General features: G+C 35.8%; 53 protein-coding genes, 2 pseudogenes and 1 riboswitch (1 of these 56 running past the window's edge). Of the genes and pseudogenes, 16 read left to right on the plus strand and 39 right to left on the minus strand.

Annotated elements, in window-relative coordinates:
• Window positions 1-215: 215 nt before the first annotated feature.
• The 3 genes from ACVYAD_RS03365 to pdxR all read right to left on the minus strand — a co-directional run bounded on the left by ACVYAD_RS03365 (window position 216) and on the right by pdxR (window position 2,638).
• Window positions 216-596, minus strand: coding sequence for a hypothetical protein (locus ACVYAD_RS03365; RefSeq protein ID WP_476424600.1), 381 nt, complete (start codon window positions 594-596; stop codon window positions 216-218).
• Window positions 562-1,149: an aminoglycoside phosphotransferase family protein gene (locus ACVYAD_RS03370; RefSeq protein ID WP_476424601.1), complete on the minus strand. Its 588-nt coding sequence runs from the start codon at window positions 1,147-1,149 to the stop codon at window positions 562-564. The genes ACVYAD_RS03365 and ACVYAD_RS03370 overlap by 35 nt, the downstream gene beginning before the upstream one ends.
• Window positions 1,150-1,246: 97 nt before the next feature.
• The gene (gene pdxR, locus ACVYAD_RS03375; protein ID WP_476424924.1) at window positions 1,247-2,638 is read right to left on the minus strand and encodes a MocR-like pyridoxine biosynthesis transcription factor PdxR; all 1,392 of its coding nucleotides are present in this window, start codon (window positions 2,636-2,638) and stop codon (window positions 1,247-1,249) included.
• 96 nt (window positions 2,639-2,734) lie between these two features.
• Between pdxR and ACVYAD_RS03380 the strand changes: the two are divergent.
• Both ACVYAD_RS03380 and ACVYAD_RS03385 read left to right on the plus strand, forming a co-directional pair.
• Window positions 2,735-2,821: pseudogene (locus tag ACVYAD_RS03380) on the plus strand (DMT family transporter); the annotation flags it as partial.
• Window positions 2,822-2,903: 82 nt separating this feature from the next.
• Window positions 2,904-4,112: an MFS transporter gene (locus tag ACVYAD_RS03385; protein WP_476424603.1), complete on the plus strand. Its 1,209-nt coding sequence runs from the start codon at window positions 2,904-2,906 to the stop codon at window positions 4,110-4,112.
• 179 nt (window positions 4,113-4,291) lie between these two features.
• On the opposite strand, the gene ACVYAD_RS03390 is transcribed toward ACVYAD_RS03385, so the two are convergent.
• From ACVYAD_RS03390 to ACVYAD_RS03445, 12 genes are all read right to left on the minus strand, one after another.
• A complete protein-coding gene (locus tag ACVYAD_RS03390; RefSeq protein ID WP_476424605.1) occupies window positions 4,292-8,767 on the minus strand; it encodes an endonuclease in 4,476 nt (1,491 codons plus the stop codon).
• Between the two features lie 577 nt (window positions 8,768-9,344).
• Window positions 9,345-11,060: an FTR1 family iron permease gene (locus ACVYAD_RS03395; RefSeq protein WP_476424607.1), complete on the minus strand. Its 1,716-nt coding sequence runs from the start codon at window positions 11,058-11,060 to the stop codon at window positions 9,345-9,347.
• Window positions 11,035-12,294, minus strand: coding sequence for an iron uptake transporter deferrochelatase/peroxidase subunit (efeB, locus tag ACVYAD_RS03400; RefSeq protein ID WP_386830942.1), 1,260 nt, complete (start codon window positions 12,292-12,294; stop codon window positions 11,035-11,037). The genes ACVYAD_RS03395 and efeB overlap by 26 nt, the downstream gene beginning before the upstream one ends.
• Before the next feature lie 18 nt (window positions 12,295-12,312).
• The gene (gene efeO / locus ACVYAD_RS03405) at window positions 12,313-13,179 is read right to left on the minus strand and encodes an iron uptake system protein EfeO (RefSeq protein ID WP_476424610.1); all 867 of its coding nucleotides are present in this window, start codon (window positions 13,177-13,179) and stop codon (window positions 12,313-12,315) included.
• Between the two features lie 162 nt (window positions 13,180-13,341).
• A complete protein-coding gene (locus tag ACVYAD_RS03410) occupies window positions 13,342-14,541 on the minus strand; it encodes an MFS transporter (RefSeq protein ID WP_476424612.1) in 1,200 nt (399 codons plus the stop codon).
• Between the two features lie 11 nt (window positions 14,542-14,552).
• Window positions 14,553-14,972 carry a MarR family winged helix-turn-helix transcriptional regulator gene (locus ACVYAD_RS03415; protein ID WP_476424614.1) on the minus strand — a complete coding sequence of 140 codons (420 nt, stop codon included), beginning with the start codon at window positions 14,970-14,972 and terminating at the stop codon, window positions 14,553-14,555.
• Between the two features lie 520 nt (window positions 14,973-15,492).
• Window positions 15,493-16,440 carry a nuclease-related domain-containing protein gene (locus tag ACVYAD_RS03420; RefSeq protein WP_476424615.1) on the minus strand — a complete coding sequence of 316 codons (948 nt, stop codon included), beginning with the start codon at window positions 16,438-16,440 and terminating at the stop codon, window positions 15,493-15,495.
• Between the two features lie 288 nt (window positions 16,441-16,728).
• Window positions 16,729-17,109 carry a hypothetical protein gene (locus ACVYAD_RS03425; RefSeq protein ID WP_476424617.1) on the minus strand — a complete coding sequence of 127 codons (381 nt, stop codon included), beginning with the start codon at window positions 17,107-17,109 and terminating at the stop codon, window positions 16,729-16,731.
• A 93-nt stretch (window positions 17,110-17,202) separates the two neighbouring features.
• Window positions 17,203-18,210, minus strand: a complete 1,008-nt coding sequence (locus ACVYAD_RS03430; RefSeq protein ID WP_476424619.1) for a FecCD family ABC transporter permease — start codon at window positions 18,208-18,210, stop codon at window positions 17,203-17,205.
• On the minus strand, window positions 18,203-19,204 hold the full coding sequence (locus tag ACVYAD_RS03435; RefSeq protein ID WP_476424621.1) for a FecCD family ABC transporter permease: 1,002 nt from the start codon (window positions 19,202-19,204) through the stop codon (window positions 18,203-18,205). The genes ACVYAD_RS03430 and ACVYAD_RS03435 overlap by 8 nt, the downstream gene beginning before the upstream one ends.
• A gap of 25 nt (window positions 19,205-19,229) precedes the next feature.
• Window positions 19,230-20,147: an iron-hydroxamate ABC transporter substrate-binding protein gene (locus ACVYAD_RS03440; protein WP_476424622.1), complete on the minus strand. Its 918-nt coding sequence runs from the start codon at window positions 20,145-20,147 to the stop codon at window positions 19,230-19,232.
• Window positions 20,148-20,161: 14 nt separating this feature from the next.
• The gene (locus ACVYAD_RS03445; protein ID WP_079560181.1) at window positions 20,162-20,950 is read right to left on the minus strand and encodes an ABC transporter ATP-binding protein; all 789 of its coding nucleotides are present in this window, start codon (window positions 20,948-20,950) and stop codon (window positions 20,162-20,164) included.
• A 148-nt stretch (window positions 20,951-21,098) separates the two neighbouring features.
• On the opposite strand from ACVYAD_RS03445, the gene ACVYAD_RS03450 reads away from it, so the two are divergent.
• Window positions 21,099-22,145 (plus strand): NAD(P)/FAD-dependent oxidoreductase, encoded by a 1,047-nt coding sequence (locus ACVYAD_RS03450; protein ID WP_476424623.1) that lies wholly within the window; start codon window positions 21,099-21,101, stop codon window positions 22,143-22,145.
• A gap of 448 nt (window positions 22,146-22,593) precedes the next feature.
• Window positions 22,594-23,385, plus strand: coding sequence for a class I SAM-dependent methyltransferase (locus ACVYAD_RS03455; protein ID WP_386830960.1), 792 nt, complete (start codon window positions 22,594-22,596; stop codon window positions 23,383-23,385).
• A 155-nt stretch (window positions 23,386-23,540) separates the two neighbouring features.
• Here the strand turns inward: ACVYAD_RS03455 and ACVYAD_RS03460 are convergent, their stop codons facing one another.
• Both ACVYAD_RS03460 and ACVYAD_RS03465 read right to left on the minus strand, forming a co-directional pair.
• Window positions 23,541-24,140 (minus strand): TetR-like C-terminal domain-containing protein, encoded by a 600-nt coding sequence (locus ACVYAD_RS03460; RefSeq protein ID WP_476424626.1) that lies wholly within the window; start codon window positions 24,138-24,140, stop codon window positions 23,541-23,543.
• Between the two features lie 12 nt (window positions 24,141-24,152).
• On the minus strand, window positions 24,153-24,869 hold the full coding sequence (locus ACVYAD_RS03465) for an MBL fold metallo-hydrolase (protein ID WP_476424628.1): 717 nt from the start codon (window positions 24,867-24,869) through the stop codon (window positions 24,153-24,155).
• 325 nt (window positions 24,870-25,194) lie between these two features.
• On the opposite strand from ACVYAD_RS03465, the gene ACVYAD_RS03470 reads away from it, so the two are divergent.
• The 3 genes from ACVYAD_RS03470 to ACVYAD_RS03480 all read left to right on the plus strand — a co-directional run bounded on the left by ACVYAD_RS03470 (window position 25,195) and on the right by ACVYAD_RS03480 (window position 28,053).
• The gene (locus ACVYAD_RS03470) at window positions 25,195-26,322 is read left to right on the plus strand and encodes a DUF418 domain-containing protein (RefSeq protein ID WP_476424630.1); all 1,128 of its coding nucleotides are present in this window, start codon (window positions 25,195-25,197) and stop codon (window positions 26,320-26,322) included.
• 268 nt (window positions 26,323-26,590) lie between these two features.
• Window positions 26,591-27,451, plus strand: a complete 861-nt coding sequence (locus ACVYAD_RS03475; RefSeq protein ID WP_476424632.1) for a sensor histidine kinase — start codon at window positions 26,591-26,593, stop codon at window positions 27,449-27,451.
• On the plus strand, window positions 27,448-28,053 hold the full coding sequence (locus ACVYAD_RS03480; RefSeq protein ID WP_476424634.1) for a response regulator transcription factor: 606 nt from the start codon (window positions 27,448-27,450) through the stop codon (window positions 28,051-28,053). The genes ACVYAD_RS03475 and ACVYAD_RS03480 overlap by 4 nt, the downstream gene beginning before the upstream one ends.
• An 85-nt stretch (window positions 28,054-28,138) precedes the next feature.
• Here the strand turns inward: ACVYAD_RS03480 and ACVYAD_RS03485 are convergent, their stop codons facing one another.
• The 5 genes from ACVYAD_RS03485 to ACVYAD_RS03505 all read right to left on the minus strand — a co-directional run bounded on the left by ACVYAD_RS03485 (window position 28,139) and on the right by ACVYAD_RS03505 (window position 33,934).
• Complete coding sequence (locus ACVYAD_RS03485; RefSeq protein WP_476424636.1) at window positions 28,139-29,224, minus strand: hypothetical protein; 1,086 nt, start codon at window positions 29,222-29,224, stop codon at window positions 28,139-28,141.
• Window positions 29,225-29,409: 185 nt separating this feature from the next.
• On the minus strand, window positions 29,410-30,123 hold the full coding sequence (locus ACVYAD_RS03490; RefSeq protein ID WP_476424637.1) for an ankyrin repeat domain-containing protein: 714 nt from the start codon (window positions 30,121-30,123) through the stop codon (window positions 29,410-29,412).
• Between the two features lie 140 nt (window positions 30,124-30,263).
• The gene (locus ACVYAD_RS03495) at window positions 30,264-30,950 is read right to left on the minus strand and encodes a response regulator transcription factor (RefSeq protein WP_349658618.1); all 687 of its coding nucleotides are present in this window, start codon (window positions 30,948-30,950) and stop codon (window positions 30,264-30,266) included.
• On the minus strand, window positions 30,928-32,406 hold the full coding sequence (locus ACVYAD_RS03500) for a sensor histidine kinase (protein ID WP_349658619.1): 1,479 nt from the start codon (window positions 32,404-32,406) through the stop codon (window positions 30,928-30,930). Before ACVYAD_RS03500 ends, ACVYAD_RS03495 begins: the two co-directional genes overlap by 23 nt.
• Before the next feature lie 163 nt (window positions 32,407-32,569).
• Complete coding sequence (locus tag ACVYAD_RS03505) at window positions 32,570-33,934, minus strand: PepSY-associated TM helix domain-containing protein (protein WP_476424639.1); 1,365 nt, start codon at window positions 33,932-33,934, stop codon at window positions 32,570-32,572.
• Between the two features lie 122 nt (window positions 33,935-34,056).
• Here ACVYAD_RS03505 and ACVYAD_RS03510 point away from each other — a divergent pair, with 122 nt between their 5' ends.
• On the plus strand, window positions 34,057-34,308 hold the full coding sequence (locus tag ACVYAD_RS03510) for a hypothetical protein (RefSeq protein ID WP_476424640.1): 252 nt from the start codon (window positions 34,057-34,059) through the stop codon (window positions 34,306-34,308).
• A gap of 357 nt (window positions 34,309-34,665) precedes the next feature.
• Here ACVYAD_RS03510 and ACVYAD_RS03515 read toward each other — a convergent pair whose 3' ends face one another.
• Both ACVYAD_RS03515 and ACVYAD_RS03520 read right to left on the minus strand, forming a co-directional pair.
• Window positions 34,666-34,848: a hypothetical protein gene (locus ACVYAD_RS03515; RefSeq protein WP_476424642.1), complete on the minus strand. Its 183-nt coding sequence runs from the start codon at window positions 34,846-34,848 to the stop codon at window positions 34,666-34,668.
• A 398-nt stretch (window positions 34,849-35,246) separates the two neighbouring features.
• Window positions 35,247-35,436, minus strand: a riboswitch (cobalamin riboswitch).
• Window positions 35,437-35,722: 286 nt separating this feature from the next.
• The gene (locus tag ACVYAD_RS03520) at window positions 35,723-35,857 is read right to left on the minus strand and encodes a hypothetical protein (RefSeq protein WP_386829743.1); all 135 of its coding nucleotides are present in this window, start codon (window positions 35,855-35,857) and stop codon (window positions 35,723-35,725) included.
• A 242-nt stretch (window positions 35,858-36,099) separates the two neighbouring features.
• Between ACVYAD_RS03520 and ACVYAD_RS03525 the strand changes: the two genes are divergently transcribed.
• The 5 genes from ACVYAD_RS03525 to ACVYAD_RS03545 all read left to right on the plus strand — a co-directional run bounded on the left by ACVYAD_RS03525 (window position 36,100) and on the right by ACVYAD_RS03545 (window position 38,671).
• Window positions 36,100-36,291, plus strand: coding sequence for a TetR/AcrR family transcriptional regulator (locus tag ACVYAD_RS03525; protein ID WP_476424644.1), 192 nt, complete (start codon window positions 36,100-36,102; stop codon window positions 36,289-36,291).
• Between the two features lie 13 nt (window positions 36,292-36,304).
• On the plus strand, window positions 36,305-36,502 hold the full coding sequence (locus ACVYAD_RS03530) for a hypothetical protein (RefSeq protein WP_476424926.1): 198 nt from the start codon (window positions 36,305-36,307) through the stop codon (window positions 36,500-36,502).
• Window positions 36,503-36,569: 67 nt separating this feature from the next.
• Window positions 36,570-36,746 carry a hypothetical protein gene (locus ACVYAD_RS03535; protein ID WP_476424646.1) on the plus strand — a complete coding sequence of 59 codons (177 nt, stop codon included), beginning with the start codon at window positions 36,570-36,572 and terminating at the stop codon, window positions 36,744-36,746.
• Between the two features lie 195 nt (window positions 36,747-36,941).
• On the plus strand, window positions 36,942-37,304 hold the full coding sequence (locus tag ACVYAD_RS03540; protein ID WP_476424647.1) for a VOC family protein: 363 nt from the start codon (window positions 36,942-36,944) through the stop codon (window positions 37,302-37,304).
• Window positions 37,305-37,747: 443 nt separating this feature from the next.
• Window positions 37,748-38,671: a C40 family peptidase gene (locus tag ACVYAD_RS03545; protein ID WP_476424649.1), complete on the plus strand. Its 924-nt coding sequence runs from the start codon at window positions 37,748-37,750 to the stop codon at window positions 38,669-38,671.
• Between the two features lie 59 nt (window positions 38,672-38,730).
• Here ACVYAD_RS03545 and ACVYAD_RS03550 read toward each other — a convergent pair whose 3' ends face one another.
• Window positions 38,731-40,116, minus strand: a complete 1,386-nt coding sequence (locus ACVYAD_RS03550) for a UDP-N-acetylmuramoyl-tripeptide--D-alanyl-D-alanine ligase (RefSeq protein ID WP_476424651.1) — start codon at window positions 40,114-40,116, stop codon at window positions 38,731-38,733.
• 146 nt (window positions 40,117-40,262) lie between these two features.
• A complete protein-coding gene (locus ACVYAD_RS03555) occupies window positions 40,263-41,657 on the minus strand; it encodes a UDP-N-acetylmuramoyl-tripeptide--D-alanyl-D-alanine ligase (RefSeq protein WP_476424653.1) in 1,395 nt (464 codons plus the stop codon).
• 149 nt (window positions 41,658-41,806) lie between these two features.
• Between ACVYAD_RS03555 and ACVYAD_RS03560 the strand changes: the two genes are divergently transcribed.
• Window positions 41,807-43,012: an ATP-grasp domain-containing protein gene (locus tag ACVYAD_RS03560; RefSeq protein ID WP_476424928.1), complete on the plus strand. Its 1,206-nt coding sequence runs from the start codon at window positions 41,807-41,809 to the stop codon at window positions 43,010-43,012.
• 146 nt (window positions 43,013-43,158) lie between these two features.
• On the opposite strand, the gene ACVYAD_RS03565 is transcribed toward ACVYAD_RS03560, so the two are convergent.
• From ACVYAD_RS03565 to ACVYAD_RS03595, 7 genes are all read right to left on the minus strand, one after another.
• A complete protein-coding gene (locus ACVYAD_RS03565; RefSeq protein ID WP_476424654.1) occupies window positions 43,159-45,471 on the minus strand; it encodes a YheC/YheD family protein in 2,313 nt (770 codons plus the stop codon).
• Between the two features lie 120 nt (window positions 45,472-45,591).
• Window positions 45,592-46,023 carry a hypothetical protein gene (locus tag ACVYAD_RS03570; RefSeq protein WP_476424655.1) on the minus strand — a complete coding sequence of 144 codons (432 nt, stop codon included), beginning with the start codon at window positions 46,021-46,023 and terminating at the stop codon, window positions 45,592-45,594.
• A gap of 467 nt (window positions 46,024-46,490) precedes the next feature.
• Window positions 46,491-46,823 carry a DMT family transporter gene (locus ACVYAD_RS03575; protein WP_349658632.1) on the minus strand — a complete coding sequence of 111 codons (333 nt, stop codon included), beginning with the start codon at window positions 46,821-46,823 and terminating at the stop codon, window positions 46,491-46,493.
• Window positions 46,824-46,837: 14 nt separating this feature from the next.
• Window positions 46,838-47,164, minus strand: coding sequence for a DMT family transporter (locus tag ACVYAD_RS03580; protein ID WP_349658633.1), 327 nt, complete (start codon window positions 47,162-47,164; stop codon window positions 46,838-46,840).
• Window positions 47,165-47,169: 5 nt separating this feature from the next.
• On the minus strand, window positions 47,170-47,700 hold the full coding sequence (locus ACVYAD_RS03585) for a TetR/AcrR family transcriptional regulator (RefSeq protein WP_349658634.1): 531 nt from the start codon (window positions 47,698-47,700) through the stop codon (window positions 47,170-47,172).
• A gap of 315 nt (window positions 47,701-48,015) precedes the next feature.
• A complete protein-coding gene (locus tag ACVYAD_RS03590; protein WP_079560164.1) occupies window positions 48,016-48,228 on the minus strand; it encodes a helix-turn-helix domain-containing protein in 213 nt (70 codons plus the stop codon).
• Between the two features lie 11 nt (window positions 48,229-48,239).
• Window positions 48,240-48,878 (minus strand): DUF2975 domain-containing protein, encoded by a 639-nt coding sequence (locus ACVYAD_RS03595; protein WP_476424658.1) that lies wholly within the window; start codon window positions 48,876-48,878, stop codon window positions 48,240-48,242.
• A 210-nt stretch (window positions 48,879-49,088) separates the two neighbouring features.
• Here ACVYAD_RS03595 and ACVYAD_RS03600 point away from each other — a divergent pair, with 210 nt between their 5' ends.
• Complete coding sequence (locus tag ACVYAD_RS03600; RefSeq protein WP_476424660.1) at window positions 49,089-49,748, plus strand: hypothetical protein; 660 nt, start codon at window positions 49,089-49,091, stop codon at window positions 49,746-49,748.
• 37 nt (window positions 49,749-49,785) lie between these two features.
• Here the strand turns inward: ACVYAD_RS03600 and ACVYAD_RS03605 are convergent, their stop codons facing one another.
• The 3 genes and pseudogenes from ACVYAD_RS03605 to ACVYAD_RS03615 form a co-directional block, all read right to left on the minus strand.
• On the minus strand, window positions 49,786-51,060 hold the full coding sequence (locus tag ACVYAD_RS03605; RefSeq protein ID WP_476424661.1) for a DUF5068 domain-containing protein: 1,275 nt from the start codon (window positions 51,058-51,060) through the stop codon (window positions 49,786-49,788).
• A gap of 1,027 nt (window positions 51,061-52,087) precedes the next feature.
• Window positions 52,088-53,601: pseudogene (gene opuFB / locus ACVYAD_RS03610) on the minus strand (osmoprotectant update ABC transporter permease/substrate-binding subunit OpuFB).
• Window positions 53,594-54,559: an ABC transporter ATP-binding protein gene (locus ACVYAD_RS03615; protein ID WP_476424663.1), complete on the minus strand. Its 966-nt coding sequence runs from the start codon at window positions 54,557-54,559 to the stop codon at window positions 53,594-53,596. The pseudogene opuFB and the gene ACVYAD_RS03615 overlap by 8 nt, the downstream one beginning before the upstream one ends.
• A 765-nt stretch (window positions 54,560-55,324) precedes the next feature.
• Between ACVYAD_RS03615 and ACVYAD_RS03620 the strand changes: the two genes are divergently transcribed.
• Window positions 55,325-56,014 carry a glucosaminidase domain-containing protein gene (locus tag ACVYAD_RS03620; protein ID WP_476424665.1) on the plus strand — a complete coding sequence of 230 codons (690 nt, stop codon included), beginning with the start codon at window positions 55,325-55,327 and terminating at the stop codon, window positions 56,012-56,014.
• A 58-nt stretch (window positions 56,015-56,072) separates the two neighbouring features.
• On the opposite strand, the gene ACVYAD_RS03625 is transcribed toward ACVYAD_RS03620, so the two are convergent.
• The 3 genes from ACVYAD_RS03625 to ACVYAD_RS03635 all read right to left on the minus strand — a co-directional run.
• Window positions 56,073-56,660: a hypothetical protein gene (locus tag ACVYAD_RS03625; RefSeq protein ID WP_476424666.1), complete on the minus strand. Its 588-nt coding sequence runs from the start codon at window positions 56,658-56,660 to the stop codon at window positions 56,073-56,075.
• A 129-nt stretch (window positions 56,661-56,789) separates the two neighbouring features.
• The gene (locus ACVYAD_RS03630) at window positions 56,790-57,605 is read right to left on the minus strand and encodes an NlpC/P60 family protein (protein WP_476424668.1); all 816 of its coding nucleotides are present in this window, start codon (window positions 57,603-57,605) and stop codon (window positions 56,790-56,792) included.
• Window positions 57,602-57,671 carry the end of a serine hydrolase gene (locus ACVYAD_RS03635; RefSeq protein ID WP_349658643.1) on the minus strand. Its footprint extends 716 nt past the window's final position, so the window shows 70 of its 786 coding nt (coding positions 717-786); its start codon lies off the right edge, out of view — the gene reads right to left on this strand; its stop codon occupies window positions 57,602-57,604. Before ACVYAD_RS03635 ends, ACVYAD_RS03630 begins: the two co-directional genes overlap by 4 nt.

Here is a 57,671-nt window from a genome sequence, read left to right on the forward strand (position 1 = left end):
TGCATAAAGGAGTCCTCCTTGTTTGATGATGGGTCAATGGTCGTTGACACTCATGCATCATACTAGAGGGCTCCTTTTCTTTCAAGACCTCGAACATCCTTCAAACAGGAATGCTGCTCCGTTAGTTGAAGAAGAGGTGAGTAGATTTTGCTCATAAATAAAAACTGAACTAAATTTTATAAATATAGTTCAATTTAAAAATATACTATGGCCGTTTATAAACCTGTAACTTTATCAATTGGTATGGACTTATACCATAATGGTTGATCCAAATTAAAATAGTCATGATCTTCTAAAATGAGATGGATTCTTTCCAATGCATCATCAAAAGATTGTTCATCATATTTTTTCGTCCACACAATCGTAGAGACGATATTCATCGCTGCATAAAGGGCATATATTCGCCAAAATGTATCGTTTGGAGATTCTGTAATATAGCCATTTATTTGTCCAATACAAAATGGTATACTATGTCTTCTGCTAAACAATGAAAGATTATAAAAATCATGATATGGGTCACCAAAATCATAGCCATTAAAATCAATTACGCCATTGTACGTGTTATTTTGTACAATGGCGTAGATGAAAATCATCATGGAGTAATGTTATAGGTCGATCTTTAAGAAGATAGAAATTGTTTTCAATAAAGTTTAATATTTTATGCTCTTTTGGCAGTTGATAGCTATCTTTTTTATATTCATTTAAATAAAAACTGAATTTCTTTTTTTGAGCTTCTTCCCATTGTATCGTTTGTGGGGCATGGGCATGTAGCTGATGAATTTTTCTTAAATCTTTCCCAGCAGCAAGACCTATATTAAATTGCGCCACATCAGAAAGATTCCAAATGAATTCATCCGCAGGGTATCCTTCAATATAGCTTAATACCATGACAGAAAGATTAGCCTCATTCAATAAAGTACATTCTATGGCTTTATTCGTTTGTACACCTTGTTTTTCTAATGCTTGAAGCAATGAAAATTCGACGGTTCGTTTTTCATGATATTGTATGTCTGATAATCGTATAAAGTATTGATTTTGGCCGACAGTAACTATGTATTTTTCATCTGGTGAGTATCCTTTTTCGATTTTTTTTATAGATGAATACCCTTTAAGGCTCGATATGTGGTCTATTACACTTTCAATTAACAAAATCTATTCTCCTTTCCATACAATGAAGCCTCAGATATTTGATAGTGACACCTTAAAATCTTAACTTGATATCGATGTGGTGCTACCCCTTATATGATTACAACCATATTTTTGCTAATTGTGAGACTCCTTTTATGATCTCATCCTCACTTAAATTACCCAATCCAAGTAAAATATGTGGATATTGTGGTTTATATTTCGAAAAAGTTTGTGAGCAAGGATGAACTGCTATCCCGTGTTCATATGCACTTTCAATTAGCATTTTTTCAGTCATTTTTGTTTTAACTTCAATAATAACGTAAACTCCTGAGCTACTCCCTTTTATTTCAACATCATTTTTAAAGTGTTTTAGTAATTCCCTATTCAATAGATTCATTTTACGTTTATACAAAGCTTTCATCTTCCTTAAGTGTGAGTACCAATAGCCTTCATTCATGAAGATCGCCAATGTTCTCTGGTGAATAGATGAGGATGTTTGCTCAAGCAAAGGAAGTATCTTTTTATATTCACTTACTAGTCTCTTTGGCAAAACCATATAACTAACCCGGATAGAAGGTAACAATGCTTTTGAAAAAGTTCCTAAATAAACCACCCTATCATTAGAATCTAAGCTTTGAAGAGACGGTATAGGTTGATGGATGTAACGAAATTCACTATCGTAATCATCCTCAATAATATATCCTTCCACCCTTTTTGCCCATTGAATTAACTTTAATCTTTCATTGACGGGGATAGTTACTCCGTATGGAAAGTGGTGAGTAGGAGTGACATATAAAAGTCTAGAAGATGACTGTAAAAGGCGATCGACTACAATGCCTTGTTCTGTTACCGGGATTGGATCAATGATAAATGACTGAAGCGCAAATAAGTCCCTCGCCACATTATATCCAGGGTCTTCTACTGCCAAATATTGATAGTCTTGCTTTAGCAACAGCGTCAAAAGTAATAACAAGTGTTGTGTACTACTGCCAATAATAATCTGTTCAGCAGAAGCATTAACCCCTCTTGATTGGAACAAGTAATCTACTAATGCCTTTCTTAGTTGAATATCACCTTGTTTATCTCCGTATGAAAACATGCTAGAGTCTTTAATTACTTTGTTAGTAAGCATTCTCCATGTTTTCAAAGGGAAGTTCTCTTGATCTACTGTCCCGATTTTAAAGTCAATCGTTTTGATGTCAGTTTGATTCTTTTCATGGTGCTGTTCTTTAATGGGTTCATAATTAAGCGTCTCATCCGATATATTTGCATCTACAAAAAACCCCTTTTTGTTCTCACTTCGAATATACCCTTCCGATTGCAATTGTTCATAAGCTAGCTGAGTTGTGTTTCTACTGACCTCTAGTTGGAGAGCAAGTTGCCTAATCGATGGCAACTTCGTATTCCACTCTAATTTGCCAGATAAAATCTGAGTACGTATGTATTGATAAACTTGTTGGTACATAGGAATATTACTTTCTCGATTGATATTAAAAATTAGCTCATTCATCATTGAAATACCTCATCTGTCATTTGTGTTTATTGTAAACTGTACCTTTTAGAAATGACAGTATAAATGAATAATGAATTTAGAAAAAGGTCACTGATGACAATATTTATGTACATATTTTGTTTGATTGTACGGGGAATTAACTTGATAGCAGTAAGAATTCAAGGAACTTCTGTCATCTTGGGAGGTCTTAGCCTAAGTTCCTCTGTTTCAGCGGGTGGTTTGACACTACAAGGAATTTAATATTTTAGAGGAGGTGGAAATATTGGATAAACCTCGATTATGGACAAGGGATTTTATCAGTATTGCCATTACTAATTTTCTCGTGTTTACAACATTTTTTTATTTATTGGTCACATTACCAATATATACGTTACAAGAATTGCATGGTGCCAAAACTGAAGCAGGACTTATTACTACAGTTTTTTTGATTGCCTCCATCCTAACACGCCCATTTGCAGGTAAATGGATCGAAAAAGCAGGAAAATATGTCGTTTTTATAAGTTCCCTCCTTGTTCTTTTCGCAGCTTCAACTTTGTATTTTATTCCGCAATCTTTGATCGGCTTACTATTTCTTCGCTTTTTTCATGGAATTGGATTTGGAATGGCCACAACGGCCACTGGAGCAATTGTAGCTGATCTCATCCCTGAATCCCGTAAAGGAGAAGGAATGGGGTACTATGGACTAACGCTAAATCTTGCTATGGCTATTGGTCCCTTTTTAGGTTTGACTGTTATGCATCAAACAGCGACAAGTCTAATGTTTATCTTAAATGCATGTTTTGCTTTCTTTGCACTCGTTGCAGGATTATTTGTTAAATTACCTAAGAAAACTTTTATGCCTGAACAGGAAATTGAACGAAAAACAAGCATGAAAATTGGAGATTATTTGGAACGTTCCGCTATTCCTGTATCATTGATTTCAGCTTTCTTTGGACTGATTTATTCAGGAATTATTTCCTTCGTATCCTTATATGCTAAAGAGCAAAGCTTAGTGGAAGCTGCTAGTTATTTTTTTGTTGTATACGCAGTGGTCCTTTTAATTTCACGACCTTTTACCGGAAAATGGTTTGATTTATTCGGGGCAAATATGATCATTTATCCCGCTATTTTATGTTTCGCAGTCGGTACGTTTTTACTGAGTGTATCGAATACGTCCTTGTTATTTCTTACATCTGCAGCCCTTATTGGTGTTGGATGGGGAACTGTATTTCCGAGCTTTCAAACTATTGCTATTCAAGTAGCACCCCCTAAAAAGAGAGCATTGGCTACGGCTACATTCCTTTCTATCTATGATTTTGGATTCGGCATTGGGTCATTTATCTTTGGTATTGCCGCAGCTAAAATTGATTACGGATCAATATATTTTTATTGTTCATTCCTTATCATAATCGGAATTGCTGTTTATTATTTACTACATGGGAGACTATCTCCACATTCTATTGTGAAAAAGGTAAAGAAGGAAATTGCTTAGGGTTTTCACTTCAACAGCATAAAAAATATAATCATTTTCACGCTATTGCAGTGTAAAATAGATTCTTCAACATATGTCATGCTGAACGTAATGAACCTACTAAAAATGTGCGTTTGAAAAGAATAAAACGCCACTTCAACTTAAACATTGAAGTGGCGTTTTGAGTACTCTTTTTTAACTTACCATATCTTCTCCACCCATTCAGGATGATCTATAAATGGATTTCGATTGCCTTGGATTTCGTAAATTTTTTCATTTCTTTGTTTTTCATATCCATCTACAGGATCTTGCTTGTGCCATTGTAAAAGAACAGAAAGCTTACCGTGATAAGGAGCTGTTCCATTATTAACTTTGTCATTTAATTCAAGGTCCACCTTATCGCCAGCTTCATAACGAGTGGCCATATATAATAGGATACGTGCTACATCACCTTTTACGCGATTAGGTGGTTCAAATGAATCTGAATCTTTTAAGCAACCATTACAGCCAGCCACTGGACTTCCACCATTGTCAAAGTCTAAATTTCCTCTTGAGCTATTAACTTGTACATCGGTTGGGCGTAAGTGATGGATATCTGTTCCTGGCCCATTGCTTGTCCCAAAGGTACCATGTGACTTTGCCCACGTATGCTCTCGGTTCCAGTTCCCTACATTGCCACCACTGTTTGTTTTTGGACTAGATTTCCCAGAGTAAAATAAAATCACATTACTCGGATTAGCAGGATCTTCATCCGTATACTTCAATGCATTCCATACATCATCATATGAAAGTACCTTTTGTACTGAAATGATATCATGAAGAGCCTTTTTTAATGCTTGACCTTCCTTGTTATAAGCACCTGTATAATAATCATTAGCAATGACTGTCACGCTGAAACTTGTAGTGACACTTTTCTTTCCATCAGAAGCTGTAACGCCAACAATATGACTACCCTCTGTTAAATTAACTGTTAATATCGTTCCATTTATCGTGCCTTTTGTAGCAGTAAATGAAAGTTTATCACCATCAGGATCGGAAAAATGATTAGTTAAATCAATTTTAATTTCCTCTCCAATAGCTACAGTTTTGTTAGTAATAGGTTCTTTAACGATTGGTTGATTGTTTTCAGCAGGCACAGAAGGATTCACAATCGGTTTTCCCTTTGAATTTGTAAATTTAATTTGCTCAGGAGCTGCACCCTTTTTATAGATGATCGATTGTAAATCTAAATTTTCAGCGCCTCTTATTTCACTGACTTTTGCACCTTCAATTGTGAGTGATTTCACGATAGTGCCTTTAAGGTCAAGAATCATCCCTGCTTTCGCTGGACTTAGGATAACATCAGTCGTCTTAAAGCCCTCCCCATGGAGTTCTGCATAGGCACCTTTAAGGAACACACCTTTTGGAATAACAGATTGAGCATCTAAATGAAGTGCTATACTAGGTTTATTGATTGTTAATTTGTTCTTTTTGAAGTTCTTATAGTCATATACTATTTCAGGTTTAATCGGTTCAACAGTTGAATCATTATTAACATCAATTTGAACCATTACTGGATCATGGTCACTTGCACGACCGGCCATATCTGTAAAATCAGCATTAATATGAAGAATATCAACATCTGTTTTCTCTGCCAAATTGTTTGACACTAAAATATGGTCTAATACTTGTGAATTCCCCTGATATACATATGTGTATCGATCAGAAGCCTCTACTTTATTAATCATATTCGTCATAAATTGACCTTCATGGATTTTAAGCGCATCCGCAAATTGATAATCATTAAAATCACCTAAAGAAACAATGTTTGCATCTGGATTTTTTGATTTAACGTCTCCAACAAAATTAGAAACAATATTGGCGATTTTTTTACGTTGTACTTCACTTCCATACTGTGGAGGCTGAATCGAACCAAATAATGGGGTATCCCCACTTTTAGAATTCCAGTGATTTGCGATCACAATTACATCTTCATCTTGGAATTCAAATTGCGCTGCTAAAGGTTTACGGCTACTTTTAAACGCTTCGTTTGCAGGATCAATACGCCCAGGGTTCACTGTTAATTTCCCATCTTCATAACCAACAGCTGTTGTAGCATCTCCTGCTGGAATACCATCCTTTAACTTCACTCGCTCTGGATTATAAAGGAAGCCAACTCGAATATTTGCATCTGGTGCTCCACCGTCTTGATTGTTAATTGGATCGATATTAACATACTGATACTCGACACCACCTACACCTTTAATGGCATCAATTAATCTTTGATAACTTTGATCCGCTTTTGAATCTCCTGCAGATGGCCCGTTATTATCTTGTACCTCTGTTACACCAACAATATCAGGACTGCCCATATCAATACCAATTGCTCTTGCTAATTTTTTCGCTTTATCATCAGTAGTAGAAGTTTTGTTATTAGAGAAGTTCTCCAAATTATAAGAGGCAATTGTTAACTTATCTTCTGCCTTTACTATTTTTGTCGTCTCAGGTGATGTATTTCCTTTTTCATGAGCTACCTTCATCTCATCTAGAGAAGCATAGATTTTAAAGTTTTGATACGAATAGCCTACGATTCCCGTAATTGGCCCTTTAAATTTATCACCTGTAGCCACTTCAAAATCACGTGCAGCTCCATTCGGTTCTAGTCGGAATTGAACTCTGTTTGGATTTGCATTTTCTTTCTCATGCAATACTCCACCGTGAATTGTGTTTGTTGGTTCACCCTCAAGTACTGTTACTAAATCTCCATGCTCTTGTGGTGCTACCGCTTTCACGTTTCCAACTTCTACTCTCATGCCTTCGATACTTTCCCAAAAATCAATGGCGTCGATTGTTGGATTAAAAATCCCTAGATTATCACTGTCGATTTTACTAAAGGACATTTTTAACTTATCGATTCCAATTGCTTTTGGTAAGGCTACACTACTTTTAATCACTTCCACTTTTCCGTCTTGATCGTCACGCACATTAATTTGTGTTGTTTTTAAATCTGTTTGCTGCCTGTCATCATAGCCATCGTATGCATATTCGCTTACTTTACCTTTAACAGATACTAAATCCCCTACTTTTATTGGCCATGGTTTCTTTCCACTGTACAGAAAAATACCTTCAGAAGTATTTGGATCCTGATCGGCTAATTCATCTGGCGTTTGAATTGTATAATACCAATTATTATTTAACGTGAATGAATAGGTTACGATTCCTTCAATTCCTTCAACTGTTTTACCATCAAATGTTGTAGCATGCCCCGCACCTTGAATATCATGAATTTGTAATTTATCTGCAATGCTATATTCAAATGTAGTTATTTCACTAAACTTGCCATCTATAGATTTAACGATTGTTTTTAAAGTCGTATTTTTGCTAATCTCAATTGGTGTTTCATATTTATGACTTTTCTCAGTTGGCTCTGTACCATCTAATGTGTAATAAATTTCTGCATCTGCTGTGGATGTTGTTAAAGTCACTGTTGTTTTCCCAACAAACGTCCCACTTCCAGGAGATGCGCTAGCAGGCTTTAGTGCTCTACTATCCACTACGATATCTGCTTCTGATCGTGGGATCACCTGATAGTCTTTATCGAACTGTTGAACAATACCAGTGATAGATTCATAGTTTGTACCGACAGTTAAGCCAAGCGAATTCGTCTCATCTCGCACAAGAAAATTCGTTCCGTCATTTGCAGTAAAGTTTGCCCATCCTGCACCTTGTTGAACATCTGTAAGCGTAACATTTTTCACTGTTACTAACTGCGATTCACTATCTTCATTTACTTGAGCCCCTTCTACTACCTTTGGAACAGGTACCCCAGCATTTTCAACTTTTTCAACGATTGTAGCACCATCTAATTGTAGTAAACCACGATAGTCTGCTAACTTCCCTTTTAACGTAACTTCATCCCCGACAGACATAGCTAGACTAGTAGGTCGTACCGCAATACCGCCTGTCTCATCTTGAACGGAAAACGTATTTTTCAAGCCCGCTGCAACTCTACCTTTGACCGTTACCGTTTCACCTACACTTTTATTTCGAGCATCTCCAATTGAGAGAATTGCCGGTACTTCGGGGTCAACAGGCCCTCCTGAATTGCCATCCATTACGTGTTGTCCTAAATTGGATAAATTATCTACCGGTAATGAATCCCATTCCGATGCTACATTAAAAGAATCATTAATAGTTGTATCACCCGTCAAAACTGAACTCTTCCTTACTAAAGTTACATCTTTAGCAAAATCTGCTGAAGAACCAACTTGTCCAATGGAATCGACTATTTCACCAGATTTTCTTAATACGACTGGATCATTTCCATTGAAATTAATAACCGTTATGTTTTCTAGATTTCCTTTTGCTTTAATGTTTGGATCTGCATCTTTATGATGTAAAACATACGTAGCACCGTTTTCTAGAGTACCTGTTAAACTCACTTTATTCTTTGCGGTAGCTTCTCCGTTCGTATGAAGCTCTAGCGTATAATTACTTAAATCAACCGCGGCACCTGTACCATTATAAATTTCAATCGCTTTATTGAAGGAAGTTCCTTCAATATACTCTGAAATGATTAAATCCTTTGCAAGTGTTTCTGCATTTACTGTAATGGGTGCTACAGGTGCGGTAATACTTGCGACTAGAGTTGTTGCTAAAAAGGTATTTAACGGCTTCTTCCAATTCTTCTTTGACATCAGGTTAATTCTCCTTTCAATTTAAAGAATGTCAGTTTTTTTTGCAAAAGATACTTTCGGTTTAGGTCTATACCGTACAGATGACAATTATCGCGTACGCCATGTCGTAAATGGTCGAACTATTCAAAGCATATTTCCCCATTACATATATATGTAATCATATTATTATTAATTCACTATTTTTATAGTATTTATATTATGTTAATGATTTGTAATAATAGAAAACACATCTACTACAGGGATTTTAACAATTTATAACATAATTTTAACATATAAATAAAATTAGACACTTACCTAAAATGCTTAATTATAAAAAACTAAAACGGGCTAATTGATTTAGGCAAAAAGAAAATAGTCTCTTAACCAGTTACTGGCCAAGAGACTATTTTCTACCTTTCTACTACTTTTGTATCAACATTATTATGTGGAAGTATAGCTGCTCATCGGACGCGCCCAGTCGGAACGGTAATCACCCCCACTCTTTGCCGAAAAGCCATACACTATTGCAGATGGCTCCTTCTTTCATTGACACAACATAATAAAGGGCAGATGAAAGTCTATTCATCTGCCCTTCTATTTATTTTTGTTTCTTTTTATAAATGATCGTACCTACAACAAGTAAAAGTAAAATCGCTTGTCCAATCATTGTTTCTACTGTTGGATAGAAACCAATGATGTTGACAACTGGCAAGCCATCGACAATAGTTGTTGAAACTGAATCCCTTAACTGCAATGTATGCAGACTGACACCAATAATTTTAAATGCCAATACGTAGATTAACACCGTAGCTACAGCGAAAAATTTATGAATTGGAATTTTTCCACTTGCTCTAAATAATACAAATGCAAAAATAGCTAATATTAAAAGTGCTACTACGATCCCTAGTACAAACTGAGTTGTCTCCATTTTAGGTGCAATTCCTGCATAGAAGACAAGTGTTTCTGCACCTTCACGGAAAACAGATAAAAAGCTAATTGATGCCATCGCAAACACCGAGCCAGTAGAGATGGCATTGCCCATTTGTTTGGAAATATAACGGTTCCAGCTTACCACACTCGATTTACTATGGAGCCAAATACCTACTCCAATCATCATTGCTGCTGCAAGTAAACCAACATAACCTTCCATTAACTCTCGATTAGAATCAATCGTTGCAGAATTAAAAATCGTAGACATTAATACCGCAGCAACTGCAGATAAAAGAATCCCTACAAATGCGCCAACATAAATCCATTTACGCATTGATTTTTGACCTGATTTGTCTAAGAACGATACTAAAGCTAAAATAATGAGCAGAGCTTCTAGCCCTTCACGCAGTAAAATAAGAGCAGCATCCCAAAAAGAATAATTTGTATTCCCTTGGATCAGCTCGATTTCGGTACGAATAGTAGCTAGCTTGCTTTTTATACCTTCTTTATCAACTGATGATTTTAATAAATCACTCGCGATAATCGGCATTTCACTTTCAATTTTAGTATATAGACTACCATTACGAGTGGAGATTTCAATTTCCACACTTGGCCAGATTGTAATAAATTCTCGAATTTTATCAGAAGCTGCTTTAAAATCACCTGCATCGATAAAATCGTTTGCCTCATCAATATAAGCAATTAATGTAGCTAATGAATATTCCCCTTCCACTACTTCTGCTGTTTCCTTACCAGCCACAAAATCCTCTATTGTTTGCTTTAAGTCAGCAAATTGGGATTTCATAAGTTCTACATCAGGTTTCTCAGCGGAAATGGAAATGCGTAAAAACGCCATTTGTGTTTCAATTTGCCCATACATCGCGATACTTTGCTCACGCACAGGTCTTTCGTTTTTATTCCATTTAATATTAAAGTCTTTATAGGCTTCATCAATTGCTGTGATGTCACCACCTACTAAAGCTTTCTCAAAGTCCCCCATGATTGGCTTGAACTTTTGCCCAAATTCTGCACGCTGTGCCGCTTCATCAACAGGATTCTCAAGCTTTTCTAATGCACGTAAGGCATTTGACAATTCAGATAGTGCCTTTAAACGTTCATCCTTAGTTGTAGCTTCAACTGCTTGTGCAAGAATATTATCAACTTTTTCTTTTGCTTTCTTTTGCTCTGATGTAACCGATGCCCAGTCTGTTGCAAACTGTTCAAGGGCTTGGTCGGCTTCGGATTCCTTATCCTGCTTCGTATTCATTAGTGCATCACTAATAGAAATGTATAAGTGACTATAAGATTGCGCTGCCTGCACGGGTACAGCAAGTGTCAATAACAAGCAAAGTACTAAGCTACAGCGCGTTAAAAAGTGCTTCACCTATATAACTCCCCTTTTGTACACCAGGGAAGCAAGCGAACACTGCGCTGCCTCGATGTGTAGTATACTCATTCATTTTATCTAAACGTCCTAAGCTATTTTGAACTGTTATAAATTGGGCTGGGTCTTTTTGATAAGAAATAAACATAAGTCCCGCATCATGCGCACCTGTATTCGTCATAACACCCGAGGCATAAGAATACGAACGACGTAACATACGTGCACCTGATTTACGTGCCAAATGTACGTGTGACGTATCTGGCATAATATACTCACCTTTACTATCCTTCGCTTCTACATCGAAATCATCGAACTCTTTCTTTTTACCAAAAGGTGCACCACTATCGCGATAACGACCAAATGTTGCCTCTTGATCTTTCAAAGATGTGCGATCCCATGTTTCAAGGTGCATTTGAACTTTACGTGCGACTAAATAAGAGCCACCTTTTAGCCATCCTTTATCGACCCATACAACTTTATTTAAATCTTTGTCATCGGCAGTCGATGGATTTCCAGTGCCATCCTTGAATGCAAATAAATTTCTCGGTGTTCCGCCACCAGCAGGGAATGAGTTAAAGCCTGCTTGAGACCATTTAATTTCTACCTTACCAGATGCTGCACGAACTAAGTTACGTACTGCGTGGAATGCCACCTGCGGATCATCCGCACATGCCTGAATACAAAGATCTCCACCTGTAAGTTCTTTTTGTAGCTGATCTTTTGGGAAATGTGGTAAATCATTTAATTCTGCAGGCTTCAAATGTTGGATCCCGAGCTTATCAAACAAAGATGGGCCAACACCAATAGTAATTGATAAATTTGAAGCGTCTAAACCTTCTGCTTCACCTGTATCTCCTGTAGGAACTCTAGTATTTGTTGTTAAATCTACCATTAATTCACCATTCATTAAACGTACAACAAGAGGTGTCCATTTTTTGAACAACTCTTGTAGGTCTTTCTTTGATGTAAATAAAACATCTAAAGAAGCAAAATAAATATTTGTCTGAACTGGTGTAATAATGCCAGATTGATGTTTTCCATAAAAATCAACTTTATTACGTGCAGTCGTGCTATCCGCAACAGGCTCGAACACATCGTAGCCCATTACTTTCATAACACCACCTAAGCCAGAAGCACCGATCGCTATACCAGCTGCTCCGATACCTGTTAGCTTTAACATGTCACGTCTTGATATTTTTTTATTCATCCATTTTTCATCATTTGACGCTGTCATTTATTATCACTCCAAAAATTACTCTAAAATAATACCCATTTGACTTAATGGTTCACCAAGTTGATTAACTGCTGCTGAAAGTGCTTTTGTATCTTCATCAGTTAATTTTTCGTAAGAAACATATCCGCCATCAGCAGTCGCATGCTTCGCTAATAAATCATCTACTGCTTTAAATTTTTCATCTAATGTAGCAACTAAGTCTTTATCTTTCGCTTCTAATTTAGAACGTAAGATTTCAAAGATTTTTTCTGCACCTTCAATGTTTGCTTTAAAGTCATAAAGGTCTGTGTGAGAATAGATTTCTTCTTCACCAGTGATTTTTGATGTTGATACTTCATTTAATAAATCAACCGCACCTGTAATCATTAAATCAGGTGTAACTTCTACAGTTTGAACTAATGCGTGTAATTCTTTTGCGTCTGCTAGTAATTGATCTGCAACAGCCTCGTAGCCTGCCGTTTTGTTTTCTACCCAAAGCGCATGTTCTAGCTTATGATAGCCTGACCATTCTTCTTCGCCCTTACCTTCTTCTTTAATATCAGCTAAACGACCGTCAATACGTGGGTCCAGGTCACCAAAGCTCTCTGCGATTGGCTCCGAACGCTCGAAATACATACGTGCCGGTGCATAGGCTGCTCTTGCTTCTTCAATTTTACCAGCTTTAAATGCTTCGACAAATTTTTCTGTTTCTACTAAAAATTGATCCATTTGCTCTAATGCAAATGTTTGATAGGCTGCTAGTTCTGCAGATAAATCAACTTTTGTAGCTTTTTCTGCTTGTTCTGTTGCTGGCTTATCGTCTTTTTTAGCTTCGTCTGTATTTCCACAGCCAGTCATTAGAATGCCTCCTGCAACTAATACTGACAATAATGATGTTTTTTTCATGCTAAGTACCTACTTCCGAAATAGTTTATATCGAGAATGATAATGATTATCAAATAGAATTGCAAGAAGTATTTTTATTTATAGAAAAAAACGACATTTTAAAGTTGATCTAATTAGATAACTAGAAAAATGACGTTTTTTCCACAATATAATTATTATAAACTACGAAATTTTCGCATGATTTCTATTTTCATATTTTCCATATAAGAAATAATAAAGGATAATTGATACTAAAATTACAAATACCATCGCAAAGAAAATGGCACTGTACCCCGAAGTCGGAATGAAGAATCCTAAGAAATAGGGTCCAACCCCTAAACCTAAATCATATAAAATAAAATATGTCGAGGTCGCAAGTCCTAAACGCTCATTTGGTGTAACTTTTATAGCTATTGCTTGCGCAACTGAATTGAAATTGCCATAACCGATCCCTATGCAAGCTGCGGCTAGTAAAAATACAACACTACTTGTCGCGGTACTAAAGGCATACATTCCGAGTGCAAAAATAACTAAACAAGGGTAGATAACAATGTTCGCACCTCTATTGTCTAGTAATTTCCCTGTAAAAGGACGTGTCGCTAAAATAACAATTGCATATATAATAAAGAAATAACTTCCCGCTGTTACTAAATCAAGCTCTTTCGCGTAAAACGTCATAAATGACATAACTCCTGAATAGGCAAAGCCAATAACGAGCGCCACAAAAGCAATTGGCACAGCACGCATTTCAATAAAATTAGTGAGCTTAAAGCCTGTTTTCTCCGCCATCTCTTTGGCATTCTTCGGTGCATCTGGAACGGTTACGATAAAATACAACAAGAAGCATACAATAGCTAATACGGAATCGACAGCAAAAATCATCCGATAATCTTCAAACAGCTGCGTTAGAAGGATACCTACAAACGGTCCGATAGCTGTAGCTAAAATAGCACTCAAACTGTAATAACCAATACCTTCTCCTCGTCGATCAGACGGTAAAATTTGTGCAATAATTGTTCCTGTCGCCGTACTAGCCATCCCAAGTGCAATACCCTGTACTAAACGATTGACCATTAGAAGCGGCAAATTCATCGCGATAAAATAAGACATCGTGGATAGCATAAACAATAATAATCCACAAAATAATGTTTTTTTGCTACCCCAATCCCCAATAATACGCCCTGTCCCAAGACGACCAAATAAAGTACCAATAATAAAAATACTCGATACAAGCCCTGCCGTACTAGTCGAAGCACCAAAATGCTCAACCGCATAGCCTGCAATCGTTACCATCAATAAAAAAAATATTAATGTAATGGTAAAATTAATAAGTGAGACGATTAAAAAGTCCTTCGTCCAAAGTTTATGTCTAGTTGCTTCCACTTTTTTCTCTCCTACCGATTAATGTTTGCACAAATGTTCGCTAACACTTGTGTCGCAATTTCAATATCCCGCTCGGATACCCCCGCGAGTGCCTGTTCCATAGTTGGTTTTAAATGCGCTTGAATTTCTTGCACAATCTCTTCACCATTAGCCGTCAATTGTACAAGCTTTTCGCGCTTATCCCTACCCGCTACCGTTTCCACGTAGCCAAGCTCCACAAGCTTTTGCACAAGCCTCGTCACACTCGGCTTTTCAATAAACATAATATTAGCAATGTCCACAAATGTATGTGGCCCTTTATCCATCAATAACCGAAGAAGAGCCCATTGAGAGCTATACAACTGATATTTCCCTAACTGCACATTTATTAGATTGATAAACGGTCTATACATTAAGCGGTACTGATTAAAAAATTCTTGTTCGATCGTCAACATTACCACTCCTTTTTAATTAGTTAGCCTAACTAACTATACGCTTTTAGTTTTTATTTGTCTAGTAGGAATTAGTGGGGAAATTCGGGGTTTTGAGCGGGGTTTTCGTTGAGCTGGTCGTTCTATCCGTCATTTTGAGAAGACTTTTCGTCGACGTTAGTTCTATCCGTCTCCTTCGAGTTTCTATCCGTCGATACCTTAGTTCCTTCCGTCGCTTCAATACTTCTTTCCGTCGTTGAGTTCTTGCTTTCCGTCGACCTTAGTTCTATCCGTCTCTATCGAGTTTCTATCCGTCGATACCTTAGTTTCTTCCGTCGCTTCAATACTTCTTTCCGTCGTTGAGTTCTTGCTTTCCGTCGACCTTAGTTCTATCCGTCTCTATCGAGTTTCTATCCGTCGATACCTTAGTTTCTTCCGTCGCTTCGATACTTCTTTCCGTCGTTAGCTCCTTGCTTTCCCTCGCCCCAAGGCTTATATTCTTCTAAATAGTAAAAAATCAGACCGCTTGATTTTCTACTTTTTATTTAATAATTAAATACTTCCTATTACGCTTTGTTCCCTCAGCTTTCAATGGTAACTTTTGTAGTAATTTATAAGCTGTATTCGGCGAATCTATTGCAAAAAACTCACAAAAGCTTTTATTTGTTAACGTTTCGCCTACTAGCAATCGATAATCCTCAAGAGTCCTAAAAATAGCCTCGTTATTAACTTCCCCACAGCGTTGACAATACCAATTTGGATAACGATAGTTCAAAGGCTGTCTATTTAAACATCTTTCACATAGCACTCCTTTTACTATATCCCTGGCAGGCAATACTATTTCTCTTTTGATTGGCCTATGCATGGACAATAATTTTGAAGCAAATTGAAAAAGTTTTTCCTCCTCCACTACTGTCTCTTTATGCTGTTGAAGCCATTCTCGCACGTGATACCGTAAACCTTGTACATGAAAAATAGGTTGTCCCCTTAAATTCTTCGATAAAATAGCATTTTTCGTTGCTAAAACGACAGCATAATGAACGGGAATCTCAAGCCTCGACTGTTGTAACATACCCACCATCCACTCCATATGTCGTCTACTTTGATGAATTGGATTCGTCATTCCCTCGACATCGCCTTCTGCTGTAGTTCGCGTAAATTGATAATAAGATTCATCGAAATCTAGAAATCCTGTCACATTTTTAATTTCGAGTATCAAAATAAAATGAGGACATAGTAAAACGGTGTCTATTTGATGAGTAGTACCAAAGTGATTAAATATTTGTAAATCATGAAGAAAATAATGAGGCTGAGGTAAAATGATTTCAAGCCATTCGGCATCTACTCTTTGCTCTCCAGCAAAGCCTGCGTGTATACGCCTCAACCTCTCAAAATAATTCATGTATTCAGTATGTGTACTAGGTAATCTTCGTATCAAAGCCTCTAAAATTTTGTGTTGCTTCGATTCCTGACGTTCTAATAAAATCAATTTTTTCACCTCCTATACCTATTTTATTAGAAAAGAACTTCATAAAAAGAGGTTCCAAAAAACTTGAAACACTCGTAGTACAAATTAAATTTTTCACCTACTTTTTTAGACAGAAAGAACGGAAATATTCCAACGTTTCAGCTCTAGCTAGTAATTTTTTGATTGCTTTCCGTCGGTATCCTAGTTCCTTCCGTCGCTCTAAGACTTCTATCCGTCGATGAGACTTGGCTTTCCTTCGCTACAATTTCTATCTGTCGCCTTGAGATTGCTTTCCGTCGCTTTTTCCAACTAAAAGGCCCCCAATGTATCAAACGGAATCTGTTCACCATTTTTATATAAATCAATGTATTCATAATTAGCATCTTTCGTAAGTTTAAAAATATGCTGCGTAATACCTTCGTCGTTTTGATTTTCTACTTCATCAATGTTTATTACAATCGTATCGTCCTTACTCTTCACGCTGACCATAACAGTTCCCTTTGTATTTATCACAATATAAGAGCGTTTTTCACCATCATTAATCATTTGTACATAATCTTCCATTCCAAGGATGTTTAATATTTCTTGAAGTTCCTTTGATACAGATTTTACTTCAGTAATTGCTAATGTTGAATTACATGCTGACAATGAAATTATCGAACATAATAAGACAATTACTATTTTCCTCATGTACCATCACTCCCCATTTACATTAATGTTTCTTATTCAACAAATATTCCCAAAAACCGATCAACAAAAAAACAACCGAACAGCCAAAGCCATTCAGTCGTTTTTTCGTAGTAAATATAAAAAATATGGGGCGCCGATACAGGCTACAACAATACCTGCTGGCACGGTCGCACTCGAAATAACTACGCGGCCAATTGTATCTGCAACCATAAGTAAGCTGGCACCGATTAATAATGTGAGTGGTAAAAAGAATTGATAGCGCGGTCCAACGAGCTGCTTTGCAATATGGGGAGCCATCAGACCGATAAAGGCAATGCCCCCTGTGATCGAGACAGCTGCCGCAGCTAACGCGACAGAGACTACTAATAATTGCAAACGCTCTCGTTCGATGTTTAGGCCTAAGCCAACCGCTGTTGGTTCGGTCATTGCAAGCACATTTAACACATTTGCTTTATACAAAATAAATGGAATGCCTAGCACTATCCAAGGCAATAAAGCCCAGAAAAATGGCCAGTCTGTTCCCCAAACATTACCCGCAAGCCATTGTGCGATAAATTGCACATCACTACGCTCAGCAGAAGAAACTAATATCATCATTACACCTGCTAAGGCAGATGCAACACCTACCCCGACTAAAATGAGTTGGACCGGCTGCACACCCACATTGCGCTTATATGAGAAAAAGTAAATGAGGAGTGCCGTTAATAAAGCGCTGGCAAATCCGACAAGTGGTAACACATACGCGAAATGAGGTAAATCACCATCAACAAGGATATAAAACAGCGTAATCCCTACACCTGCTCCAGCATTAATTCCAATAATACCAGGGTCCGCTAAATCATTACGTGTTACCCCTTGCAAAACAGCACCTGCTAATGCTAATGCCATTCCTGCTGCTGCTAGTACAAATAATCTTGGTAAGCGAACAGAAAACAGTACGAATGATTCTTTGAAGCTGCCGTCTCCAAGTAAAATCGGTATTATGCGATCAATCGAAACTGAAGCTGCTCCCATTGAAATACCCATTACAAAAATAGCTATTGTTAATAGCGTCCAAACCATGAGCCATCTACGTTGTTTTTTTCTTCCAATTTTAAACAATTTGACGACCTCCCTTCCGAACAAGAAGTAAGAAGAACGGAAGGCCGATAATTGAAATAATTGCAATTACCGGTGTTTCATATGGGGCATTAATCATTCTACCTGCAAAATCTGCAGTCACCATTAAACATCCACCGATAATAGCACTCATTGGTAAGACAAATCGATAGTCTGTTCCAACAATTGCTCGGACAATATGTGGTACCATTAACCCAACAAATGCTAAATTGCCTACTAGCGCAACAGCGGAGCCTGCAAGAATTACAACGACAAACATCATAATTCCTTTAATGGCTGTTGTTTTTTGTCCTAATCCGACAGCTACTTCTTCATTTAAACTTAAAATGGTTAATTGACGACTAAACCCAAAAGCTACCGCTAATCCTATTACAATAACAGGAACAATTATTAAAACTTTCCATGTAGTGCCAATTAAACCACCACTCGTCCACATCGAAACATCTTTTGAAATTTTAAATAATATTCCCGTTCCATCTGCTATTGCTTGTAATAGAGCAGATACGGCTGCCCCAGCTAAGACTAACTTTAATGGAGAAAAGCCATTCTTCGTTGAAGCGCCAATACCATAGACAACAATCATCCCTACACCCGCACCTATGAAACATGCAAAAATAAACATATAGTACGAGGTATTTGGAATAAACGCCATCGTCAATGCCAGTGCCGCATTTGCACCTGCTGTTAGACCAAGGAGACCTGGATCTGCTAATGGATTTCTAGTAACCCCTTGCATAATAGCCCCAGCAACTGCAAGTGCACTACCTACAAAAATAGCAGCAATAATACGAGGAAATCGAATTTCACGTAATACAGAGTAGTGCTTGCCACCGTCTTGTCCGACAATCGCTTGATAAACATCTTGAATACTCGTATTAGCCGCGCCTATACAAAGCGAGATCGTAACTGTAACTGCTAATAAGATCAGTGCAAGCAATACTTGAAGCCAAAACGGGAAATTTCGAAACTTTATCATTTGCCTTCGCTACTCTCTACTGAAATTATTGTAAAAATTTCTTTTCAAAGAAATCTAGTTGATAATCTAAAGTTTTTGGATCATTAAAGTAAAATTCATTGCCACTCACTTCAAATAAATGACCATTCTTCACCGCTTCTAAATCTTTAAACCATGGAGCATTTTTAATGGCGCTATCCTCACCTTTAAACGTACTAAAGATCACATAGTCACCTGCATATTCATTTAATACTTCTGTAGAAATTGCAAAATAACCTGGTTTTAAAGCATCTTGTTTTACTTTTTCAGGCATTTTCAAGCCCATTTCTTGATATAAAATTTCTGTTCCTCGACCCCAGTTATCTCCATACACATACATTTGTTTATTAAACATTTCTGCGACAGTAACCGTTGCATCTTCGCCGATTTTTTCTTTAATTTTTGTACCTGTCGCTGCAGCACGTTCTTTAAAATCTTTTACCCAATCAGTTGCTTCTTTTTCTTTGTTCACAACTTTACCGATTTCGATGAATTGCTGTAAATAATCCACTTTACCATAAGTGAACAACACAGTTGGTGCGATTTCTCCTAATTTATTTGCATTTTCAATACCATTTAAACCAATAATTAAATCTGGCTCAAGCTCAATAATTTTTTCGATATCCGTATTTTCAACAACTACTGCATCTTTAATATCATCTTTGAAGTTTGGATTATCTGCAGCCCATGAATCAATACCGACAACATTAACGTCAAGCTGTAGTAAATGCCCAACAAATGAAGATAATACAACTACACGTTTAGGGTTTGCTGGTACTTCAACAGGGCCAGCTTCTGATTGATACGTAATCGTATCTGCAGATGCCTTATCTTTAGAGCCCTCATCCGTCTTCTCTTCTTTATTGCCGCACGCTGCAAGCACTAGTACGACCATCATAAACATTGGTAATAACCACTTTTTCATAAATCTTTCTCCTTTTAAACTGTTTGTAATAAGTTATATGTAATGCACATTGGCTTATCAGTACGTGGATCCTTACCAATTACTGCATCAATATTAAACACTTTTTCTAATACTTCAGGTACTATAACTTCCTCTGCAGTACCAAACTTCACAAGCTCTCCTTTTGATAGCGCAACAATATAATCTGAAAAGCGTGCTGCCTGATTTAAATCATGTAGCACCATAACAATTGTGCGTCCTTCTTCTTCGTTAAGCTTGTTAAGTAATTCTAAAACTTCTAACTGATGGGCCATATCTAAATAAGTTGTTGGCTCATCTAAAAAAATAATATCGGTCTCTTGAGCTAATGCCATCGCGATCCACACCCGTTGACGCTGTCCACCTGATAAAGCATCAACTGTGTTCAGACGAAAGTCATCCGTTTTAGTTACCTTTAAGGCCCAGTCAATCATTTCTTTATCTTTTTGAGATAAATTACCGAAGCCCTTTTGATATGGAAATCGACCGTAGGATACAAGCTCTTCCACTGTTAAACCATGTGCACTTTCCGGACTTTGTGGCAATATGGCCAGCTCTTTCGCTAATTCTTTTGTATTCATCTCGGAAATATTTTGACCATCTAGTATGACTTGTCCACTCTTATGCTTCAATATCCTTGTAATAGCCTTTAAAAGTGTAGATTTACCACACCCATTGGAACCAATGATAGTCGTTATTTTACCGTCTGGAATTTGTAACGATAAATCATGCACAATCGTTTTGTCCTCGTAGCCGATACGAATCGATTCAACTTGTAAACGCACGACGTAACCTCTCTTTCCTTTTTGTTCTTTCCATGCTATGATAGCGATTAGCCGACAATGATAATCATTATCACTAGAATTAGTCTAGTTTTCTTATGTAGTTTTGTCAAATACTTTTTTATTATTTTTTTAGGATGTGGTGATATATATGCAACATTTATATGATGTAACAATTATTGGTGGTGGTCCTGCAGGCCTATACAGTGCCTTTTATAGTGGTTTACGAGGATTGAAAACGAAATTAATTGAGAGTCAACAACAGCTTGGTGGTAAAGTTTTACTTTATCCTGAAAAGCTAATTTGGGATATCGGTGGTCATCCCCCTATATTGGGAGAACAATTTGTGAAACAGTTAATTGCACAGGCAAAAACGTTTCATCCTACCATTTTAACAGGTACAAAAATCGATTTTATCGAGCGCCAAGATGATATTTTTGTTCTTCATACTGCGCAAGGAGATAAACATTATTCTAAAACCGTTCTTTTAGCCGTTGGTGGTGGTATTATTAATCCTCAAAAGCTTTCACTAGAAGGTGCAGAAAAATATGAAATGACTAATTTACACTATACCGTACAGTCATATCAACGTTTTGTAGACAAGGAGATCATTATTTCGGGAGGCGGAAATGCTGCGATCGACTGGGCAGTTGAACTAAGTCCTATCGCCAAAAACGTAACTGTTGTTTATCGTAAAGATAAGTTATCCGCTCATGAGGCAACAATTCAAGAGGCTTTAGATGCTGGCGTAAAGATTGAGTGTAATACGACTATTACAAAATTAACTGCCGATGCCGACAAAACAGCCATCCAATTAGTGACATGTGAAAATACACAAACAAAACAAAGCTATACGCGTCAAATTGATGAAGTCATCGTTAGTCATGGCTATAACCGTGAAGCATCATTAGAATTGGAACAAGCAATCACCATTCCTAAAAAAGATGATTACTATTTTGAAGGGAAAGCAACGGGAGAAACCGCACAGCCTGGAATTTTTGCAGCAGGTGATATATTAGCGTTTGAAGGAAAAATCAACCTCCTTCTAGGGACTTTCCAGGATGCAGCCAATGCCGTGAACTCTATTAAAACGTATTTAGAGCCCTCTGCCTATCGTCAAGGGGTCGTGTCATCACATAATGAAGTATTTAAAGAGAAAAATCGCACTATTATCGAAAAACAACTTTCAACAAAATAATCATTAAATGAAATAATCAATAACCCCTCTTAAGAATTTACTCTCTTAAGAGGGGTTTTAATATGTTCAACTAAAAAAAATCATTTTACATTCTATCTTAAGAAATTAATAAAAGCCCCCATTTGTCTTAACATATTAACTCCATATGTTATTGTTCCCGCATGGCCCATAATTGTATTTAAATGCTGTGGTAATCTTCCAAATCTAGAAGTTTGGGGTTGCTGGTAAGGGTTAAAAAAGGGTTGCCCTTGTCTACCTTGCATGGGAGGGCCAAAACCTTGTCTATAGCTTGGTGGAAATGGTCTCATTCTAGAATTAGGCGGATAAAATGACATCAATACACCCCCTATCATATATCTTTTAACTAGTATACGTATGTATTTTTTTATTGTTTAGACTATCGGAGAAGTTGCTCAAAAATAATATATAAATTGAATTCCATTAATTTATGAAGGTTCTTTATTACAACTTCGGCTCTTGCCGGAACCATACTTTTTTAAATTTCATATTATACAAAAATACGAATAAAGAAGGGATTCCGATTCAAAATTCGAAATATCTAGAATTTCTTTCCAAGTTTGGTGTTGGCGGTGCGCATCCTGGTGGTCTTAATTTAACAAAGGAACTATTCAAAGCTGAGAACATTGGTGAAAATCCTTATATTTTAGATGTAGGCTGTGGTACAGGCCAAACCGCTGCCTATTTGGCAGAGACGTATGAAGCAAAAGTAACAGGCATCGATATTAATTCTGTCATGGTCGCAAAAGCTAAAAAGAGAATGAAAAAAAATCGCTTACCCGTAAAAATAATGCAATGCTCAATTGAACAAGTACCTTTACCCGATCATACATTTGATTTTATTATTTCTGAATCTGTGCTTTCTTTTGTCAATAAACCGAATGCACTTAAAGAAATCTTTCGTTTATTAAAGAATGGCGGTCGGTTTATTGCTATTGAATTTACTATTCATCAACCGCTTGAAGAGAAAATTGAAAAAGAAATCAAAGAGTTTTATGGATTTGATTCGTGTTCAATGAAAAAGGATTGGGTAGATTTATTTAACCAGGCTGGTTTCAAACATATTCGTATACAAAAAAACAAATCGATTTTCTCAATACCCGAGCTTAATCACTCAGAGGATATTGAACCTGAACTATATGAAGTAATGGATAAACATTTTGAAATGATCTTAAAGTATGAAGGGCTATTAGATTATAGAATTTATTCATGTACTAAATAGTAGCATGTCACGTTATTCAAAAAGAAAGCATTAATCGCAACTGCTATCTATATGAAAAGAGTAGGAAACTCGTATTCAAAGACAAGTCTCCTACTCCAATATTAATTCCTTTGTAGTATCGACTGAAATCAATCCTTCGTTCTTCTTCCCTTCCCTTAGTCATTCATTTCCATGTTCTGATCTTTATGAATCGTAGCTGCATGAATGCCCTCAATAAAGGTATTAATTAGGATTGAAAAGCTTTTATTGATATCTAATGGCATCCCGAATCCCCCCATTTGTTCGATTGAAGAGAATCCATGTAGAAAACTTCGTAATCCTCTGACCATATGAATCGCAGTTTCTTCTTGCAAATGATAGGCATCTAGCACTTGAAGTACCAGTTGTACAACAGACTGTTGGGCTTGCTGTAATTCTTGATCATTCACATCTGGAAAGCGAGTACTAGCATCATACAACCCCGGATGTTCTCTAACAAGTTGAAGATATGCTTGACTAATTGCACGAATGGCTTCATCACCCGAACGTCCTACTGCAGCTCGTAGCATATATTCATGTAGTTTTTTTACGCCTTGAATGGCTAATTTCTGTTTCAATTCATTTAACCCATCAAGGTGGTTATATAAGGACGGTGGCCGTACTTCCAATTTTTCAGCTAATAGGCCAATTGAAAGTTGGTCCAATCCTTGCTCATCAGCTATCTCTGTTGCCTTTTGTAAAATAATAGATAAATCTAACTTTATACGACGGGACATTTTTTTCACTTCCTATTTAGAGGATAAAAAAGCTTTTTCTGCTTTAGCAATGGCTATGTTCAAACGCTCCTGCGGTTGCTTTAACATCTTCCCATGCCCTACAGCAAGTAAATTTGGATTCAGATCGCTTAATTTTTTTGCACTTATTAGAGCAGTCTCTTTATCCCATGTAGCAAGAGCAGGAAATGGAAACAACGGATTCATCATTCCAGGTACTATTAACTTTCCTCTAGTTACAAGGGCATCACCCGCTATTAAACTTCTATTACGTGGGTCAAATAGAGAAATGGAACCAGGTGTATGCCCTGGAGTTGCAATCACTTCTAATGAACCAACACGATCACCTTCTTCAAGTAATACATCCGGTTTAGTTTTGATATTTTTTGGAAGGCCACCACGAATTGGGGTGTTTTTTTCATTTGGTAGCAAGGTACTATTTCCTCCCAATAGAAGCGCATCTCTAGAAGAAATGTACACTTTACTATATGGTAATAATTCTTTTAACGTATCTAGCGCTCCAATATGATCATTATGTGCGTGGGTAAGAATTATTCTCGTAATCGGTTTTCCGATATTTTCAGCAGCTTTTATTATACTTTTTGCACTATATGGTAATGCTGCATCGATCAGTGTAAGCTCGTTTTCTTCTTCCACGAAATAACAATTAACAGGAAAAATCCTCGGCATAAAGGACAATTGAAACACTGTCCCACTATTTTCAACTTTCATTTCACATCATATCCCCTCTACAAACTAATTGTATTTCAATTTTAACTAATCATATTAGTTTTCGCAATATTTATTTTTTAAATAAAATTCTTTTTTTTACACTAATTACGGATGTAAAAACTATAGCCATATAAATCCCATTCATTTTCCGAAAACAATAGACTACGATTTAATAATGTCCCCCCCTTCCGAGATGGCCTTGCTTTACTTTTGATACACCTAAAAATGACACCTGTCATAAAGAACCTTTGACTGGTGTGAATATGTTTTTTCCTGTCGTTTTTTTATCATTAATGTAAGAAAACAAAGAAAGAGTGATTTCATAATGAAAGTTCAACAAAGATTACCCTTAATCGATATATTACGAGGCTTTGCTGTATTAGGGACACTTGGCACAAATATTTGGATATTTGCTTATCTTGGTGATATTTCGTATATCACGACGAGCAATTATTCAGGTTGGTGGTCATTGAACGATTTTTTACGAATGGTAGTCCTATTTTTCGTAAACGGTAAACTTCTTGGTTTATTAACAATCATGTTTGGTGTTGGTCTGGAATTAAAATATCAGCAAGCTTTACGAAAAGGAAATGCTTGGCCAGGAATGTATATTTGGACAATAGTCTTTTTATTTATGGAGGGGCTTATCCACTTCACCTTTGTCATGGAATACGATATTTTAATGAGCTATGCTGTGACAGCCATCATTGTTGCTTTTATTGTTAAATTTGGTGATAAAGCGATTAAACGCGCTTTATACGTTTTTGGTAGTATCCACGCAGTAATGATTTCGCTAATTTTAGTCAGTGCATTGCTTGGTGCCAACACTTCACTTGCTGGCGTCGATCCTGTTAGTCTTTATGAAAATGGTACTTGGTTTGAACAAATACAATATCGTTTAACAAATTTTCTGTATTATAGAACGGAAGCTATTTTTATTATCCCGATGAATATCTTTTTATTTTTACTTGGTGTTAAGCTGATGAGAAATGGTGTATTTTCGCAAAATGACAAAGGACGTCAGGCACGTCAAAAGCTATTTAAAATCGGTATTTTTATTGGAGTACCATTAAATCTTCTAATCTTTATTCCTGGAGGAGTAATTGATTTACCTGCTCGTTATTTATTCGCACCAATTCTATCTATTGGTTATATTGGAATATTAGGTAAAATGGTAGAATATAAGAAGTTTGATTGGTTATGGAAGAGATTTGGTGAGATTGGGAAAATGTCTTTAAGTTGCTATGTACTTCAAAATACTATTGCATCTATTATTTTCTACGGCTGGGGCTTAGGTTTAGGTGGGAAATTGAATAGCATTGAAGTTATTGGTATTTGGTTAACCCTTTCCCTCCTCCAACTTTTCATTGCACATATTTGTATCAAGCATTTTCATGTTGGACCTATGGAATGGATAAGAAAACATGCCATTCAAAGTGTCACGCAGAAATAATCGACAAGGGCTGGTGTGAAATATAAAGATTTATCCAAGAGATCAGGCAAAACGCTATTTAATTATCGATGTAGTATCACTAGTTTTTTTATTTACAATTGTATTAAGTTCGAATTCTCCAATACCGTTAATAGCTAAAATAATTATCCTTATACTCTTTTTATTAGCCTTATATATTGCTTTATGGTTTAAAGATTGGCGTTTACTGTTAGCTTCTTTACTAGGCTTTACGCTTATTATCATACTGGGTATTTATGAAGGATCTACTATGTTATTATTTGGATTTACATTTGCTGATTTGATTGGGCGAGCTAAAAAGAAATGGCATATTGCTATAGGAATGTTTGCCATTGCCCTTATGTTTTTGATCGTTATTTGGTTTGAATCAGGAGCATCGTTCAAATTAAAATCCCAAGCAATAATACCTATTATGATCATTCAGCTATTACTTCCAATGCTAATTTTTTACGTCGAAAAGTCCAAAAAATTACAATCGGAATTAACAGTGGTAAATACCCAGCTTGTTCAGCAAGAAGAAAGACAACGTATTGCGAGAGACCTTCACGATACACTTGGTCATACATTGACAATGATTAAAATAAAAACCGAACTAACATCAAAATTAGTCGATAAGGATACGATGCGTGTGAAAGATGAGTTAAATGATATTTTAGCAACAACAAGAACAGCACTAAAGCAAGTAAGAGAATTAGTATCCGATATGAATTTTATTTCGTTAGAAAGTGAGCTTATTCATTGTAAACAGCATTTACAAACAGCGGATATTTCAATAAATATCAATAATAACTGTCCAAAGCTTCTCCTAGCGAGTGTGGAAGAAACGATGCTGTCCTTATGTCTGCGGGAAGCAACTACAAATATTATTAAACATAGTCAAGCAAAAAAATGCCAAATCGATATCAATACTATAAATGGAATTTTAAAAATAAATATTATTGACGATGGTGTCGGCTTACATATCCAAGGGCATGGGAATGGACTTTCATCGATGAAAGAAAGAATGAATGCTCTTCTAGGAACTGCTTCCATTGAGAATTTACCGACAGATGGAACAATTGTGACGTTAACACTGCCTATCCAACACTACAGATTGGAGCAAACTACATGATACGAGTATTACTAGCAGAAGATCAACAAATGTTACGTGGTGCCTTGACTTCCTTGTTGTCGTTTGAGCCTGATATAAAAGTGATCGCAGAAGTTTCAGATGGTCAAAAAGCGTGGGAATTTATTCAACATGAGCTACCAGATGTATGTGTTTTGGACATCGAAATGCCGAATCTTTCTGGGCTTGACCTTGCTGAAAAAATTAAACAGGCCAATTTACCATGCAAGGTGATGATTGTCACTACCTTCGCACGCCCTGGCTATTTACAAAAAGCGATGGATTGTGGGGTACATGGTTATTTATTAAAAGATGAACCTATAGACTTTTTAATTGAAACAATAAGAAAAGTCATGCATGGTGAAAAGGTCGTCAGCAGAGATTTAGCGGCTACGTTGTTTATGAAAGAACAGAATCCATTAAATGAACGTGAAATTGCTGTTCTGCAGCTTGTAAAAGAAGGACTCACAACAAATGAGATTAGTAAAAAACTATTTTTAACGAAAGGTACTATTCGAAACTATTTATCCACCTCTATTCAAAAACTTCGAGTCGAGTCTAGACAACAAGCTGCTCAAGTCGCCAGTGATAAAGGGTGGCTATAGAAAAGAATCTCGTCACCAGTCGTGACGAGATTTTTTACATGTTAGAATCCTAAGATGTAAAATTTGGTATCTACTAAAAGATTCTTTATTTCGCTTTTAAGACTATATTTGTCGCTGTAGCCCAGTTGTTTAATGGGACAACTGTATAATTTACATTTGCTTTGAATATACCACCGTTCGCAATATCAAAAATGCCTACTGCACCTTTACGTGATGAGTATCGATATTGCGCTTGAAGTGAACTACCATCATTTCCTCGTAATTCTACACTTCTACCTGCAAACAAATCAGTTTGAGGATCATTTGTTAGCTGTAATTCAAATGATTTATTATCAACAGCTTTGGCAGACTGAAGCGTAAATGGAATCATTTCTTTTGCTAAAAAGCTTTTTTCATCAATTTCAGCCCATTCAGCGTTAATACGATATGTGACACCAGGCTTCAGTTTTTTCCCTTCAGGTAGTCTAAACTGAGGAGCTTGTTTGCCATCTGCAGCTTGTGTAAATGGTACATAATTTGCTACAAACTCTTCCCCTTCGCTTGATTTCACAGTAACATAGCGATCACGCAAGGAAGATATAATATCGAAGCGTGTACCATTAGCATCTCGATTATGACGATCTAAGCTAAAAGCTAGATTTCCACGACCTGCACGATACGCTTCAATAATATTTGCATAATCAACAACGCCATCCTCTTGGAAAGACTCCAATATAAATGTATCGTTTGTCACTTGCGCTACATTACGAACAAATACTTTCTCATCAGTTCCCTCAAACATTTTTTTGCGCTGTTCTTTATAGCTCAACGTATACATATAGTCATCTTTCTGGAATGTTACAGGTACAATATATATACTCTTTGAACCAGTCATTAATCGTGGAACATTGACAATCTCTAAGTCACCATTAAATATGAAATGTTTTTTAATCGCTTCTAAATTATTCAGATCTACATCCTCTGCTGCTAACGGCTTGTTAAACGTAATTTGCAGCGTCATTGTGTTTAATGACTTAATGTTTGTAATCTTTGCTACTTGTTCATTTTTAGGGCTTGCTACTGAGTGATTCCCTGCTGCTTCTACACTTAAAGGCTCGTTAAATGTTACAAGGCCAGCTGATAATACCAAAAGTGCTAATGCTGCTGGGACAATACGTTTTCTTAATTTCATCTTTAAATCTCTCCTTTACTTGTGCAAGTTGTTTACAAGATTTATCATAAGATCCATCTCTAAACTGCCAATAAATAAACTATTAAAAAACTATTAAAAAATAAAAAAATTAATTTAATAATACAAAAGAAACCATAAAAAAACTGTAGATCAACTCAGCATCAAGTTCATCTACAGTTTAGTTTTTATACCGCCCCTGCTGCGTTGAGAATCTTTTCAATCTCCTTGAATCCTCGTTTTTTAGCATGTTGTAACGGGGTCACATTATTATCATCTGCTATATTAACATCTGCACCATGTTCGATTAACAATTGAATCGTTTTTTGCTGTGTTGGATTACCATCATTTAAAATGATCGCCTCCATGAGCGCAGTCCATCCCAAATGATTGACATGATTAACGTCAATTTGTGTATTGGTCAATAATTCTTTTATAACCTCAATATGCCCGTGCTCTGCAGCAGGGATTAATGCCGTTCCCCCATATCTATTCGTAATCTTAGGGTCTGCACCAGCTTGAATAGTCATCTTTAAAATATCAAGGTATCCTTCTCCACCTGCATAAAGGAAAGGTGTGTTCAGCATTTTATCCTGAATGTTCACATCAGCTCCTGCGTCTATTAATAGTTTTGCCGCCTCGACATTATTCTTATACGTAGCAATCATCAATGCTGTCCGATTGTTTGAGTCCTTTGCATTGATATCGACTTTTTTATTCAAAATACTTTGGAGTTCGGTGATGTTACCTTTTTCTACTGCTTTGAACAATTCACTAGTTGATTCCTTTTTCAAAATTTCACTACCCCCTTTGCTATTATACAAAGCCCCCGTTTCATTTGAGGCACAGCCTTGAAGGATAAATAATAACGCCAACATAACCACCTTCATGTTTGTCACCATTAAACACCTCTTCTAACGACATTTTTTAATACCTCCCATAGTTTAAGTGTTAATGCTAAATTATCCATTAATGATTTCTTAAAAAAGTCTAAAAATTTTCAAGAAAAAATAACTCTTCACCTAACAACGAGATATTTTCGTTAGACATTTAACCGGTACCCAGCTCCCCAAACGGTTTCCAAAAACTTGGGCTGTGCAGGGTCCCGTTCAATTTTTTCACGCAGTTTTCTAATATGAACAGTCACTGTCGAAACATCTGCTGCTGACTCATAGCCCCAATTTCTTTCATAGAGTTGCTCCTTGCTTAGCACTTGATTGGGATGTCTGAAAAAAAAGACAAGCAGATCAAATTCCTTTGTCGTAAAGGCAATATCTTCCCCATTGACAAAAACCTTTCTTGCAGAAGTATCAATGCTAATCCCATGAATAGAAATGATATTATTCGTTTGTTGATTACTTGCTAAACGTTCATATCTCGATAAATGTGCCTTCACTCTTGCAACAAGCTCACTTGGACTAAATGGCTTCGTAATATAGTCATCCGCACCTAGTCCAAGTCCTCGTATTTTGTCTATGTCCTCTTTTTTTGCTGAGACAAACAGTATTGGAATATTGTGAACTGCACGAATCTGTTTGCAAATCTCAAACCCATTCATTCCAGGAAGCATAATATCTAAAATAATTAAATCATATTGTCCCTGAAGAGCCTCTTTGAGTCCGGCCTCACCATTATGTTCCATAACAACTGAAAAACTATTAATCTCTAAATAATCTCTTTGGAGCTCAGCAATGCTCACTTCATCTTCAATTAGTAATATTTTTTTCACTGTTTCTCACCTTTTCCTCAGCCTTTTTCAATGAAAAGAAAATGCTTGTTCCCTTACTTAATTCACTAGTTACCCAAATGTCTCCATCCATTTCAAGGACAATTTGTTTAGCAATGGCCAATCCTAAACCACTACCACCCGTTTGCGAATTTCTTGATGGCTCAGCCCGATAAAAACGATCAAAAATTAAAGGTAATGCATTCGGATCAATACCTATTCCATTATCCATTACTTGAATGACCACTTCATCTGATTTTTCTAACAGTGAAATAGTTATTTGCTTTTCTTGCTTATCCATATATTTTTCACTATTGCTCAATAAATTCGCCAATACGCGACGTAATTTATCGCGATCAGCCATAACATAAAGTGGTTTATTAAACGAAGTATATTGTACATGGATCTCTCTAGATACTAAGTCGAAGCTTGCTTCTTCTACGTAATCCCTTATATATTGATGAAGGTCTATTGTTTCAACATTAAATGGTAGTTTCTTCAAATCCAGCTTTGAAAATAAAAAAAGTTCATCAATTAATAAATCCAGATCCTTCGCTTTTGTATAGATGGTAGTTAAATATTTATCCATTTTTTCTTCTGTATTCGCCACACCATCTTTTATCCCCTCTACATAGCCAATAATAGATGTAATAGGTGTTTTTAAATCATGTGAAATATTTGACAGTAGTTCTTTGCGGTTTTCTTCATATTGTAACTGCAATTGTACGGAATCCTTTAACTTGATTCTCATTTCCTCGAAGGAGCGATTTAATTGACCAATTTCATCATTCGAATGGACATTAATGGCAAAGTTTAAATCTCCAGATTTAATACGTTTAGCTCCCTCTTTTAGAGTTGATATCGGTTTGATAATACTTCTAGATACTAAATAATTTAATAATCCAATAATCATCATAAAAAATAAAAATAATATACCTAAAAGTATTGGAAGCAGCTCTCTAATTACTTCCGCATGGGAGCTAACTTGTTTTAAAACAAAAATACTTCCCTCTGTGTCATCAGGAAAATAAAAATCGAACTTTACATACGTATAAAATGAATTCTCCATCATAATCGTGTCGCGTGTATTAATATTCGTTGCTTCAAAGCCTGGAAGACTATTCAGTAACATCTGTTCATGATTAGAATGCGAAGTATAAATAAGCTGATGATCTTTTCTTACTACAATTCCAATTGAAGAATCGCCAATTTTCTGAAGCTGTTCAATATCCAATAACTGCTGGGGACTATTTTTGGCAAGTACCTTTAAATCCAGAAATGCGCTCTCCTCAACTGTTGTTAAAGGTTTTTGCACATAGGATTTTTTGTAAAAATGCTCAATGGCCTTTACATCACCTGTAATCGCAAATGAAAATAAAAACCCTGCAGCTATTAATAGTGTGATAGCTATTATGATTACAGCTACATAAGATAGCAAAAACCTTGTTTTAATGGACATGCTCTTCCTCCCGTAAGTTAAACTAAAAAAACTTTACCATACAAATCTTAAAACTTTATAAAATGACCTTAAAAAAATAAAAAACTCTATTTAAAGGAACTTTAAGTAAAAAAGCGACACTGCTATCCTCTCATTTGAAGGAGTATGCAGTATCGCTACAATTTTAATTTACATCTTTTTTTGCTAATTTATTTTTAGACACCAAATTTATAATTAATTCTACAAGGACGACAGCAATTAAAGAAAGTCCAAATAGTGGCATCAATATTCCTAAAATGATCATGAAAATGATAAAAGGAATAGATACCTTTTGAGAGATTTTAGGTGGTGCAGATAGTATACCTTGTTTCTTTCGCAGTAGCCATGTTCTGAATCCCCAAGCAATAACTACTAAAAATGCTAGACATACTAGTAAATTGATTAATTTATTTGGCCAACCAAACAAATGACCTTCATGTAAAGGAATACCCCATGTGAACCATTTTGCAAGAATGCCATAGTCCTCATAGCCAACCTTGTCTATGAATTTCCCGCTATATTGATCAAAATACATTGTCGTTTCATCATCCGGGCTAACATCAAGACCTGTGACACCTGTGTTACTAGATTTTGCAACTGTATAGACACCGTCTTCGCTAGTAGGATAAATAATAGCGTATGGTTTTGAGATATTCATTGCATCAATTTCTTGTTGTAGCTTTTCCACACTGAGTTGGTTAGGGTTAGCAACAAAGCCTGTATTTCCTCCCCCGTGATGGGCTGCATGAGCCGAGTCTGACGCTGGAGGAGTTTCTTGACGAGTAGCCCAAGGAATCTCACTTACATCAGATGTAGGTGGCTGCTGTTGCAATAATGGCGTCCCGAAAGAAGGATAATCTTGTGAAGCTTGGTAAATATATTTCCCCATAAATGCAGACCATGGTAAGCCTGTGAAAATAATAACTAGCATTGGAATCGTAATAATTGTACCAACAAGGGCATGGAACTTTCTACTCTTTTGACGTTTGTTTGTCTGCTTTGTTTTCTTTAGTAATTTTCCTTTGAACGTCATGTAAATGCCTGAAAGCATTAAAAAGATTGCCCAGCACGCAGCTAATTCAACTAAATAATTGACAAACGTTCCCCCAATAAATAAGGAACTATGGATATTTCTAATAATATTCCCAAATGTGTAGCCAGCATCTTGACCACCAATAATTTGGTTATGATCATCTAAAAACACATATTTTTCTTTGCCATCTGCATTTTTCATCGATAAACGTGTATTGTAAGGCTCTTCTAACTCAATAATTTTATTTGTTTTGTAGCCAGCATATGATTCTTCTGCAAGTTTAACAGCATCATCAATAGATTGTACCTCGGTTTTTCCACTTTCACCAAAAAAGTATTTATCATATAACTTATTTTCAACATCAGTATAAAATAAATAGCCTATACCACTTAATGTAAGTGAAATAAGCAGTGGCGTAATAAATAATGCGGCATAAAAGTGCGTTCGCCAAAAGCTCTGATAAAATGTGTTTTTCATGTTGTATTCTCCAATCTATTTAATCAATTTCGCCTTGGCGTAATTGTAGCTGTCGCTTTGCTTTCGCGCAGAAAACAATGCGTCCAGATTTTGAATTGTGCATAGAACTGCAGTTGTTTTTTGTGAGAAAGCGCAGTACTAACGTAGCGTCAGCAAAAGGTCTTGGTTTTGTCTGTGCGAAAGCGAAGCGTCAGCAACAACACGAGGGCCGATACGATGTCGGTCATTTCAGTAATGCCACAGGACGTGGCGTTTTTACCGATGCAGGTCAGTTAACCGTTTTCGTAGGATGCGAAGGTTTTAGGTTAACATCCTTAAATTCTTTCCTTTCAAAATCCGTGACATCCACCGAAGGCATTATTTTTATTCAGTAGATGTTCGGGCATCCGCTGAATAAGATCCACATCTGCATTCATCCACCATCTACAGAGATGGTAGTCTTCATAAAAAAAATCACTGAATAAAGATAAGCACAAAATTATTATATAGATAAAAAGTGAAATATGAATGAAGTACTAGGGATTATTTTATGACAATTATATGTATTCCTATTAATATAATCAGTTTATAAGAAATAAAAAGTAGCCAAACGTAATCATTTCAGGTTTGGCTACTCTACTTTTCTATAAAATCATCTAAGCTTATTTAACTAGTAATATCGGCATTACCATCAATAACACCTCATACAAGTAAATGGATAAATTCAGGGAATATATTAACGTATTTTCACTTTATCCAATTAGTTCTTTCATTACATTCTTATATGCTGTTAAGATATCATTTTTATGAACAGCATCCTGCCCTACATACTGTTCAACGAGCTCCCCTAATGTTTGAGAAGTACTTGTATACTGCTTTTCCATGATTTCAAATTTTAACAGACTTTCATAATACTCGATAACTTGTGGATTCATGTGTAACACTCCTTTATTTTTAGCATAAAAAAACATCTTTCCCTCTACAGAAAGATGTCTACTATGACAAATACACGACATAATACGGTGATTGCCACCACAAATCAATTACGCCTTGGCGTAATTGCGTCCGGATTTTGAATTGTGCCCGCACAATTCTTTCCTTTTAAAATCCGTGACATCCGCCGGAAGCTTATCTTCATTCAATAGGCGTTGGGAAACCCATTAAAAAAGATCTATACCTGCATTCATTCACCACCTTAAAAGGTGAGAGTCTCTGAATGAAGATAAGACTTTCTATTAGTAATAGAAGCTTGCTTCTCAGCAATCATCGTACTATGAGCATGCAGGAGAAGTTCTCTAGTCACACTCAACACCCCCTATCCTCGTAGGTTTTTTGGTTGTACTAGATAAAGGCAGGTCTCCTGGCTTATGTTCATCACACTTTTCACCTTCCCATTACAAGTCGTAACAGTGGTCTTTTGAAACGTGCTCCCATTTACAGTTGCGGGACAGCGTCGGATTTGCACCGATCTTCCCTTTTAAACAAATCAAAATATGATTTGTACCTCTATCTTATTATTCCGTTTTTATTATTATACCATAGTGGTTTGTGTACATTGTCACCTTTCTATCAGTGTAAACAACACTAATTTATCGGTAACAGTGGGTATACCTACATTACGCTCACATCTAAATTGAACTTCCCCAATACCCTCCGACATTCATGGCACCATACTAAGCAATAAGGGGGCATCCACACACTCAAGATAGCTTACGACGTTTTCACAACTCTACAGAGGTATCGGATACTTGCATAACCTCAAAATAAAAACGAGATAAACACATCGTTCACCTCGCTCCTTTACTACTCTTATTGATCTGTTTGTTTTTGCTTCTTTTTCAAATACTCCGCACGTATTTTTTCAAGTTGCTGCTTTTTATCAAATTGGGCAGGCTTGTTCTTTTCATGATACTTTGTCACAGCTACCTTACCTTTGGTATCCAATTGATATTTCCCCACTTTGTTCACCTACTTTTCTTGTCTTGAAAGAGAAACTATTCAACTTTGTACCTCTATCTTATTATTCCGTTTTTATTATTATACCATAGCGTCTTGTGTTAATAAGTCCTTCTATCTTTTATCCAATGTGTATCCACCATCGTTAAAATAAACTTGTAAATTAAGGGATATTTTGTTATTTCGTTATTTGTTATCCAACTAACTAATAACTAAAGAGGTGAAAACCAATGGCAAAACCTATTGGTATCGAAATGTCTGATTTATTAACGGCTGCCAAGCAAAGTTTAGTGGAAAAAGGGATTGAAAAATTCACATTATATGTTGTTGCTGAGCAAGCCGGGGTGACACAAGGAACTATTTATTTGGCTTGTAGCAAGTGCTGTATTCCGATTAATGGGGAATTACTTTTTTATCCTTGAAAAACCTTTATTCATGATAGCCACTTTCATTATAGCTATTCCACTCATTTTGATAGCGACTATACCTATTTATTCTTTGAAAAAGATAAACGGTACTGATCGATTACTGGCTGCTATTTTCGCCTCATGGCTTCTATGGGCCTATTCCCTAATACTTATTACAGGTGTTACAACGGTATCATTCGTGAGGAAGAATACTATTCATTCGTGAAAATCAAATATGCCTCGGCATATTTGGTCCGGAATCGCCTTTGTGCTTAGGTCTGCAGATGTTTTTTGTGCGAAAGCGCCGTGCTAACGTAGCGACAGCGAAAGGTCTTGGTTTTGTCTGCGCGAAAGCGAAGCGTCAGCAACGACACGAGGGCCTACACGATGTCGGTCATTTCGGTAATGCCACAGGACGTGGCGTTATTACCGATGCAGGTCAGTTAGCCGATATCGCATGGATGCGATGATTTTAGGCTAACATCCCCTAAGCACTTCTTTCCGATTCAGTGACATCTGTCGGAGGCTTTAGTCCGACAGGATGTGAAGTTCTTAGCCTAAGTTCCTCTATTTCAGCATTTTTTAGACACCCGCTGAAAGAAATTAAAGGGTTTTCCATTATTATCCTAGAATTAAGTATTGATTGAATTAAAGGAGGAGAACAAATGGTTATAGGCTTACATCACGTTCAAATAACAATTCCAAAAGGTGAAGAAGAAAAAGGGAAACATTTTTACTGTCAAGTTTTAGGACTAAAAGAACTTGAAAAGCCAGATTCGCTTAAAGGACGAGGTGGGTTTTGGTTACAAGTCGGCAATAAAGAGGTACATGTAGGAACAGAAGATGGCTTTGATAGATTGACGACTAAGGCTCATATCGCCTATCAAGTTGAAAATATAGGTGAGTGGAAAAAGACATTAATCGAACATCATATAGAAATTTTTGACTCAGTTGCTATTCCTCATTTTGAACGCTTTGAATTTAGAGATCCATTCGGTAATAGAGTAGAGATGATTCAGGAAATTTAAAGCAACAGTTGAATAGAAGTTAATTTCTATTCAACTGGCATTTTTAAAAAAATATGATGGTGAGTATCACATGACAGTCGTTTTAACAAATGTCATCTAACTTTTGAATTTTATCGTCATCCGCCGTCTAAAAAACAAAAATGATAACCTGATTATCGCTAAATATTTCATGCTGAGTGTATCGTCGTTTCCCCCTCTGTCATGGCTTTTACTACCCTATGACCTTTCGATTCTAGCAATTACTTCACCCAACTGAAACATTTGTAATATAACTGTAAATTAAGGCGATGAAGCCTTTTGTATCAGGTGTTTACAGTGAATTCCCATCCACCGTGGTAACAATTACCTCAAAGAAGCCTTACTTTTTCATGCTACGATTAATTCCAGAGAAAAGCCAAAACAGGATTAAACTTAACAAATAGCTTCAGGAGGAACTTAACATCATGAATAAAAAATTTTTAACAACAACATTAGCATTATCGATAGGTTTTAGTACATTGGGAATAGTGCAACCAACTGTTCACCCAGTAGAAGTAGAGGCTGCAACAACTAATAACTCTCAGGCTGTTGCTGCGAAAGCAGATCAACTAATTCAAACTGGTAAAAGCTTAATTGGTAAGGCGACATACAGTAATACAACATACAAGGCTACGTATCCATATAAGTTTTCTTGTGCATCTTTTATCATGTACATTTTCGAGAAAAATGGTATAGATATTGGAACTTACAATGAAGATTATATGATGCAACAAGGGACTTACGTGGCAAAGAATCAATTACAAAAAGGCGATTTACTTTTCTTTAAGAGTAAAAAAACAGGAACAGATCCTGATCATGTAGGAATGTATATTGGCAACAATAAAATGATTCACATGGCTGATCCTAAGCAAAATATCGTTATTTCGGATTTAAACAGTAAACCATATTATACTGATAATTATGTTACTGCTCGTAGAGTATTACCTACACTACTTTCAGCTAATCCTGCAACGAAAGGCGATAAAATTGTTGAAAACGCCTTTAATTATAAAAATAAAGTAACGATCAGCTCTACAAATAATGAAGCAAGTCTTCGCTTTACAGCGCCAGGATTTGTAGACTTTGTTTATCGCAAGAGTGGAGTTAAACTTGGTACAACCAATTTAAAGGATCTGATGAATGCTGGCACAACAGTTTCACGTGCTAATTTAAAAAAGGGTGACTTAGTGTTCTTTAATAGTGTTGTAGGCTCTAAAACCCCTTCACTAGTAGCTATCTATGCAGGTGATCACCGTATTATCATTCCAAGTTCTAGTGGTATCACTACAAGAGTACTAATGGTTGATTATTACAAAGAGCATTATATTACAGCAAAACGTGTTTTTTAAGACCGCTCTAAATTGTATGTAGAAAAAAGAAGCATTCCTTAAGGAAGCTTCTTTTTCTTTTATCTATTTTTTAACTGATTCGCAAATTCAATCATAGATTTGCTAGACATTGGTCCTTTAATAAGTACGATGGTTTCACTATCGAGCTTAGTCTTTAGTACATCTAATACTCCTGAAACATCTTTAAACATATGAACGTCTGCCTTCGTACCTTCCTTCAACGCTTGTTTCGCGATATTTTCTGCTCTTTTGCCAATAGTAATAAGTGTATCAATAGTTCTTTTCGCGACCATTGTGCCAATCTCTCGATGATATTTTTCTTCGAAGTTACCTAATCTCTTTATGTCGCCTAAAATAAGAATTACTTTTTTCCCTTCTCCTATCGTATCTAACACCTTTAGTGCCGCTTCAACAGAAGTTGGGTTATTTGTCCAAGTATCATCTACGATTGTACTTTCACCAATCCCTGTTGAGAACTCTAAGTGTCTTGCCATCGCTTTAAACGTTTTTAAATGCGAAATTGCGATTTCAATGGAAAGTCCCATTTCCTTTACAGCAGCTATAGCCGCTAACGCATTATATACTTGGTGTTCACCGTATCCTGGAACAGACACTTCATATTGGTTATTTGACACTTTTAGTACAAATTGCATGCCGTTCTCTGTGAATTGTATTTTCGTAGCTTGATAATCTGATTTTTCGTGAACGCCAAAAGTAATCAACTTCCCTTTAAATTTGCGCAAGGGGATCTTTTTAGTGTTTTCATCATCACTATTAATGATTAGTGTGCCATCTTTTTTTATTCCTTCTAAAATTTCTGCCTTTGCTTTTATATACCCATCAAGATTTATACATCCGTCTAAATGATGGACACCGATATTCGTAATAATACCAATCGTAGGCTGATAAATCATACATTGGTGTTTAATATTTCCGATATTGCCCAAACCTAATTCAAATATAGCTGCTTTTGTCTTCTGATTGATTCCAGTCAAGTATGGCAGGGATTGCCGAGGCTCATTTTTACTACTTACAGATGCTTGAACATCCCATTCCTTACTAGTAATGTGTTTAATCATTTCTTTCGTAGTAGTTTTCCCACATGTTCCGGTTAAAGCAACGACTGGTATTTCAAATAGATTTCTGTAATATTCTATGAATTTCCAATAGGACTGCACAATACTCCTGACGCGTATAACAGTTGTATTTTCCAGCGCATTTTTCAATTCTTCTGATGATTTATCCGAAATGACTAGAGATGGCCCCTTTCGATCTATCTCTTGCCAGTTGATGGTATCCCTTTTACTAACAAACATAAGTGTATGATTTTGTGTAAGCTCATGTCGGTTGTAATAAATTGCATGTTTAACAGACCAGCGTTCAGAACCGCTTAATAATTCTCCTTGCAATAGTTTTCTTATCTCATGCACACTGATATGTTGCAAGTTAACTTCGCCTCCTTTCTATAAAGTGTATTTCTAAATAAATGAGCGATAAATGAGCAACCTTCCGCCTTTTTTCAATCGGCTATAGGTATGCTCAATCTAGTAAATGATGAAAAACAACATGTAATCAGGTGGATAAAATTAATCTATTTAGAAGAAGATGGTTTATTTATTTTTAAATCATCTGCCAACTTTGAAACTTCCTTGCTATACATATCTCCTTTAATAAGAAGGATTGTATTTTCATCAACAATTTCTTCTAACAATTGATAAACACGCGTACTATTTTTAAAAGTATAAACAGGTGAACTTAATCCTAAATCAACGGCATGATGCGCCATAATGCTTGCATGTTCCCCTATAGTAATGAGTACATCTACCCCTATTTGACTAATTAATTCTCCCGCTTGCTCGTGAATGATATATCCCCAAGATCCTAAATCTGTAATCGTTCCAATGATGGCAATCTTTTTTTTCCCTTCTCCGAGCGCATTTAAAACCTTTAACCCTGCCTCCAAAGAAGTAGTTGTAATATTCCATGTATCATCTATTAATATGGAATTATTAATGCCTTTAAACACTTGAAGCTGCTTATTCAATTTTTGGTATGTTTGCAGTTGTTCAGCTGCTAACGAAATCGGCAGACCCATTTCATAAATAGCTGCAATCGCAGCAAGCGCATTATATACTTGGTGCTCGCCAAAACCTGGTACAAAAATTTCATAGAGCTGCTTCTTGTGATGAACGTTGAACAGCATACCATTTTTGTGGTAACGAATATTACTTGCTCGAAAATCACAGGATGCATGCTTGCCTATTTTAATGATACAGCCGTGAAACTTCGATAAATCTAATTTACTTGTGTTAATATCCTCAGCATTAAGGATTAATGCGCCTGTAGGACTAATAATGTCCAACATTTCAGCCTTTGCTTGGATATATCCCTCCAACGTTTTACAATAATTTAAATGGTGTGCCCCTATATTTGTAATAATCCCGATAGTTGGCTTGAAATATTCTCCTGCAATCCGGATGTCTCCCGGTGAACCAACAGCAGTTTCAAAAACGGCTGCTTCGGTACGATCATCAATATTCAGTAAATATTGTAAAGAAGCCGTTCTAGAATTACTGCTAAGTGTCGTAGCTGTTACATTTTTTTTGGCAGAAAGTATATGTTTAATCATTTCTTTTGTTGTCGATTTACCAGATGTACCAGTAATGGCTACAATCGGAAGTTTAAATTGACTTCGATAAAAGTTCACAAATTTCCAATAGGCCTCGTCTGTATTTGTTACTTTAATGATGATTATTTGCTCAGGTACTTCATTTTTTCTATAAAATCTATCGGTTACAAGTACTAAAGGATAAAATGGCTTAAGTTTTTCCCAGTTGACAATAGGCTTACTCGTAAAAAGGACTGTATTAGGTCTTTTAACTTGCTTTAGTCGATATGCCCCATGTTGAATCAACACTTCCTCCGACCCTTGTACTAAATGACCTGCAGTTATCGCTTTTAAATTCTGCACCGTAAGAGGCTTCATATCAATCTCCCCTCCTTTCCTTTCTAGTATATGTAACTTCTTTAAAGTTGCTTGGATGTAGACAAGATACATAACTAGAGGAAATCTATTTGTTCGCATATATATATAGGTGATTAAGTATCTAAGTACCAATAGAAGGAGTGATATACCTGAAAACGATTATATTTATCGGTACAAACAAGTCCGGGTCAAGTCGTGAAGCAACGAGAGCAGCAGAAAAATTGGGCTACTTTACTGTACTTTTTACAAACAATGAAAAACAATTACAGCAGAGAAAAGCCTACCCAGATATTCATAGAATGATTCTTATTGATACTTCGAATATAGAAGAAATGAAAGATGAAATTAATAACTTAATTAAAACTGGGTTAGAAATAAAATCTATTGTTAGTTTTGTCGATCCTTTTGTCCATATTGCCTCGATTTTATGTGATGAGTTTTGTGTCAACCATACATCATCAACAGCTATTGAAATGATGGAGGATAAAGAAAAAACTAGAATTTTTTTAGAGAACCAGTCCTATTCTCCAAAGTTTTTTCTTCTCAAGCCCAATGAGTCCGTCACTAATGACTTAGAATTTCCATTAATTATAAAATCTCCGAAATCTACAGGCTCCAAAGATGTTTTGTTAGCAAACAACTCCAGCGAACTGAAGAAACACCTGAGCTATCTACGAAGTAAAAATCCACTTGAGACAATTATGATTGAAGAATATATCGAAGGCCCGCAATATTTAGTAGAAGCTCTTGTCTATAAACAGCATGCTCATGTAATCGGTATTATTGAACAAGAAATTACTCAAGGTAAACGTTTTATTATTACTGGTTATGGCGTGCTTGTTAAAGCTCCTAAAGAAATTCAAACTGGTCTTGAGGAAGTTCTCCAATCTATTGTTAAAGCGTTTAACATCGAAAATGGTGCGCTGCATTTAGAGCTTCGTTTAACAAAGAATGGCTGGAAGCTTATTGAGATTAATCCACGAATCTCAGGAGGAGCAATGAATACTATGCTCCACACCGCTTTTGGATTTAATTTAGTGGAAGAAACACTTAAATTATTTTTAGGTGAACGCCCCAATATCAGGCCAAAGCATAAAAAGTTCGTCTATACAAAATACGTCATTGTTGAAAGTAAAGGTATTTTAGAAAAAGTTATTGGAAAAAATAAAGCAACGAATTCACCAGGAGTCGTGGATGTATATGTGAAGCCGAAAAGAGGAACATTACTGAGCCCTCCTTTATCGATGGGACATCGTTATGCGTATGTAATTGCAGAAGGTGCGACATTAGCTGAAGCTAAAAATAAAGCGATTGATGCCGCGAAAGAAATAAAGTTCATTCTAAAAGTATCTTAAATATCAATTATCAATTATTCCTTGGCATAATTGCATCTGAAATCGGCTTTGTTAAGTAACTTACTAAAATTGCTCTCATTGTTTAGCTACAAAAATAGCCCGAATAATTGTCCCCTTTCAAAAGGTCAATTACTCGGGTCTTTTATTTATTCTTTAAATGTTTGATCTAAAAATTTAACCGTTTCAAACATATTCGTTTTACTAGCACCCTTTACTAAAATGGTGTCGTGAGGTTTTATGACTTTCTCTAAGAGAGCATGCAAGTTTTCCTTATTAATGAAATGATGAATTTTAGAAGGATCCATACCTTTAGCCTTCGCTGCCTCTCCCATTTCCTCTGTTCTAAAGCCATAAGTAATGAATAAATCTATGTCTTGCTCATAAATGAATTCGCCCAATTTACGATATTCCTCTTCTCTCAAATCCCCTAATTCTCGCATTTGTCCAATAATAGCAACTTTACGTTTCTTCGCTATATTCGTAAGAACATTAATAGCTGCACGTACGCCCTGTGGATGAGAGTGAACGGTATCGTCAATAAGCGTAATGTCATCACGACAGTTATAAATAGTTAATCTTCTAGGTGGTTTTTTGAAATTAAGCCCCGCTTGAATATCTGCTGGACTAAATCCTAGATAATCTGCAACCGCAACAGCATTCAGCGCATTATAAACATGATGCTCTCCTAAAATGGGGATATACATAGCCACTTCCTGTCCTTGTAGCTTTATTTTAAAGGTCATACCGATGTCTTTATATCGAATATCATAAGCATTATAGTCTGCTGTGCCATGAATGCCAACCGTTAATATTTTTCCTTTAAATTGCTTTGTCTCTAAATATTTTGAGTTGTCATCATCCTTATTCAATATTAATAAACCGTTTTGATCCATACCATGTATTAATTCCGATTTTGCCTTGGCCACACCTTTAATATCTCCATCAAAGTTGCCTACATGAGCTAAACCGATATTTGTGATAATACTAATATTCGGTTGGATAATGCTACAGTGATTTGTTATGATACCTGGATAAGCCATTCCGTATTCAAGAACAACAGCCTCGTGCGAAGCATTAATTTCTTCTTTATGTTTTTTCGTATGCTCTGTTGTATTCCAATAATCTTTTGACTCAAAAACATTCCATTTTTGGGACAAAATAGAGGCAAGAAATGCTTTTGATGTCGTTTTTCCAGCACTGCCGGTAATCGCAATAATCGGTAAACCCTTTTCTTTGTCTAAAGCCTTATTTGTCGTTTGTTGTGTTATTTCACTTTTTACTTTTCCTATATCCTTAGTCGGCTGTGTTATTTCACTTTTCACTTCGCCTTTATCCTTATTTGTCGTCTGCTGTGTAGTTTCACTTTTAACTTCGCTTATATCCTTATTTTTCTGCCGTTGCTTAATTTCCCTTTTAATTTGCTTATGGTTGCTAGCAAGGTACATGGCATACTTTATTGTATAGATGACCACATCTAATTCTAAATAGAACGCAGGAGGGCAGCCTGGTCGCCAGTTTACTTCATACATCCAGATTTTTTGATGTTCATCTAGGCCTATATCAATGCCAATTTCATCAATAACTTCTCCAAATTGCGCCATCTGAATTTCATCTAAATGTTGAGCTAGTGACAAGGAAAAATGCTCTAACATACGCCGAATATCATAAGCCTCTTCTTTAAATTCCTGCTCTAGAAAAGGATCTAAATAATTCGTAAATCCACCATTGTTAATATTAGGTATGATTGAGCCATTTGGTGCGATTCGCGGATAAATCGTCGTTATAACCCATTTACCTTCACCGTTTTTTTGAACATGAAGCCGAAAATCATAAATTTGACCAGATTTTGTTATCGATTGAATATAAGGTTGAACGATAAAGGTGCCTGTAGAGAGTTGCCCTCTTATTAAATCATCTAGCTGTAGCTTTGAATAAATAGTAATTTCCGTATCTTTCTTTACCTCAAAGTTAGCCCTTCCTACTTTCGAAATAAAATAAATCCTTTTTCCCTTCCGGCCATCTATCGGTTTAAATACCACTTTTTTATAAAATGATATAAATTTGTGGAATAAATCAACATTTCCCACAATTTCAGATGGAATTAAATATTTATCGAATTCCTTAGCTTCCTTCAGTCGCTTCATCACGTTCCATTTATTCCCTATAGAATAAGTTGTAAAAGGGATTTCCTTTTTCAATTTCTCAATAATGTCCTTTGATATTGATAATTTTTCTGGACTTCCTGCATTGTATATCACATCTGGAAAGGGCATCATCCTTTCATGCCAATCGCCATTTTCATATACCTTCCCTCTAATGGAACGATTATCGAAGTTAACACTTTTTGGTGTAAAATAAAAAAATTGAGCCCCTTCTGCTTTTGCAACGGCCGCAAATGCATATGACTTAATTACGGTTTGAGGATCTAGACGATGATGCAACATTCCAATAATTGTCATTCGTTAATCTCTTCCTTTCATCTATTTTCTCTCTAATAATTCAATCAATCCAACGTGCATATAGACAGCTGCTCTAACTTTTATGTTATTTTAGTAGGCTAAAAGAGGTAAATAATTTCATCACCATTTGGGCTCAATGATAAATTTCCCTTTTAACATATCTGGCTTCAGTAACTGAATCGCAGAAATACCACTTAATTCAATGGATTTTACTGTAGACGTTCGCTCTAACCTGACAACCTCTGCAATTAAATTCGTATCATGCCCTTCATAATCATAAGCACGCAAAAGTGAAACAGTTCCTCGACAAAGTTCTTTATCAATAGCCTCTATACGAAAAAACTCTGTTTCAAACTGCTTTACAGTATCCATTAACCTTAAATGAGTACCGTTTTGTGTAATTAAAAAAAAGGGAATTGTATCGCTTCCCACTATTTTCACAAGCAGTTGGCCAAAGTATTTAGAATGATAATCCTTTATCACATCTTGGAGTGCTTTTATGTCGTAGAGTGCTTCACATAGAAAATGGTTTCTTTTATTTTCATTATTCATTTCCCCTAGCCCCTCCCAAGTCTTCATGAGCCATTCGTCCAGGACAGAAAGACTACCTATTCAAGGTTTTAGTGTATACAAAAATATAAGTGGGAGTTCAACTGCCCGTAAAAGCACGATTGGTTTATGAACAATCAGCGGGGATGAGAATCTCCCATTTCACTTTATGCAACATCTTCTCTTTATCATATGTAAAAACAATAAATATGACGACTTTTTTCGATTCACCTATAAAATTAGTTCATTATCTTGAAAGCTGTGGGAAAGTAGTTTACCGAATATAGATTATGTTAACTTTTCATTTGGAGAATTGATATTTTGAAGATCATTGCAGAAGGTTCTAAAGCAAGAATAAAGGGCAGTAAGACTCCCTAAATAACAGTAAAAAAGTTAGGTGGGAGTTCGACTGCCCGTTAAAGCTCGTCTGAAGAAGACTTATTATTTAGTGGTGTACTCCACGTTTCACTTTATTGAACACTTTGTTGGTCTCCCTGATTTAGAAGAATAACACCGCCAATAATTAGTGTAATGCCGATTGCTGAGAATAAATTAAACATTTCTCCCCATACAACAATTCCGACAATTACGGTTAAGGCTGTACCTATACCTGACCAAATGGCATATGCAAGGCTTAATGGCAGCGTTTTTAAGCATAGAGACAAAGAATAAAACGAAATCCCATATCCTAATGCGACAGCTATCGATGGACCTAGAATTGTAAATGCCTCTGAAAACTTAAGCATCGTTGTTGCAAATACCTCACTGACAATAGATAACGCTAAAAAAAGATAACCCTTCATTTACAAATTCCTCCTTAATGTCCGCTACCAGCAAGGTTAAGTATAACTACACCGACAATAATAAATAAAATCCCCATAAGCTTTTTTTTATTAAGTAATTCCTTATAAAAGATTACACCGATTATCGCCGTTAATGCCGTTCCTATTCCTGCCCATATCGCATACGCAGTACCAATTGCTAAAGTTTGTAATGTTAGAGAAAAGAAATAAAAAGCTGTTCCATACCCAAACACTACACCAATTGACGGGAATAATCGTTTAAAGCCATTTGTAAGTTTCAGCATCGAGCTTGCAAAAACTTCTGCGATAATTGAAATAAATAAAAAACCTAAAGCACTCATGTATGTTAGTCCTTCCTTGTCATGTGCATTAATTGTTCAAAGACACCTTCTGTTGCCTTATCGGATAACGGTGCGATATTTAATAGTTTAGAATAATACAATCCATCAATCGTTAACCGAATCAAATGAACAACGGGGGCCTCTAAGCCATCCTGAAACAACTCTTCTAATAAACATTCATAAACGGTTGAGATGGATGAATGGTCATTTTGCAATATTTGAACCGCAATATTTAAAGATGCCCCATTCGCAAGATCTTTTTGAGAAGTTAAAATAAATGCTCTCGACAGTCTTCCAGTCCCTTGCTCAAAACTTGCTAGATGTTCAAAGGATTGTATAACCTCGTTTAAAATCGTTTCAGCAATTGCTGTTTGAAGGGCATCCTTCGTATTAAAATGATATAGTAAACCACCTTTACTAATGTTCGCCCTTTCGGCTACCCTTTCTAAAGTTAAAGTGCTTAAATCATTATCCTTTAAATATTGAATCGCCGTTTGAATAATATGTAATCGTTTTAAATCTGCTTTTGATGACATACAATCCCCCTCTATCAATTTCGCCTTGGCGTAATTGCGTCTAGATTTTGAATTGTACCCGCACAATTCATTCCTTTGAAAATCTGTGACATCCGCCGGAGGCTTTATCTTCATTCAGTAGGGATTTAGAAACCACCCACGGAATAGAAACCTCATCAGCATTCATCTCAACACCTTCACAGGTAGGAGTCTTCTACTGACTGAAGATAAAAAACCGTCTGGACGGTCTTTTTTATTTTACAGTTCCTATTTCACATCGTCAATTACCGTGAAAATAAATCGAGACCCGAATAGCATTCACGCTTCGGGCCTCTTTTATTCTTCATCGTCTATATACTCCAAAATATCTCCTGGCTGGCAGTTCAATGCTTTACATATCGCATTCAACGTAGAAAACCGTACTGCTCTAACCTTTCCAGTTTTTAAGTTGGATAGATTGACAATCGACACATCTACTTTTTCTGCTAGCTCACTTAGCTGCATTTTTCGATCAGCAAGCATTCGATCTAATCGAATAATTATCGTCATTTTTTCACTTCCTAAGCTGTCGCATCATATTCATCCTGTAAAAACGCACCATACCGGAATACACGTGCTATCGTCCAAATGACGAATCCACATAATAATAATGTCCAATTAATTCCGGCAAATTGAAAGCTTATCTCTTTTATCAAACCTGTACCTACTAACAACTCACCTAATTGAATTTGTTCCGTTACTGTATAAGCAATGTACGTGCGAAATGTATCTACTGTCAAGCTTAATACAACTACAGTATAAGCTATCCATTCTATTTTTCTACTATTCTTTTCCGAAAAAATAATCCCTTTACTTATATGACTCAACAGATTTCTTACTTGAACAACGATGAATAATAATAATCCTATGTAGATTGTAGCAGTCAATAGTAATTTCACGACACTCATTTTCGTATACTGAATATTTTCCGTTACTTTATCTGCTAATTCAATTTGTATCCCTTCTAAATGAATAAATGCTGTTATATTACCTTGTTCCAGAAAATTATTTACACTAATCTCCGGCACAAAAATTACCCCTGCACATAATACGCCTATCATAATAAGTCCAATTACCATTAAAACCATCATGATTGTAAAAATTGAACGTAACCCTTTTGTTAAAAATCGAAATTCTTTACTTTGGATTATTTGTTCCATTCCAAGCATCCCCTCTCTTATTGTTAATTATACATCTCACTATACCCTTTTCAATAATTAATTAATGTTTATCGTTAAAAAATTATTGTTTAATTTGAATACCATCATGCATACTGAATTAGGTATACTATGACAAAAGGCAATAGTTACAACTTTGAAAGGGCTGAAATAGAATTGGAATCTTTACCTACATACAGAACGATCTTGCAAATGGATCAAAAAGGAATCTCTCAAACTACAATTAACTTTCTAGTTGAGAATATTGAAGATGACTTTGAAAAGTTCCGCAAAAAATATAAATTTTTATCGATTGCTAAAGGATTTTTGAGAAGCTATTACTCACTTAAAGACGCGGAAGTAAAAGCGGAAGTATCAAAATTAGAACAATCCGCTGAAGAGGAACCTTTAAAGAAACTTGAAGGTGATTGGTACTATGCAGATATTATTACTAAACTACCGAATTATTTTGAGTTTGAGGATTTGTATCTGATTAAAGAGCATTCCAATCATGAATATTTTGTACTCAGTAAAGTTAGTGATGAAATTCTCTTAATTGACTACGGCAATTTTGAAAATATAGAACGCATTTATGTAAATTCATCAATAGAGACTTTTTGTCATTCTTTAGCGGTATATAAACGATGCGTCAATAAAATTGTGAAATACTATAATAATTTTCGAGATAAAGACGAAATGAAATTTAGTGATGAAATACTAGCTATCCCTTATCAATTAAGGACTACATTACGAAAAATTGATCTGTCTATACTTCCTTCTCATTATTGGGAAAAGAAATGTGATGGATGGGAGAAAAAACTTGTGATGTTTGAATCGTCCCATCGCAAAGGATTTGGCCTAAACGGATGGTAAAATAAGCCCTCTCAATTTACGAGAGGGCTCCAGCCATTTATTTTGGTAATGTAAATGTTTCTTTTTTACCTTTAGAAGTATCCTCTGCTCCTTTATTTCGTATCGGACCCAACTCAATGTCAAAGGCTTTATCTTTCCAAATTTTCTCATACTGCTCTTGATCTAATACGAATACTTGTAATAGCTCGCCATTTTCACCAGCTTTAATAATGTCATTAGGCTTATAATTTAATAACATACCTTCGCTTAATAAATATTGCATGCCATCATTAACTGTTAATTTCGAAGACATAGAAGATAAGCCAATTTCACTAGTAGCTTTATTTTCAAGTTTAAATTTCACTGTTAATAAAGTAACACCGTTTGTGAAATTCGAGAAACGAGGAGCTTCCACCTCATTAGGTGTAAATTTTGTAAACTGATACCCTTCTAAAGTAGCATTTACATCACCTATTTTTTTACTTTCATTGATGTCGCTTTTTTCCTTTAGAATTTTCTTTTCACCCATATTGTCCATTGTTACTTTATCTTGATAAAACGTTGAATTACTAGATACTTTTTTCGAACCATCTGCATTTAAAGCAAGATTAAATCTTCCTTCTGTACCAATAGTAGTGTCATATTTTTCTTTTTCGGCAAGCGGTACTGGAATCATTACTGATACTGTGCCCAATTCATTGATTTTTGCTAAATCTGTTTCACCGAATGGATAAGCGATATACCCAGTTACCTCATCACCCGCTTTTATCAAATAATCTGTTTCGAAGCTTAGTTTTCTTGGTAATTGGTCTTCTTCCGGAATCAAATACTTATCATTCGTATAATATTTACTAGCACCCGTAAATGTAACGTCTAAACTAGGCATGTAATAAACATCTTTATCCATATCATTCTTCACTGTATATTTAGCTAAAATGACACCACCGTTATTTTCTTCGTTAAATGGAATATTAAAATCGGTATGGAAATCCTTTAACTCTACTACTGAATATGCATCAATTGAAATTGAAACATTCTCCATTTTATGTACTTGTGGTTCATTATTTTCAAAAAGAACTTTAGTTTTCCCTTGTGTTTCCTTCTCCATATAAGAAATTAAGGAAGCAAAGTCAGCTGAACCTTTTGTTGATTCTTGATCTTTTTTAGGTTCTTCCTTTTGGACTTTGTCTTTTTCTTTATCTTGTCCTTTTTCCTCCTGTACTTTCTTTGGTTCATCGTCTTTCTTTGTTTCGTCCCCGTCTTTCCCACAACCACTAAGAATGATTGAAGTCGATAAAATTAGCGAAGACATTAAAAATAAACTCTTTTTCATTTCTTCCTCCAAGTTGTTTCTTAATTAATTTTTGGCTCAACTGTAAAAACGAATAATAAAAGCTATTTTTTGAGCTGATACCCATTTTAATCCACATTTAGTTCCAAAACAACTTGCACTGGAAGAAATTATACTATTGAAGCAACGAACATCCAAATATTGTTTATTGAATAATTCAATCTTATTTTTCAATTACCATTATTTACATATTTCAAACTTTTTCAAGTTATTTTCTTTGAATAATAATTATCAATGTACTAAAAAGGCTGTATCACTCAAAGTTATTAGAAAATAAGTACAATATACCCGAGAACATAGTCTCATTGCAATTTTTGAAATTCCTGATAAAACTAGGCTGCTATCGTATAGATTATTGTTATTAAAACGTAAAAAAAAAGAATTAATCTACAAAATATATACAATTAACTCTGTTAAAAAATATTCAAATTGAATTTTATCTACTTATTAAACCATATAGCATTAGTAGCAGACCTAAATAAAACAAACTTGATCCTGTTAAAGGGTTTGTAACAAAATCAAAAACCTCCATCTACTTTTCCTTTACAGTATTAGCTTTCATTATCTCCGGTATGTAAATACAAAACGTAATAACTATACAAATAATTCCTGTAATGAAGGATCATACACCAAATCTAAATTTTCTTTTCTTGTTTTCATTAAATGGATCATATACCCGACCATTGACAAAGTTAGTCCGCTTGTTACAATGGTCCAAAAAATCATACGCATTCTTTCAATTCTCTTTTCTCTATGTATTGGATCATTACCCTGACAGTATCTTCTAAATGTCCAAGCATATCAAACTTGGTACCTATTACGAAACAAGTTACATAACACTTAATTATACTATTTCATTCAACCTTCCCATCACTCCAAAATATACCAACATCTTATGGCAGTAATTTCGGTTGGCTACGCAACTATATTTACGAAAACAGCCTAAAACTAATAAAAAGTAGCTAGAAAAAAGATAAATATCTCATTTCTAGCTACTTTTATTTTCGTTTTACAACAGTCCTGCTTTTATTAAATATTCGCGTGCCACGTCTTCTATGTTTTGGCCATCTACATTTACTCGATAATTCATTTCGCGCATCTCATCATCTGTTATTTGATTTGCCAGCTTATTTAAAGCTGTTTCAATTTCAGGATACTTCTCTAGCGTTTCTTTCCTTAGTAATGGAGCTCCTTGATAAGGTGGAAATAGTTGCTGATCGTCTTCCAACACTTGCAGATGATATTGACGTATTTCACTATCCGTTGAATAAGCGTCTAATAAGTTAATATTACCTGATTCGATTGCCTGATATCTAAGCTTTGGCTCCATAGTCGTTATATTTGAAAGTGAAATACCATAATTTTTTTGAATGCCCAAATAACCATCTTCTCGATCATTAAATTCCAATGTGAAACCGGCTTTTATCTTTTCTTGAATAGGTTTAATGTCAGAAATTGTTTGCAAATGATAGGTTTCAGCCATTTGCTTTGATACTGCCAATGCATACGTATTGTTATATTTCATCGGACTAAGCATCACCATATCAAACTTATTCACCATTCCTTCTTGCGCCTGATGATAAACATCCTCTTGATTATTATTGATGGCTTCCTCTTTTAAAAACTCTGAAATTGCCGTTCCAGTAAATTCTGGATAGATATCAATGCTACCAGATTTAAGAGCATTAAATACAAAGGAAGTCTTACCAAGCCCAGGTTTTAATTGCACCTTCAAATCTGTTTCATTTTCGATTAGCATTTTATACATATTAATTAGAATCTCTGGCTCAGCACCAAGCTTCCCTGCAATGATAATCTCTTCTTTCCCTTTGAAGTTAAGTAGTGGGGAGACAATCAGTACTAATGCAACAACACTAATCATACTCAATGCTGAAATTGTTTTTTTAAACGACAGTGATTCTAGCTTTTTGAGTAAGAAGTCAAACACTAAGGCTAAAATCGCGGCAGGTACAGCCCCTAAAATAATTAAAGCTGTATTGTTTCTGTCAATACCAAGCAAAATGATATCTCCTAATCCCCCAGCTCCGATTAATGCTGCTAATGTTGCTGTTCCAACGATTAATACCATAGCTGTTCTAATCCCCGCCATGATAACCGGCATAGCAAGGGGCAACTCTACTTTCACTAATCGCTTTCGCGTATTCATCCCCATAGCCATCGCTGCCTCTTTTAAAGATGGATCTACTTCGTTGATCCCCGTAAATGTATTACGTAAAATGGGAAGAAGTGCATAAACAACTAAGGCAATAATTGCCGGTACTTTTCCGATGCCAAACAACGGAATTAATAACCCTAATAACGCTAATGAAGGAATCGTTTGTAAAACTGCACTAATACCAATAATACTCTCCGCTATTTTCTTTTTATTCGTTAATAGATCCCTAGAGGAATAGCAATCACCACTGCAAAGAATAGCGCAATGAAGGAAATTTGAATATGCTCTAATAAAGATGCCAATAGCTGGCCTTTTCGTACGCTCAACACCTCAAAAAAATTAGCCATTTAAAGTACCTCTTTCTAAGGAATCCTGTGCTAAATACTGAAGCATAGAAGCTCTTGTGACAACACCAATCATGTTCCCTTTTTCTTCCACACCCAAACATTCATAATGAGCTAATTTTTGAAGAATGGTCTGTACAGAATCATTGAAGGAAATGGTGTTCTCTTGATTTCTTTGAATATTCTCAACTGCAATAGGTTCAATTACATCTTGGATATTGAAAGTATGCTCCCCATATTCTTTTATCCCAATAAATTCTCGAACAAAATCATTAACAGGCTTTTGTATGATTTCTTGTGGAGTACCAATCTGCACAATCTCCCCATCCTTCATTACGCATATTCGATCACCAAGTTTTAAGGCTTCTTGCATATCATGCGAAACAAAGACGATTGTTTTTTGTATCGTTTGCTGAAGCTCAAGAAGATCATCTTGTAATTTTGTGCGGCTAATTGGATCTAAAGCACTAAAAGGCTCGTCCATTAAAATGATTTCGGGATCCGCTGCTAATGCACGAATAACACCGACCCTTTGCTGCTCACCACCAGAAAGCTCTGTTGGTTTGCGCTGACTATATTTATCTGGTTCAAGACCAACCATATCTAGTAACTCAAGAACTCGTTGCTGGATTTGAGGTTTACTCCATTTTTTCAATTCAGGCACAACAGCTATATTTTCTTCAATCGTCATATGAGGAAAAAGCGCAATTTGTTGAAGGACATAGCCGATATTCCATCGCAATTCATGAATGTTGTAATCACTAATTCTTTTGCCGTTAATTCGAATAGTCCCTTCCGTTAAATGAATTAATCGATTTATCATTTTTAATAATGTTGTTTTTCCACAGCCACTAGGTCCAATAAGAACAAAAAATTCTCCCTTTTTGATCTCTAAATTAATAGCTTTCACTGCGACTTGGTCATTTGCATATTTTTTTGTGACATTTTCAAATGCTATCATTGTATAGTATAGGCTCCTTTTCATCACTATCTGTTAAACGAATACCCTCAGTTGTTACATCAATTTTAATCCCCGTTAAAACCTTGATAAGTAGACCTACTATATTAAATATATATTTTGTTAAAACGATGGGTTGATTTCCGTTACGGCTCGGCGCTTTCCTAGGGCCCAGCCGTAACGGAAATCAGCTATTCCACTTTGCAAGGATTCCTTGATCTTTTAAGAACACACATTGTCTATTTACTTAAGTTTTAATATAGAAATAAACTACTATTATAGTCTTCTTCATTTCATATACGTTAAGCATAGTAGGTCTAGAACTAACACTTTTTTATGATATAACGTGTTCCTATATATATTTCACTATCTAAAGTCATTTCAAACTTAATTTTTTGTGTTATATCAAAACGTTAGTCATCTTGACGCGTTACTCTATTTGTCTCATAATTTTCATAGAAAATCGTATACTGTTTTTGAATACGCATAACTACTATTCAATCTCCTTTCATTTCTAAAAGGTGCTGGAAATTAAGGAACTAAATGAAGGGTTTTATCGTTCTATGAATGATATACTCTGTAAAAGAAAACATGACTTTATTTCTATTAATGACTCTAGAATAATTAGAAATATATGAACTTCGTTATTTAATAGAAAGGGGGAAGGCAGATGTTGTAGTCTATCAACATCAATGAACAATGAAATACGTAATTAATTTTTTCAAAGGACTTCTGATTACTATTATTGTTATTTGTATTTCGTTTTTTATGGTGACACAGCTATTCAAGACTAATGAAACTGTAGAGCCTATAGTTGTAGATAATCGTCCTAGTGTAGAAGAGTTTATTGGCTCAATTGCTGAAATTGCTCGGAAACTCGGTGCCGAAAATGACTTGTATGCATCGATTATTATTGCTCAAGCCGTTTTAGAAAGTGAGCATGGACAAAGTGGTCTCGGATCTTCTCCAAATAATAATTTATTTGGTATGAAAGGTAGTTATCAGAATGACTCAGTGACATTTGAAACATATGAGGATGATGGGAAAGGTAATATGACTACGGTGATGGCTCAATTCCGCAAATATCCTTCCTATGAGGCATCTTTACAAGATTATGTGAAATTAATGCGTAATGGGGTTTCATGGGATAAAAATTTCTATGCAGGCGTTTTTAAAAGCAATGCGAAGTCCTATACAAATGCCACAAAGTTTTTAACAGGCTCCTATGCCACAGATTCAAAATACAATGAAAAACTGAATGCAGTAATAGCAAAGTATGATTTACAACAGTATGACAGCCCTGTCAAAGATAAAAAGACAATTACCGTAGCTGATGGTGACTCGCTTATGCATATTGCAGAGGCTCATAATGTTAAAGTTACGTCCATCAAACAATGGAATCAGCTTCGATCTGATACACTTGAAGCTGGTCAGCAATTAAATATTTATAAATATTAATAAAAAATCTCCATGTAAAATTTTTTGTCATGGGGATTTTTTATTTTGAAGTCTATTATTAACTTATTAATCTGTAAATCACAGTCTCTATGTCAAAAACACGCTTGTTTAATGCGTAAGTTCTATCTTCTACTTGCTTAGCAATTTTTTCAGTAAACTCACCTAAATGTTCGACAATATTTTTCTGAAGCTCAGCTTGTCCAATTTTAAGTTCATGCACATCACTCTTAAGTTCACTAACATCATTTTCAATTTTATATAAGCGTTGGTCAATGTCGTCAATACGTTTTTCCACTACATCTAGTTGTTGGTCCATTCCGTCTAGCCGATGGTCAATTCCGTCTAGTCGTTGGTCCATTCCGTCTAGTCGACGGTCCATTCCGTCTAGTCGTTGGTCCATTCCATCTAGTCGTTGGTCCATTCCGTCTAGTCGTTGGTCCATTCCATCTAGTCGTTGGTCAATTCCATCTAGTCGTTGGTCCATTCCGTCTAGTCGTTGGTCAATTCCATCTAGTCGTTGGTCCATTCCGTCTAGTCGTTGGTCAATTCCATCTAGTCGTTGGTCCATTCCGTCTAGTCGTTTATGAACTGGCGTCAATTCTTCTTTTAAAACGGAACGTAGTAACTCTTTTAACTCTAGATTCAATTCATAACCTCCGATCATTTAAATTTTGATTTCATTATAGCATAAAGCAAATAGGTTATCTTTATCAATAATTTCCCGATTTTTATCACAATTGAAAAAGAGAAGCCAAGTCAAGCTTCTCTAAAACTTTTATTTAAATAAGCTACCAACAGCAGTAACAGAATTTGCCAAATCCTTCCGATAATGCTGATGCTGCTCGTCCAGACTATTAATATTAACCTCATTCCCGCCAAGCGAAGAATGTACATAAAGAAGCTCTCCTATATATAAAGCAATATGACCTGGAAAGTATATTAAGTCTCCCTTTTGTATGTTCCCTAAAGATATTTCCTTGATAGGAAAACCTTCAACAATTTTAGCGTCGCGATATATATATACCCCATTTAACATATACGCCATTGAACATAAACCTGAGCAATCAATACCAAGTGGCGATTTACCTCCCCAGCGATATGGTGCTGCTAAATAGCTAAGCGCTGTTTGGACCACATTTTCTCGTATTTGTTGCTCAGTTAAGCTGTTTTCTGGAATTTGTTCTTGTAGCCATTGTCTACGTACATAACCAGTCTCACCCGACACTAATTGCACTGCTGCCCATTCAGGATCTAACTCGTCAATAGTTATCGAGCAGATGATTGAACCTTTAACGAGTGTTATCATTTTCGCACTTTGAATTCGAGGCTGCTGCAAAACATCGGCGAAGCTTTGGTTAATAAAATGATTTGCTTCTTGTCGCCAAGTATCTGTTTTTGTTTTATCAACTATTAATTTAGCCTTTTGGCAATAGCCTTCATAACGATAAGCGGTTTGTATGCGTGCCCAGTTCTCATCTATGTCTTCCATAATTTCTACCGTCATTCCATATAGTACCTCATCCACTAATTCTGAGGCTTCATCTGCCTTTGCGTGTAAATTTGCGATCATGGACTTCACAATGGCATTCATTCTATCCGCTCCTTCCGCTTCACCAAGTATTCGTAAACAACTTTGGAAATACGACCGATTAGCCGC

The sequence above is a fragment of the Lysinibacillus sp. G1-3 genome, assembly GCF_056322905.1.

Excerpts from the sequence above, each read along its gene's own strand:
- ACVYAD_RS03465 (WP_476424628.1), bottom strand. The coding sequence starts at position 24,869 with ATGAAAGTTGAAAATAGTGGGACAGTGTTTCAATTGTCCTTTATGCCG.
- ACVYAD_RS03590 (WP_079560164.1), bottom strand. The coding sequence starts at position 48,228 with ATGACGATAATTATTCGATTAGATCGAATGCTTGCTGATCGAAAAATG.
- ACVYAD_RS03475 (WP_476424632.1), top strand. The coding sequence starts at position 26,591 with ATGTTATTATTTGGATTTACATTTGCTGATTTGATTGGGCGAGCTAAA.
- efeO (WP_476424610.1), bottom strand. The coding sequence starts at position 13,179 with ATGAAAAAAACATCATTATTGTCAGTATTAGTTGCAGGAGGCATTCTA.
- ACVYAD_RS03615 (WP_476424663.1), bottom strand. The coding sequence starts at position 54,559 with ATGATAGCATTTGAAAATGTCACAAAAAAATATGCAAATGACCAAGTC.
- ACVYAD_RS03435 (WP_476424621.1), bottom strand. The coding sequence starts at position 19,204 with ATGATAAAGTTTCGAAATTTCCCGTTTTGGCTTCAAGTATTGCTTGCA.
- ACVYAD_RS03565 (WP_476424654.1), bottom strand. The coding sequence starts at position 45,471 with ATGACAATTATTGGAATGTTGCATCATCGTCTAGATCCTCAAACCGTA.
- ACVYAD_RS03440 (WP_476424622.1), bottom strand. The coding sequence starts at position 20,147 with ATGAAAAAGTGGTTATTACCAATGTTTATGATGGTCGTACTAGTGCTT.
- ACVYAD_RS03600 (WP_476424660.1), top strand. The coding sequence starts at position 49,089 with ATGGATCAAAAAGGAATCTCTCAAACTACAATTAACTTTCTAGTTGAG.
- ACVYAD_RS03365 (WP_476424600.1), bottom strand. The coding sequence starts at position 596 with ATGATGATTTTCATCTACGCCATTGTACAAAATAACACGTACAATGGC.
- ACVYAD_RS03585 (WP_349658634.1), bottom strand. The coding sequence starts at position 47,700 with ATGTCATCAAAAGCAGATTTAAAACGATTACATATTATTCAAACGGCG.
- ACVYAD_RS03595 (WP_476424658.1), bottom strand. The coding sequence starts at position 48,878 with ATGGAACAAATAATCCAAAGTAAAGAATTTCGATTTTTAACAAAAGGG.
- ACVYAD_RS03555 (WP_476424653.1), bottom strand. The coding sequence starts at position 41,657 with ATGAAGCCTCTTACGGTGCAGAATTTAAAAGCGATAACTGCAGGTCAT.
- efeB (WP_386830942.1), bottom strand. The coding sequence starts at position 12,294 with ATGACAGCGTCAAATGATGAAAAATGGATGAATAAAAAAATATCAAGA.
- ACVYAD_RS03470 (WP_476424630.1), top strand. The coding sequence starts at position 25,195 with ATGAAAGTTCAACAAAGATTACCCTTAATCGATATATTACGAGGCTTT.
- ACVYAD_RS03390 (WP_476424605.1), bottom strand. The coding sequence starts at position 8,767 with ATGTCAAAGAAGAATTGGAAGAAGCCGTTAAATACCTTTTTAGCAACA.
- pdxR (WP_476424924.1), bottom strand. The coding sequence starts at position 2,638 with ATGAATGAGCTAATTTTTAATATCAATCGAGAAAGTAATATTCCTATG.
- ACVYAD_RS03620 (WP_476424665.1), top strand. The coding sequence starts at position 55,325 with ATGGTGACACAGCTATTCAAGACTAATGAAACTGTAGAGCCTATAGTT.
- ACVYAD_RS03605 (WP_476424661.1), bottom strand. The coding sequence starts at position 51,060 with ATGAAAAAGAGTTTATTTTTAATGTCTTCGCTAATTTTATCGACTTCA.
- ACVYAD_RS03515 (WP_476424642.1), bottom strand. The coding sequence starts at position 34,848 with ATGAATCCACAAGTTATCGAGTATTATGAAAGTCTGTTAAAATTTGAA.
- ACVYAD_RS03540 (WP_476424647.1), top strand. The coding sequence starts at position 36,942 with ATGGTTATAGGCTTACATCACGTTCAAATAACAATTCCAAAAGGTGAA.
- ACVYAD_RS03580 (WP_349658633.1), bottom strand. The coding sequence starts at position 47,164 with ATGAGTGCTTTAGGTTTTTTATTTATTTCAATTATCGCAGAAGTTTTT.
- ACVYAD_RS03500 (WP_349658619.1), bottom strand. The coding sequence starts at position 32,406 with ATGTCCATTAAAACAAGGTTTTTGCTATCTTATGTAGCTGTAATCATA.
- ACVYAD_RS03490 (WP_476424637.1), bottom strand. The coding sequence starts at position 30,123 with ATGGTGACAAACATGAAGGTGGTTATGTTGGCGTTATTATTTATCCTT.
- ACVYAD_RS03450 (WP_476424623.1), top strand. The coding sequence starts at position 21,099 with ATGCAACATTTATATGATGTAACAATTATTGGTGGTGGTCCTGCAGGC.
- ACVYAD_RS03425 (WP_476424617.1), bottom strand. The coding sequence starts at position 17,109 with ATGAGGAAAATAGTAATTGTCTTATTATGTTCGATAATTTCATTGTCA.
- ACVYAD_RS03480 (WP_476424634.1), top strand. The coding sequence starts at position 27,448 with ATGATACGAGTATTACTAGCAGAAGATCAACAAATGTTACGTGGTGCC.
- ACVYAD_RS03575 (WP_349658632.1), bottom strand. The coding sequence starts at position 46,823 with ATGAAGGGTTATCTTTTTTTAGCGTTATCTATTGTCAGTGAGGTATTT.
- ACVYAD_RS03570 (WP_476424655.1), bottom strand. The coding sequence starts at position 46,023 with ATGAATAATGAAAATAAAAGAAACCATTTTCTATGTGAAGCACTCTAC.
- ACVYAD_RS03485 (WP_476424636.1), bottom strand. The coding sequence starts at position 29,224 with ATGAAATTAAGAAAACGTATTGTCCCAGCAGCATTAGCACTTTTGGTA.
- ACVYAD_RS03530 (WP_476424926.1), top strand. The coding sequence starts at position 36,305 with ATGATAGCCACTTTCATTATAGCTATTCCACTCATTTTGATAGCGACT.
- ACVYAD_RS03455 (WP_386830960.1), top strand. The coding sequence starts at position 22,594 with ATGAAGGTTCTTTATTACAACTTCGGCTCTTGCCGGAACCATACTTTT.
- ACVYAD_RS03460 (WP_476424626.1), bottom strand. The coding sequence starts at position 24,140 with ATGTCCCGTCGTATAAAGTTAGATTTATCTATTATTTTACAAAAGGCA.
- ACVYAD_RS03545 (WP_476424649.1), top strand. The coding sequence starts at position 37,748 with ATGAATAAAAAATTTTTAACAACAACATTAGCATTATCGATAGGTTTT.
- ACVYAD_RS03525 (WP_476424644.1), top strand. The coding sequence starts at position 36,100 with ATGGCAAAACCTATTGGTATCGAAATGTCTGATTTATTAACGGCTGCC.
- ACVYAD_RS03630 (WP_476424668.1), bottom strand. The coding sequence starts at position 57,605 with ATGAATGCCATTGTGAAGTCCATGATCGCAAATTTACACGCAAAGGCA.
- ACVYAD_RS03505 (WP_476424639.1), bottom strand. The coding sequence starts at position 33,934 with ATGAAAAACACATTTTATCAGAGCTTTTGGCGAACGCACTTTTATGCC.